This is a genomic window from Hansschlegelia beijingensis (assembly GCF_014196425.1).
Lineage (GTDB): Bacteria > Pseudomonadota > Alphaproteobacteria > Rhizobiales > Methylopilaceae > Methylopila > Methylopila beijingensis.
On sequence record NZ_JACIDR010000003.1, the window covers coordinates 114519 to 169495 of the forward strand.

The window sequence follows — 54977 nt, forward strand, 5'->3', positions numbered from 1 at the left end:
TCGAGAGCTGGGCGTAGTTCACGCCGTTCTCCTCGGTGCCGCATTCGCCGAGCGTGCGGCCGTCGAAGCCGACGATCGCCGAATGGCCGAAATAGGAATAGACGCCGTCGAAGCCGGTGGCGTTCGCCACCGCCACATAGGTGTTGTTGGCCCAGGCCATCGCCTTGGCCATGGTGATCTGCTGCTCCTTAGCCGGGTACATGTAGCCCTGGCAGCGCACGATCAGCTCGGCGCCGCGCATCGCGCAGTCGCGCCAGATCTCCGGGTAGTTGCCGTCGTCGCAGATGATCAGGCTGATCTTGAGGCCCTTCGGCCCCTCGGAGACATAGGTGCAGTCGCCCGGGTACCAGCCCTCGATCGGCACCCAGGGCATGATCTTGCGATACTTCTGAACGATCTCGCCCTGGTCGTTCATCAGGATCAGCGTGTTGTAGGGCGCCTTGTTGGGATGCTCCTCGTGGCGCTCGCCGGTCAGCGAGAACACGCCCCAGCACTTCGCGGTCCGGCACGCGTCGGCGAAGATCTCGGTCTCCTCGCCCGGGATCGCGGAGGCCGTGTCGTACATCTCCTTGGAGTCGTACATGATCCCGTGGGTCGAGTATTCGGGGAAGATCACCAGGTCCATTCCGGGCAGGCCGGCCTTCATGCCGACCACCATGTCGGCGATCTTCTTGGCGTTCTGCAGCACCTCGGCCTTGGTGTGCAGCCGCGGCATCTTGTAGTTCACGACCGCGACGCCGACGGTGTCGTTGCTCGAGCCGATATCGCCGTGGATCATCCTGGTCTCTCCCGTCGCTGACCGTCCGGAGGCCGACGGCAGGGCGCGGATCGTCGATCCCGCGCCTGTCCGGCTCCGGCGTCGGCATTTGAAAAGGTCAGCCGAAGTCGTGGCGCATCACGCGCGGCTCCGGCCAGGTTGTCTTCGACTGCGAGACGCCTTCGACCGCCTTGTCGGAGGCGCAGAAACAAAAAAGCCCGCCAATTCCCGGGAAGGGAACTGTCGGGCTACATCGCCGCGCCGGATCAACAACCTTGGTGATCTGGCAGAAACGCCAATCGCGCGCTGGCGACGACGTCTAGGGGTCAGCTAAGCATCATCCGGACGGAAGTTCAAGAGCTCGCTCGCGCGGATGATGGCGGTCGCCATCTCCTCCATCGACACACGTTTGGCCATCGCCTGACGGCGGATCGAGCCATAGGCCTCCTCCTCGGAGAGGCCGTGGCTCGACATCAGGATGGCCTTGGCTTTCTGGATCTCCTGGATGCCGGTGAGCTTGCGCTCGAGCTTGCGCAGCCGCCGGGCCTGGGCGCGGCGCTCGCTCCAGAGGCTGCGCGCGAGCGCGATCTGGGTCAGCAGCCCGAACGGCTTGATCGGGCGCTCCACCACGGCGAGCGCGCCGCTCTCGAGCACCAGCGCGAGCGTCGACGGGTTCTCGTAGCCGACGATCGCGATCACGGTCGGGCTCTTGTCGGAGCGCGAGCGGAACAGCTTCTGCAGCGCGTCACGGTCCTCCTGGTCGACCGACAGCAGCACGAGATCCGCGTTCTCCGCATAGGCTTCGGGGGCCGGCCATGCGGTCTCGACGAAGCAGCCGATGCGCTTCAGATGCTCGACGAGCTGCTGGCCTTCGGCGTCATTGGCGTGGATCACCTGGACGCGCAGGCCGCGGATGTCGCGAAGGATCTGGATGCTCATCGCGCCCGCCGCTCAGGAGGCCGGCGCGTCGACGAAGTCCGCGGACCAGTCGTCGAGGCTCTGCGTGACGCAATAGGGATCGGGCTTCAGCCGCACGCCGGGATTCCAGATGATCTGGAACCTGCCCTGCGCGTCGAGCCGCGCAACGCGCGGCCAGACATAGGCGTGGTGGTTGTCGGGGTCGATGCGCACCCGGCCCTGCGGGGCGTCGTACTCGATCTCGGTCGCCTCGGCGAGAACGCGCCGCGGGTCGTCGCTCCCCGCGCGCGCCAGCGCCGCGGCCGCGAGGTGCATCTGGAAATAGGCGGTCTCCGCCACGGACGGGATCGGCGCGTCCTCGCCGAAGCGGCCCCGGAAGGCGGCCGTGAAGCGCCGGGCGCGGGGCGTCGCCAGCGTGGCGAAGAAGGTCGCGGCCGAGATGTGGCCTTCGGCGACGCCGGGGCGCATCTCGGCGATGTCGGCCTCGGAGGTCGTGAGGCTCGCGATCGGGATCGAGGGCGCGAAGCCGGCTTCCGCATAGGCCTCGTAGAACGGCGCCGTCGCCTGGCCGACGATGGTCGAGAACACGACGTCGGGGCTCGTCTTGCGGATCTTCTTGAGCGCGCGCTCGATGTCCTCCGCGCCGGCGTCGAGCGGGATGTACAGCTCATCCACCACCTTGCCGCGCGACTGAACGACGAAGTCGCTCATGATGCGGTTGATCTCGTAGGGGTAGACGTAGTTCGAGCCGACGAACAGCACCCGCTGGCCGTGCTTGGCGAGGATGTATTTGGCGAGCTGAAAGGCGTTCTGGTTGGGCGCCGCGCCGGTGTAGATCGTCTGCGGCGAATACTCGAAGCCTTCGTAGAAGGTCGGGTAGAACAGCGCGCCGCGAAAGCCGTCGATCACGGGCAGGACCGCCTTGCGGACGCTCGACATGTAGCAGCCGAACAGCAGGCGGACGCCGTCCGTCTCGATCAGACGCTCGGCGACCGCGCGGAACTGCCGGGGGCTCGAGGCGCCGTCATAGACGACGGGCGTGATCTCGCGGCCATGCACCCCGCCGGCCGCGTTGATCTCCTCGATCGCGAGCTGCGTCGCGTTGAGCTGCGTGCGCTCGACATTGGCGGTGACGCCGGTCGTCGAGAACAGCAGTCCGACGCGCCATGGCTTCGTGGTCACGTGTTGCTCCGAGGGGCGAGGCGCGGCGGAGGCGCCGCCGGGCTTTGGCGCGGGCGAGGTCGCCACACGCTAGCGGGCCGCAGCCGCCGTTCAAGCGGCGGATTGTCCCGCGCCGACAGGCCATAAAAAAAGCCCCGGCCGGAGCCGGGGCTTTTTTCGATCTCGCGTCTTCGGACGTCAGCCGTGAGAGCTCGCCTGGGCGTAGCCGCCGGTCGGCAGGAAGGACTGCGTCCTGAGCAGCATCACGGAGGAGCCGGCGAAGCGGTCGGTGTGCGCGCCGTGCGTCGGGTCGGAGCCGAAGCCGCCGACGAGCGCGGCGCTCGGCGCGACCATCAGCGTCGCCACATGGGCCTGGTCCGGATGGGTCATCGCCGGCAGGCGCTCGACCTTCACCGGGATGACCGCCACCCGCAAAGAGGCGGCGTCCATGCGGGCGGTGACCATGGCTTCCGCGCTCAGCGTGGCGCGCCGGCGCTGCGGCGCGGTGGCGGCCGCATAGACCGCCGCGGGCGTCGCGTAAGGCGACAGGACGCGGACGTTCGGGTCGGTCGGCGCGGTCGCGGTGACCTCCGTGTGCGGCGCGACGGCCGCGCGGGTCGTGGCCGCGCCGCCGGCGTCGGGCGAGGCGTAGGCCAGCGTCATCTCGCCGTCAGACGAAGGCTTGTTGCCCGTGAACGCATCCGGAAGCCGCGGGAACGTGCCCGCCTCGGCCTGGTAGGCGCTCGCGACCTGCGGGTTGATCTCGCGCGGCCGGCGTTCGCCGGACGGGCCCGGCGTCGGCAGAGCGGCGAGCACCGCCACGGCGCTCTCCGTGGTCGGCCGCGGCCGCGGCGTCGGGATGGAGGAGGCGAGCGCAAGAGCCGGGGAGGCGGCCTGAACCGAGCCGCGCTCCGCGCCCTTCGGGCCTTCGCGCCAGGCCATGTTGGGGCCGTCGTCGGCGGACGGCGTCTCAGCCGACGCAAGCTGGTAGTTCGGCGCCGGAACCGGGACCGGCTTGGCGGCCACCACGGTGGGGGCCACCGGCGGAAGCGGTATCGAGGCGGTCGCGATCTGGACGTCGCGGCGGGCCGGGGCGATCGGCGGCACCGGAACCGTGGCCGGGGCGGCCGAGGCGACCGCGATTTCCGGCTGCGTGCGGACGAGGTCGGCCGGACGGGCCGGCGGAACCGGCACGCGAACCGTCGCGACCTTGACCGAGCGAACGGCGGTCTCGTCGTCGGAGGACGAAGCGGCGGGCCTGGCGGGCGCGGCCGAAGCGACCGCCGTCGGCGTCGCCTCCGTCTCGTCGCCCTCGTCGCCGCCGCCGAACAGCCGCGCGAAGAAGCTCTTGCCGCCGCCGCCCGAGGCGCTGGAGGCGTAGGCGGTGTCGACCGAAACCGAGCCGCGCGACTTCAGCTCGGCCATCGCGAGCTGGTAGCCGGGCAGCGGCTTTCCGTCAGCCGGCACATGAACGGTCTTGCCGTTCGGGAACAGCTTGACGAGCTGGGTGCGGGTCATGCGCGGCCAGGCGCGCACCGAGCCGGCGTCGAGATGCACGAAGGGCCGGCCGGAGGTGGGATAGAAGCCGACGCCGCCGGCCTGGAGCCGCATGCCGGCCTCGCGGACGGAGGACACCGGCACGCCCGTGATGTAGAAATCCATCGCCCGGCCGAGCATGTGCTGGCTGAACTTGGCGACGCCGCGGCTGTTGGCGCGCAGATAGGCGTTGGTCTCGGGGCTGCGATACGCAGAGACGATGTTGATCATCGCGCCGCGGCCGACCTGCCGGTGGACTTCCCAGACAATGTCGAACAGCCGCGGCTCCATCCGCGTCTGCTTGTTATTCCGCCAGTCGCGCAGGAAGTAACTTAGCTTCTTCAGGCCGTCCGCGTCGTAGCGGCCGTTCCTCTTGAACGTCACCGTGACGGAGTCGCCGCGATGCGTGTGATAGAGCGTCAGGGTCCGCGTGTCGCCATTGGCGACAGCGTCCTGGGTCGCCTCCGAGCCCAGCAGCAGCGCGAGGGCTCCGAGGAGGACGGCTCCGGCGCGGCGCGAAGAAAAGCGCCAGCGCGGACGTCGCGACGAATGGTTGTCCAGCAATGATCCGTCCTGACCTGAGAGATCGCCCGGGTCTCGCCAGCGCGACGCGCCGACGAGCCGATTGATCAACAAAGTCTCAGCGGAGGTGGTTAATGTACGGTGACTGACCGCGCAGAAAGCTACCCCCGAACCCCCCGAACAGTGACTTGGTAGCCTCGCCTTTTGGCAAAAGCCAGTCCGAAATCTGCCGGGGGATGCAAAAAGGAGATAGCGTTCTCCTTTTCGCCATATTTGGACGGGGCGTCAGTACCGCGAATCACCGAACAGTCTGGACAGCCAGTTGGGCGCGCTGGGCCGGGTCTGGGGCGGCGGAACGGCCGCCGCCGCCTGGGCTTCGGGCGCGGGCTTCGGCTTGGCGCGCACGATCTTCGGCAGCGCCGGGGGCGCCGCCGGCCGCGGGCGCGACAGCTGCTCGCCGCGGAGCGCAGCCGCCATGCGTCCGTCGAGATCGTAGACGTCCTTGCGCCGCTCCAGCGTCCCGTCGCCGTTCACCCACGCGGTGAAATAGGCGAGATGCACCGGCACCGGCTCGGCGATCGGCAGGCCGCGTTCCTTTCCGCCGATCATCGCCTTCAGCCTGTCGCCCGAAAGACCCTGGTCGCCTGACAGCGCGTCGGCGAACTCCAGCGGCTTGTCGACCCGGACGCAGCCATGGCTCAGCGCGCGGTAGTCGTTGCCGAACAGCTTGCGGCTCGACGTGTCGTGCAGATAGACGGCGAACCGGTTCTGGAACTGGAACTTGATGTGGCCGAGCGCGTTGCGCTCGCCGGGCGGCTGGCGGATGCGCAGCTTGTGCGCCTTGACGTCGGCCCAGTTGACCTCCGACGGCGGCACCACGCGGCCCTTCCTGTCGACCACCTCGAAGCCGCGCAGCGATCCCTGCGAGAGCTCGGCCAGCGCGATCGAGACCGGGACGTTCCAGTACGGGTTGACGACGATGTTGTTGATCGCGCTCGTCAGCACCGGCGTCTGGTTGCTCGGCTTGCCGATGATCACCCGCGTCTCGTAGGTGTCCTGCCCGTCCTTGACGACGCGCAGCCGGTAGGCCGGCAGGTCCACGAAGACGTGCCGGGCGCCGAGGTCGCGCGGCATCCAGCGCCAGCGCTCCATGTTGATCGCGATGAGCTCGGACTCGTCCCGGCGCTCCACCCCGCCATTGAGCGCGCCGATCGTCTGCCGGCCGACCACGCCCGAGGACTCGATCTTCTTGTCGAGCTGGAAGTTGACCACGGCGGCCGCGAGCGCGTCGTCATACAGGTAGTCGTCATCCGCGCCCGCGAGACCGAGGCGCTTGCGCAGCGCCGGCACCCGCGGGTCCTCGTCGCCCGGGCGCAGCAGCTTGCCGAACGGGATCTCGGGCCGGTCGGCCTTCTCGGCCTGGGTCGCGCGCGCCTCCCTGAGCAGCTTGCGCAGCGCCTGGAACTGCGGCAGCGGCGGATTGAAGGCGTCGAGCGTGGCGGCGACGTCGCCGCTCGTCTCGATCGAGGCGAGGGCCGCGCCGGCGTCGAACGGGTCCGGGCGGACCGCGACGTCGCGGCTGATCAGGTTCGGATCGACGCGCCCGCCCCAGGCGGCGCGAGCGTAGCCGAGCGCCGCGGCCGAAAGCTCGAGCTCGGCGCGGGCGATGTCCTGCGGCTCGTCCGAGAGCGGAGCCGTGGGCAGGCGGAAGGAGCGGGCGTCGAGCCCGTCGTCGGTCGCGGCGGCGATGCGCGCCCTGGCGGCGTCAGCCTTCGCGGTGAGGCGGCCGTCCTCGAACCAGATCGGCTCGCCCTGGCGCGCCTCGTAGAACGCCTTGAGCGCCGCGCGGTCGGCGTCGGCGAGCTTCAGGCGCGCCCCGGGCCCCTGCTCGGCGGCGAGCTGGACGATTGCGGCCGGCAGCGGGGCGAGCGCGGGGGCCGTGGCCTCCACCGGCTGGGGCGTTCCTGCAGGCGCCGCCGGGGACGCCGCGGGCGCGGGCGCCGCGGGCTGGGCGGCCGGCTCCTCCGGCGGCAGCGCGACATTGGTCGCCGGCGCCTCGGCGTCGATGGAGCCCGTGGGTCGGGAATCCAGCTCCGGCGCGGTCAGCGCGTCGAGCGTGGCGGCGGCGTCGGTCTCGGCGCGCGAGGTTCCGGCGGCGAGGGCCGCGAGGGCGACCCCGAGCATCAGGGCCGCGCCGGCGCGCCGCACAGGCCCAAGCCCAGCCGTGTGCGCGATGGCAATCTCGATCATAGGCTCAGTCCCTGCGTGAGGCACGACGATGCGGTCGGCGGCTCTGCTGTTCAACTACGTTCGCGGGCGCGAAAGGTTCACGCGACGGCTTCGCCGTTCTTCGTGTCCCGGTCGCCACATTCCTCGTCGAGGCCGAGCTCCTTGATGCGTCGGTAGAGCGTCGAACGCCCGATCCCGAGCCTGCGCGCGACCTCGGTCATCTGTCCGCCGAGATGCCGGATGGCGTATCGGATCGCGTCGGCCTCGAGCGCCTCCAGCGGCCGCAGCCGCCCGTCCGCCGCGAACAGCGGCAGCGCCGGCGTGTCGAGCGTGCGCACGAGCTCGGGCTCGGCGAGGTCGCGCGCCAGCGAAGGCCGGGGCGCTTCCTCGAGCTCCTCGGGCTCCTCGCCCAGCGCCGCCGCGATCTGCGGGAAGTCGATGGGGCGCAGCTCGGTGTCCTCGGCCAGCACGACCGCGCGGAACACCGCGTTCTCGAGCTCGCGGACGTTGCCGGGCCACGCGTAGCGCTCCAGCAGCGCGAGGGCGGATGGCGAGAAGCCGGAGACCGCGCGGTTCTCCTCGGCCGCGAAGCGGGCGAGGAAGCGCCGCGCGAGGTCCCGGAGGTCGGCGCGGCGGGCGCGCAGCGGCGGCACCTTCACCGGAAACACGCTGAGGCGGTAATACAGGTCCTCGCGGAACGACCCCTCGCGCACCCGTTGGAACAGGTCGCGATTGGTCGCCGAGATCACCCTGAGATCGACCTTCACGGGGCGCTTGGAGCCGACCGGGTCGACCTCTCCCTCCTGCAGCGCGCGCAGCAGCTTGACCTGTGCGTCGGCCGGCAGTTCGCCGATCTCGTCCAGGAACAGCGTGCCGCCGTCGGCCTCGACGAATTTTCCGACATGGCGCTCCGTCGCGCCCGTGAAGGCGCCGCGCTCATGCCCGAACAGGATCGACTCCACGAGGTTCTGGGGAATCGCGCCGCAGTTCACGGCCACGAACGGCTTTCCGGCGCGCTCGCCGGCGCCCGCGATGGCGCGGGCGAACAGCTCCTTGCCGACGCCGGACTCGCCTTCGATCAGCACCGGGATCGCCGAGGCGGCGGCGCGCTCCCCGAGGCGGACGGCGTCCGCCATGGCGGGCGCGCGGGTCGGCAGATCCCGCAAGGTGAGGGTGCCGGCGTCCCGCTTGCCGATGCGGCGGATCTCGCCCTGCAGCGCGTCGGTCCTGAGCGCATTGCGAATCGAGACCTGCAGGCGCTCCGGGCCGACCGGCTTGACCACGAAGTCGACCGCGCCGGCCCGCATCGCGCCGACCACCGCCTCGATCGAGCCGTTCGCCGTCTGGACGATGGTGGGCACGCTGAGGCCGAGTTCGCGCATGCGCGCCATGACGCCGAGACCGTCGAGCTCAGGCATGGCGAGGTCGAGGAACATCAGGTCATAGGCCGCGCCTTCGGCGGTCAGCGCCTCGATGGCGGCGAGCCCGTCTTCGGCGGTGCGGGCCTCATGCCCGAATCTCCGGAGTTGAGCTTCCAACAGACGCCGCTGCACCGGATCGTCGTCGACAATGAGGATTACGGCGGTCATCCACGGCCTTCCGGCGGCGTTGCGGGGGGCGCAAGCCGCGCCAGCATGATCCGGCTGCAGTAAATGGGCGCTTAAGTGGATCGCGCGAAGCCGCTTGGTTGATCGCGCCCGGAGGCGTTGCGATATCTGCCCAACCCTTCCCGCCGCCGCGATCCCGCGCCGGCCAATCGTGAGCCGCCCATTGTCCGACGCCGCCGCAGCTCTCGGGTCCCTGCCCGAATGGAACCTCGCCGATCTCTATTCCGGCCTGGACGCGCCCGAACTCGCGGCCGACCTCGCCCGCGCCGACGCTGACGCGCGCGCCTTCGAGACCAAGCACAAGGGCGCGCTCGCGGGCCTCGCGGCCTCCGGCGGGCTGATCGACGCGATCAAGGAGTACGAGGCGCTCGACGACCTGACCGGGCGGATCGCCTCCTATGCGAGCCTCGTCTATTCGGAGAACACCGCGGACCCGAAGGGCGCGAAGTTCTACGGCGACGTGCAGGAGAAGCTGACCGACGTCTGGTCGCACCTGCTGTTCTTCACGCTCGAGCTCAACCGCCTCGACGACGGCCTGCTCGAGGAGGCGATGTCGGAGCCGCGGCTGGCGCATTACCGGCCCTTCATCGAGGACGTCCGCAAGGAGCGGCCGCATCAGCTCGAGGATCGGGTCGAGCAGCTGTTCCACGAGAAGTCCGTCACCGGCCGGGGCGCCTGGAACCGGCTGTTCGACGAGACCATGGCGGCGCTGCGCTTCGAGATCGACGGCGAGATCCTGACGCTCGAGCCGACGCTCAACCTGCTGCAGGACTCCGACGGCGCGGTCCGCGAGAAGGCCGCCAAGGCGCTGTCCAAGACCTTCAGGGCCAATCTCCGCACCTTCACGCTGATCACCAACGTGCTCGCCAAGGACAAGGAGATCTCGGACCGCTGGCGGCATTTCGAGGACGTCGCCGACAGCCGGCATCTCGCCAACCGGGTCGAGCGCGAGGTCGTCGACGCGCTGGTGTCGGCCGTCCAGGACGCCTATCCGCGCCTGTCGCACCGCTATTACAAGCTGAAGGCCAGGTGGTTCGGCATGGACGCGCTGAACTACTGGGACCGCAACGCGCCCCTGCCCACCGTGCCGAGCCGCGTGATCCCGTGGGACGAGGCGCAGAAGACGGTGCTGGACGCCTATGGCGGCTTCGCGCCGCGCATGGCCGACATCGCGCGCCGCTTCTTCGACGAGCGCTGGATCGACGCGCCGAGCCGCCCCGGCAAGGCGCCGGGCGCCTTCGCGCATCCGACCGTGCCGTCAGCGCATCCTTACGTGCTGCTGAACTATCTCGGCCGCCCGCGGGACGTGATGACGCTCGCCCATGAGCTCGGCCACGGCGTGCACCAGGTGCTGGCCGCCCCCAACGGCGCGCTGATGGCCCCGACGCCGCTGACGCTCGCCGAGACCGCCTCGGTGTTCGGCGAGATGCTGACCTTCCGGGCCCTGCTCAAGCAGACCACCGACCCGCTTCAGCGCAAGGCGATGCTCGCCGGCAAGGTCGAGGACATGCTGAACACGGTCGTGCGCCAGATCGCGTTCTACACCTTCGAGCGGAAGGTCCATGAGGAGCGCCGGAAGGGCGAACTCACCGCCGAGCGGCTGAACGAGATCTGGATGGAGGTGCAGGCCGAGAGCCTCGGGCCGTCGATCCGGCTCGGCGAGGGCTATGAGGTGTTCTGGACCTACATCCCGCACTTCATCCATTCGCCGTTCTACGTCTACGCCTATGCGTTCGGGGACTGCCTCGTGAACTCGCTCTACGCGGTCTACGAGAACGCCTCGGACGGTTTCGCCGAGCGCTATTTCGCGCTGCTGTCGGCGGGCGGCACCAAGCATCATTCCGAGCTGCTCGCGCCCTTCGGGCTCGACGCCCGCGACCCGGCGTTCTGGCAGACCGGGCTCGGCCTGATCGAGCGCATGATCGGAGAACTCGAGGCCCTGGAGGGCTGAAGCCCGCCTCCGGCGGCCCGCGACAAACCTCTGGCGCCGCGCATGTCGGCGCTTGACTGCGGCCTTTCCGCAATTCAGCCTGATTCGTTCACGAAGAATGAATGGGGGCATGCGGGGGCAGGCAAGCATCGCGGGTTCGTCACATGATTGATCTCTATCAGACGGGCGGAACGCTCGCGCTCGTCGCAGGTCTCGCGGCTTCCGGCGGCGCCGTCGCGCAGGAGGCCGTGGACGCCGCGGCGTCCCCCGAGGCCGAGAAGCAGCAGGCGGTCGCGCTGGTCTCCGACGGCGTGCAGGTCAAGGCCGACGCCGATCCCTCCTGTCCCAAGATCTCCGTCGCGCCCCAGGCCGGCACGTTCCCGCCGCGCGACGACGCCTACAAGGCCACGCTGCAGGGCCTCGCGCGCGACTGCGCCAATCTGGGCGCGGAGACGATTCTCAAGGTCGCCGTGATCGGCGAGGGCGAGCGCGATTCGAAGAACGGGCCGAGCTGGTTCAACGCGCCGCTCAAGGTCTCGGTCAAGGACGCCGAGGGCCGCCCGGTCGAGACGCGCAAGATCAGGCTCAAGGTGAAGCTGCCGACCGGGATCCAGAGGGTCTCGTTCAACCACGTCGAGAGCGACGTCTCGCTGCCGCCGCCGCCGCCGGGCGGGTATCGCGACTGGATGGTGGTGGTGGGCTTCGATCCCGCCGGCCAGCCCGCCAAGAAGGAAGCCTCGAAGGCGGTGCGCAAGGCCGCGGTGAAGCGCGCGGTCAGGACGGCCCGCGCCGCCCCGCCGCCGCCGCCGCTTCCGCCCAGCGCCGGGGTCGGCACCGCCGGCGCCGCGCCGGTCCCGGCCGTGACCACGCGCGCCGCGCCGAGCGGCGACACCAACTTCACGCGGCTCGCCAGGGCCGCGGCGGAGCGCAAGGCGCAGGCGCGGACCCAGGCCCAGGCTCAGGCTCAGGCGGCGCAGCGGCAGCCGGCGCCGCAGGGGCCGAAGGCGGCCGTCGCCCAGCCGAGGCGTCAGGCCGCCGCGGCGCAGCCGGCGCCGGCTGCCCGCCAGCAGGTCGCCGCCAGGCCGACGCCGGTGCGGACCGCCCAGTCGAACTGAGCGGCCTCGGGCTTGAGCTCCGGGCATGAAAAAGCCGCCCGGAGGCGGCTTGATCAGAAGGTCGTTTCGATCCGCGTCAGTTGAGCTTCGTGCGAAGCTCGCTGACGCCGCGGTCGAACAGCTCGTCCGACAGGGGGCCCTTGGCCTGGCCGGCCAGCACGCGCTCGGCCGCCGACACCGCCGCCTCGGCCGCGGCGGCGCGAACCTCCGCGACGGCCTGGCTCTCCGCCAGAGCGATCTTCTGCTCCGCGGCCCGGGTCCGGCGGGCGACGAAGTCCTCCGCCTTCGCCTTCGCGTCGGCGGCGTAGAACTCGGCGTCCTTGCGGGCGTTGGCGACGATCGCCTCGGCCTCGCGCTCGGCCTCCTCGCGCTTGCGCTTGTAGTCCGACAGCAGGCGCTGGGCCTCCTCGCGGAGCGCCCGCGCCTCGTCGAGCTCGGCCTTGATCTTGGCCGAGCGGGCGTCGAGCGCGCCGAGGATCTTGGCCGGCGCGCCGACATAGACCAGCAGGCCGATGAAGATCAGGAAGGCGACTAGGACCCAGAGTTCTGCGCTGCCCATGATGATCTCCGTCAGGCTGCGAGCGAGGCGTCGACCGCCTGCTCGATCTCGGGCTGCGCAGGCGCCTTGCCGGTGAGCCGCTCGACGATCGCCGCGCCGGCCTCGACCGCGATGCCGCGAACGTTGGACAGCGCCGCCGCCTTGCTCTCGGCGATCTGCCGGTCGGCGTCGGCGAGCTTCGCGTTCAGCTCGGCCTCGAGCTGCTGGCGCTTCTCCTCGGCGTCCCGGGCGATCCGCTCATGCATCTCGCCGGCGATGCGGCCGGCTTCCGCGCGGGCGGAGGCGAGCGCCTTCTCGTAGGACTCGATCGCGGCGTCAGTCTCGTTCTTCAGCCGGTTGGCCTCGGCGAGATCGGACGCGATGCGATCGGCGCGGCCCTCCAGGATGTTGCTGACGCGCGGCAGCGCGATCGACTTCATCAGCCACAGCAGCAGCCCGAAGAAGATCGCGAGCCACAGCAACTGGCCCGGGAAGGTGTTGGCGTCGAAGGGCGGGAACGCCGGGTCGTGCCCTGCGGCATGGGAGCCCGCCGTTTCCGTCCCGGCGAAAGTCGGTGTCGCCCCGTCGTGCGTCTGCTGGGCGAGCACGATCGTGTGGCCGCTTTGGCCCACGGTCTCGGTCATCGCGGTCTCCATAGGCTCGCGCGGGGCGTCGATCGCCCCGCGTCAAGCGTGTTCAGCTGATCAGACGGCGAACAGCAGGAGGAGCGCGACGAGCAGCGAGAAGATGCCGAGCGCTTCCGTCACCGCGAAGCCGAAGATCAGGCGGGCGAACTGGCCGTCGGCGGCCGACGGGTTGCGCAGCGCGCCGGCGAGGTAGCTGGAGAAGATGTTCGCGACGCCGACGGCGGCGCCGCCCATGCCGAGGGTGGCGAGACCGGCGCCGATGTACTTGGCGGCTTCAGCTTCCATGACGAGAACTCCGATGGGGAAGGTGGGTTTCTGGGCGAGGGCGCAGCGGGCCGATCAGTGGCCGGGGTGCAGCGCGTCGTTCAGGTACATGCAGGCGAGCAGCGTGAAGACGTAGGCCTGCAGGAAGGCGACGAGGAACTCGAGCGCGGTGATGCCGACCGCGAGCGCCAGCGGCAGCACGCCGATGGCGAGGCCGAGCGCTCCGAGGCTGCCCGAGAGCATGGTGACGAAGCCGGCGAACACCTTCAGCGTGATGTGGCCCGCCAGCATGTTGGCGAACAGACGGACGCTGAGGCTGATCGGCCGCGACAGGAAGGAGATCACCTCGATCACCACCACCAGCGGCAGGATCACGAGCGGCACGCCGTGCGGCACGAACAGCTTGAGGAAGGCCAGCCCGTGCTTGGCGAAGCCGTAGCCGATCACCGTCAGGATCACCGCCAGCGCCAGCGCGAAGGTGACGATCAGCTGGCTCGCGACCGTGAACGTGTAGGGGATCATCCCGATCAGGTTCGAGATCAGGATGAACATGAACAGCGAGTAGACGAACGGGAAGAACCGCATGCCGTCGCGGCCGGACGTCTGGTGGATCGTCGTCGCGACGAACTCGTAGGAAAGCTCGGCGAGCGACTGCAGACGGCCGGGAACCAGCGTGCGCGCGGAGGTGCCGAGAAGCAGGAAGCCGGTGATCGCGGCGACCGTCAGGCCCATATACAGGGCGGAATTGGTGAAGGCGAAGGTCCCGTCCCCGATGAGGGGGACGATCTGGAACTGGTGGATCGGATCACTCGCGCCGGCCATCGTCCCTTTGCCCTGTCCCGGCGCTGTCGCGCCGCCTCGTCGTAAGCCCGCCGAAAGCGGGACGCCTCGTCAGTCGACGCGCGGTCCGGGCGTCATGCCCGCCGCGCGCATCACGTTCAACACGCCGGCGACGAAGCCGAGCAGCAGGAACACGATCAGTCCCCAGGGCGAGATGCCCAGGAACTGGTCGAAGCCCCAGCCGATCAGGCCGCCGGCCACAACCCCGGCGACGAACTCCGAGCTGAGCCGGAGCGCGTTCGCCACGCCGGCGCCCATGGACGCGCTGCGCCCCGCGGCATCGGCCTCGGCCTTCGTGTCGGTCTCGGAGCGCTGCTTCAGCTGCCTGTCGAGCCGATCGAGTCGGCTTGCCAGGTCGCCTTCGCCGGCGGGATCTGGTTGACCCGGTTTTCCGTCAGAGCTTTGCGTCATCACGCGGCAGCCTCGCCGGACACCCGGAGCGGCCGACCCCCCCGAAAACCGCCGGCACCCTATTTTTTCGTCCTAACCCTGTCAAGGTTCCGCCGCAAAGATGTAAATCACTGATTCACAAAAGAAATCAGCTTCTGAGCCGGCGTTCTTCCCAAGGCTTCGTCTTCACCTCGGCGCGACTACACGGCCTCGGCGAGTTCGGCCGCCGTCTGCAGATCGACGGACACGAGCTGGCTGACGCCGCGCTCCGCCATGGTGACGCCGAGCAGGCGGTCCATCCGCGCCATGGTGAGGGGATTGTGGGTGACGACCAGGAACCGTGTGGTCGTCGCCCGCGACATCTCTTCGAGCAGGCCGCAGAATCGGTCGACATTGGCGTCGTCGAGCGGCGCGTCGACCTCGTCGAGCACGCAGACCGGGGCGGGATTCGTCAGGAAGACCGCGAACACCAGCGCGAGCGCCGTCAGCGCCTGTTCGCCGCCCGACAGCAGCGAGAGCGTCTGAGGCTTCTTGCCCGGCGGCCGCGCGATCACCTCGAGCCCGGCCTCCAGCGGATCGTCCGATTCGACCAGTTCGAGCTGCGCCTCGCCGCCCTCGAACAGCTTGGTGAACAGCTCGCGGAAATGCGCGTCGACCCGCTCGAAGGCGGCGAGCAGGCGGGTGCGCCCCTCCTGGTTCAGCGAACGGACCGCGGCCCGCAGGCGCGCGATCGCCTCGGTCAGATCCGCCTGTTCGGCCGACAGGGTCTGGTGGCTCGCCTCGGCCTCCGCGAGGTCCTCCTCGGCGCGCAGATTGACCGGCCCGAGGCGCTCGCGCGCCGCGGTGGCGCGGGAGAGGCGCTCGTCGGCGGACTGCACGGTTTCGCGTGGCGCGGCCGCGAGGCTCTCGGCGAGCTCGCCCGGCGTCAGACCGCGCGCCTCCATGATTCGCGCAGCGGCGGCGGCCTGCTTCTCCCGCGCGGCCTCGAGCTTCGCGCCGGCGCGTGCGGTCGCCTCGCGCGCTTCCGAGAGCCGGTCGAGCGCCGCGCGGGCCGCACGGTCCGCCTCTCGATGCGCCGTCTCGGCCGCCGCGAGCGCGTCGCCCGCAGCCTTCGCGCGCGCCTCCGCCTCCTGCAGCGCGGCGCGCAGCCTGACGCGGGCTTCGGCGATCTCGTCCGGCCGGCTCTCCAGCCCGGCCCGCTCGGTTGCGGTCTCGCTCCTGCGGGCCGCCAGCGCCGCGAGCCGGTCGGCCGCGCCTGCGCTGCGGCTCGTCCAGGAGGCGAGCTCCGCCTCGAGCTCCTTGCGGCGCGACTCGCGACGGCGCTGCTCGGCGGCCTGCGCCTCGACGGCGGCGCGCGCCCGCGCCGCCTCCCGGCGCGCCTCGTCGACCGCGGCCCTGAGCCCGGCGAGGTCGTCCGCGCCTCCTCCGGCGGGCAGCGCGGCGAGCGCCTCGCCGGCCGCGCGGGCCGCCTCGCGCGCCTCCGCGAGCTGCGCCGCCACGCGGGCGCCGGCCTCCTCGACCGCCGATCGGCGCGCCGCGACCTTGCCGGCGGCGCGCTCGGCCGCCGCGTGCGCCTCGCGGGCGGCGTCGGCGGCCGAACGCGCGGCCTTGGCGGCCTCCCGGGCGGAGCGCTCGAAATTCGCCGCCATGCCGGCCCGGCGCCGCGCCTCGTCGGCCTCGGCGCGCAGCCGCTCGGCCTCGGCCCGGGCGGCCTCCGCGATGCGCTCGACCTCGCCGAGGCGGTTCTTCTCCTGGAGCCGGCGCGCGGCCGGCGTCGGGGCTTCGGCCGCCAGCGTCAGCCCGTCCCAGCGCCACAGATCGCCTTCACGGCTGACGAGCCGCTGGCCCGCCGCGAGCCGCGGCTGGAGCCGGGCGCCGTCCGCGCGCGCGACGACGCCGACCTGCGCGAGCGCGCGGGCGAGCTCCGCCGGCGCCGCGACATGCCCGGCGAGCGGCTCGACGCCTTCCGGCAGGGCGGGGTCGCCTTCCGCCGGCAGCGCCCGCCACCGCGCCGGGGCGGCGGCGTCGATGGAGGCTTCGAGATCGTCGCCGAGCGCCGCCCCGAGGGCGGCCTCGTAGCCGGGCGAGACCGTAAGCAGGTCGACGACCGGCGCGAAGGCGCGCGCCGAATCGGCGGCGAGCAGTTTGCGCAGCGTGCGCGCCTCGGTCTGGGCGCGGTCGGCGCGGCCGGCCGCCTGCGCCGCGGGTCCACGAGCGGCGCTTTCCTGCGCGCGCGCCGACGCGTGCGCGGCCTCCGCGGCCTCGACCGATTTCTCGGCCTCGACCATCCGGGCCTTCGCGGCTTCGGCGCGGGCGGCGAGCTCGCCGACGTCGCCCTCCCGTCCGGCCTCGGCGGCGAGGCGCTGCTTCTCCTGCTCGAGCTCGGCGGCTTCGCGCGACAGGTTGGCGGCGCGCCGCTCGGCCTCGTCGCGCCGGCGCTCGGCGTCGCGACGTTCGGCGGCGCGTCTCGCCGCCGCCTCGGTCGCGGCCGACAGCGCGGCCTCCGCCTCCGCGACCCTGCGTTCGGCCTGCGCCAGCGCCGCGCGGCCTTCGGCCTCGTCCTCGACCGAGGTCTGGCGCCCGAGCTCGCGCAGCCCCTGCTCGGCGCGCGCCAGGGATGCGGCGGCGTCGGCGGCGAGCGCCTCCTCGCGGGCGAGATCGCCCTCGATCTGGGTGAGCCGCGCGGCGAGCTCCGCGAGGCGGGCGCGGGCGCGGGCCTCCTCGCCTTCGAGCTGGCCGGCCTCCTGCGTCAGACGGCGGAGCGCCGCCTCGGCCTCGGCTGCGGCGGTCCGGGCGGGCGCCAGCGCATGCGCCGCGACGCCTTCGGCGCGCGCCGCCTCGCCCTGCGCGCGCATCGCCTCGGCGACGAGCGCGGTCGCGGCGCCCTCCGCGGCCTCCGCCTCGGCGGCCCCGGCCGCGGCCTGCTCGTGGCGGAGCAGCAGCGACATGGCCTCGGCGGCCAGAATCTCCTCGGTCAGCTGCCGGTAGCGCTGGGCCCCGCGGGCCTGACGCCGCAGCGTCTCGGCGCGCGACGACAGCTGGCCCAGCACGTCCTCGACGCGCGACAGGTTCTGCTCGGCGGCCTCGAGCCTGCCCTCGGCCTCGCGGCGGCGGGCGTGGAGGCCCGAGACGCCGGCGGCCTCCTCGAGGATGCGCCGGCGCTGCTCGGGCCGCGCATTGATGATCTCGCCGACGCGGCCCTGTCCGACGAGCGCGGGCGAGCGGGCGCCCGACGAGGCGTCGGCGAACAGCAGCTGCACGTCGCGGGCGCGCGCCTCGCGGCCGTTGATCCGGTAGGTCGAGCCGAGGCCGCGCGAGATCTTGCGGCTGACCTCGATCTCCGCCGCCTGGTTGAACGGCTCCGGCGCGAGCCGGGCGGAATTGTCGAGGGTGAGGATGACTTCGGCGTGGTTGCGCGCCGGCCGGCCGCCGCTGCCGGCGAAGATCACGTCCTCCATGCCGGAGCCGCGCAGGGATTTGAACGAGCTTTCGCCCATCACCCAGCGCAGCGCTTCGAGCAGGTTGGACTTGCCGCAGCCGTTCGGGCCGACGACGCCGGTCAGCCCCGGCTCGATCGGCGCCTCGGTCGCGTCCACGAAGGTCTTGAAGCCCGCGAGGCGCAGCCGCGTGAAGTTCATGACCCGCGCGCTCCGCTGCGCGCGTCAGTCAGACCGGCCCGATCAGGCCTTGTCGAGAAGCGGCTGAAGGATCTTGTCCAGGTCGGCAATCTCGATCGCCCCGCGATAGACCTTGCCGTTGATGAAGAAGGTGGGGGTCGAGTTCACCCCGAACTTCTCGACGCCGCGCTGACGCACCGCATTCACACCGTCGAGCAGCTCCTGATTCGTCAAGCAGGCCTGGAAGCTCTCCTGTGTGAAACCGAGCTGCTTCGAGAGGTTCTGCAGGGCTTCGACCGGCTTCTCCGCATAGGCCCACTGGCGCTGCTCGCGGAACATCAGCTCGACGACGGGGAAGAATTTGTCGTCCCCGGCGCAGCGGGCGAGCATGAAGCCGGCGGCGGCGAGCGGGTCGAGCGGGAACTCGCGGAGGATGAAGCGCACCTTGCCGGTGTCGATGTATTTCTCCTTCAGCGCCGGATAGGTGTTGGCCGCGAAATGCGCGCAGTGGCCGCAGGTCAGCGAGGCGTATTCGATGATCGTGACCGGCGCGTCGGCCTTGCCTTCCGACTTGTCGCCGAGCGGGCCGGCGACGAGAAGCTCCTGCTGGTCGGCCTCCTGCGCGGCCGCCTGAGAGAGGAAGCCGAAGCGCGGCGCAAGCGACAGCGCTGCGAAGCCTGCGGCCGCAAGGGCGGCGGTCTCGAGAAGGCGGCGTCGGGTCAGCGTCACGGGCGGATCCTTTATGGGCCACTTTGCGTGGTCTGGACGATCTGCGCGCAAAGTCGCGGCAAGCTCAACTATTCGCAAGGAGAATGTGGCGGCAGCAAGAAACTGCGCCGCGCGGGCCGCTAGCGCCCGCGGCTGCGCGCCCTGGCGAGCGCGGCCATTCCGAGCCGGTCGAGCGCGGCCGCGAGGCCCTCCTCCTCGACCCGGGCGGTGGCGGAGCGCACGCGCGCGGCCTCGGCCTCGGTCGGCGGGGGCGGCGGCGCGGGCGGCCGGTGCGGCTTGCGGAACGGCGCGGCGGACCCCTGCCGGAGCTTCACCGAACCGACGCAGGCCCAGCCGAGATGCGCGTTGACGCGCTCCAGGATCTCCGGGACGCGGTGCTGGATCTCGAGCGCGAACGCGCCCTCGACCCTGAGATGCAGCGTGGACTGCGCAGGCGCGGCGTCCGGCCCCTGCGGGCGCGGGGCCGCGAGCTTGAGCGGCGTCGCGCGCGCCGCGATGTCCGGCCCGGCGATCGTCGCCCAGCGCGCCATGATCTCCGCGCCCGCAAAGCCCTGCTTGGCGGCGGCGGGCCCGAGCGCCTGCGGCAGCAGATCGGCGAGCAGCTTGGCGCGGGACGGCTTGAGCATGGCGCGAGGGCGCTCGATAAGGCTTGTCGCGGATCGACCTCCGACCGCGTGCTCCCCAGAGACTACAGTTTGGCCGTCGCCGCAGAAACCCGTCCCGATCCCGCCGCGCTGCTCGCCTGGTACGATCGCCATCGCCGGCGGCTGCCCTGGCGGGCCGAGCCCGGCGAGCGCGCCGACCCGTACCGGGTCTGGCTGTCGGAGATCATGCTCCAGCAGACCACCGTGAAGGCCGCCGGGCCCTATTTCCTGCGCTTCCTGGAGCGGTTTCCGGATGTCGGGTCGCTCGCCGCCGCGCCGCTCGCCGACGCGCTGCGGCTCTGGGCGGGCCTCGGCTACTATTCGCGCGCGCGCAACCTGCACGCCTGCGCGCAGGCGGTGGCGGCGCGCCACGGCGGGCGTTTCCCGGCTTGCGAAGCCGAACTGCTCGCTCTGCCGGGGGTCGGCCCCTACACGGCGGCCGCGATCGCCGCGATCGCTTTCGACCTGCCTGCGATCGTGGTCGACGGCAATGTCGAGCGGGTGGTGACGCGGCTGTTCGCGCTCGAGACGCCGCTGCCGGCGGCCAAGCCGGAGATCAGGCGGCTCGCCGGCCTCATCGCCCCGGAGGCGAGGCCGGGCGATTTCGCGCAGGCCATGATGGACCTCGGCGCCACCATCTGCACGCCGCGCCGTCCGGCGTGCGCGCTGTGTCCCTGGAGCGAGCCCTGCGCGGCGCGTCGCGCCGGCACGCAGGAGACCTTTCCGCGAAAGGCGCCGAAGGCCGAGCGGCCGACCCGGCGCGGCGTCGCCTTCTGGGTCGAGCGGCCGGACGGCGCGGCGCTGCTGCGCAGCCGCGCCCCGAAGGGCCTGCTCGGCGGCATGACCGAAACGCCGACCGGCCGCTGGGCCGCCGACGTCGACCTGACGCTGCCCGTCTCGGCGCTCGCCGCCGAGGCGCCGCTGGCGGCCGAGTGGCGGCGCACGCCCGGGCTCGTCACCCATGTCTTCAGCCATTTCGCGCTGGAGCTCGCGGTGCTGGCCGCCCGGGTGCCGGCCGGCACGCCGGCGCCGGCGGGCGCGCGCTGGGTGGCGGCCGCGGAACTGGCGAACGAGGCGCTGCCTTCGGTGTTCCGCAAGGTGGCGGCGCATGCGGGCGCGGGCCGCAGGAGCTGAACATGAGCGAGCAGGTTCTTCGCGGCGGGCGCGCCGGGGTCGCGCGCGCCCGGTCCGCCGTCACGGCCGTGTTCTTCGTGACGGGCGCCGGGCTCGGGGTCTGGGCCGCCTATATTCCGCTGCTCAAGGCGGGGCTTGCGCTGAACGACGCGGAGCTCGGCCTGGTGCTGCTCGGCATGGGGGTCGGGGCGATCGCCTCCATGCCGCTCGCCGGCTTCCTGGCGCACCGCTTCGGGCCCACGCGGATCACCGCCGTCGCGGCGCCGATCTACGCCGTCGCGCTCGCGCTGCCGCCCTTCGCGCCGTCGCAGCCGCTGCTCGCCGGCTGCGCCTTCCTGATCGGGCTCTCGATCGGCGTCTGCGACATCGCCATGAACGCCCATGCGGGCGCGGTCGAGCGGGCCTATGGCCGGCCGATCATGTCCTCGATCCACGCCTTCTTCAGCATCGGCGGGCTGGTCGGCGGCGCGGGCGCGGCGGGGTTGATCGCGCTCGGCGTCGGCGCGGCCGCCGGCATGCCGCTCGCCGCGCTGCTGCTTGCGGGGGTCGCGGGCGTCGCGGCCTTCGGGCTGGCGCTTCCCGAGCCGGAGGCGTTCGGCGAGGGGCCGGCCTTCCGGCTGCCCAACGCCGCGGTGGTCGGGCTCGGCGCGCTCGCGCTCTGCTCCTTCATCTGCGAAGGCGCGATGATGGAATGGAGCGCGGTGTTCCTGCGCGACGCCGCCGGCGCGCCGCTCGCGGCGGCGGCGAGCGGCTATGCGGCGTTCTCGGCCACCATGACCCTCGGCCGGCTGTTCGGCGACCGGATCCTGGAACGCCTCGGGGCCGCCCTCACGGTGGGAATCTCGGGCGCGATCGCGGCGTTCGCGCTGCTCGTCGTGGTCGTGGCCCCCAACGCCTGGATCGCCTATGGCGGGCTCGCGCTCGCCGGGCTCGGCTTCGCCAATGTGGTGCCGGCGCTGTTTTCCGCCGCCGGCCGCGTGCCGGGCGTCGCCCCGGCCGCGGCGCTGTCGATGATCGCGACCGTGGGCTACGCCGGCGGCCTCGCGGGCCCGCCGGCGATCGGCTTCGTGGCGCACGCCTTCGGGCTGCGCGTCGCCTTCCTCATCCTGGTCGCCGCCGCCGCCATCGTGGCGCTCGGCGCCCGGTCGGCGCTCAGCCCGCCAGCCGGTCCTCGGCGCGGATGATCTCCCGATAGGCGTCGATCGGCGTCAGCCGGCCGGCCTCCGCGACGTGCCAGAAGGTCCAGCCATTGCAGGCCTCGCGGCCTTGCGCCACCGCGCCGATCCGGTGGATCGAACCGATCACCGTGCCGAGCGCGATCGTGCCGTCGGCGCGCACCACCGCCTCGTAGCGGCGGCGCTCGTCGACGAGCCGGGCGCCGGGCGCCACCAGGCCGCGCTCCACCACGGTCGCGAAGGCGACCCGCGCGGCGTCGCGCTTCGCCGGGGCGGCCGTCAGCGCCTCCTCGGCTTCCGGCGTCACGGCCGCGATGCGCGCGTTCGCCGCCGCCGCGTAGTCGCGGTCGCGCTCGACGCCGATGAAGTGGCGCCCGAGCCGCCGCGCCACCGCCCCGGTGGTGCCGGAGCCGAAGAACGGGTCGAGCACCACGTCGCCGGGCTTCGTGGCCGACAGCAGCACCCGGGCGAGCAGCGCCTCCGGCTTCTGCGTCGGATGGACCTTGCGGCCGTCTTCGCCCTTCAGCCGCTCGGCGCCCGAGCAGATCGGGATCAGCCAGTCGGAGCGCGGCTGCAGATCCTCGTTGCCGGCCTTCAGCGCCTCGTAATTGAAGGTGTAGCCCTTGGCGTCGGCGCCGCGCGCCGCCCAGATCAGCGTCTCATGCGCATTGGTGAAGCGCCGGCCGCGGAAGTTCGGCATCGGGTTGGCCTTGCGCCACACCACGTCGTTCAGGATCCAGTAGCCGAGGTCCTGCAGCGCCGAGCCGACGCGGAAGATGTTGTGGTAGCTGCCGATCACCCACAGCGTGCCGGAGGGCTTCAGCACGCGCCGCACCGCGAGCAGCCAGGCCCGGGTGAAGGCGTCATAGGCCGAGAAGCTCTCGAACCGGTCCCAGGAATCCGTGACGGCGTCGACCAGGCTGTCGTCCGGCCGGTGCAGGGCGCCCTGCAGCTGAAGATTATAGGGCGGGTCGGCGAACACCATGTCGACCGAGCCGGCGGGCAGCTTCTCGAGTTCGGCGACGCAGTCGCCGATCAGGATCGTGTCGAGGGGGAGGGCGGAGCCCTCGGGCCGCTCGGCGCGGGCTGCGCCGGTACGCTGGAACGCCATGAAACACCCGCCTGGGTTACGCTGCTGACAGGCGGATTCTCGGTTCGGTAACGTAAAGCCGGGGTTCAGAAACGCGGTGAACGAACCCTTAAGCCGCCAGCAGCGCGGCGATCGGCGCGAAGCCGCGGCGGTGGTGCTGGCAGGGGCCGTGCGTCGTCAGGGCGGCGATGTGCTCGGGCGTGCCGTAGCCCATGTGGCGCTCGAAGCCGTAGACGGGGAAGCATTCGCCGAGGCGGCGCATCATCCGGTCGCGCACCACCTTGGCGACGATCGAGGCGGCGGCGATCGACTGGACCAGCGCGTCGCCGCCGATCACCGGCTCGGCCGCGCAGGCGAGGCCGGGCGGGGCGTCGCGGCCGTCGATCAGCGCGAGGTCCGGCCGCACGGGCAGGCTCGCGACCGCCCGCGACATAGCCCAAAGGGTCGCGCCGCGAATGTTGAGCCGCTCGATCCGGTCGGTCGAGGCGGCCGTGAAGGCGACGTCGGCGGTCGCCATGATCTCGACGAACAGCTCCTCGCGCCGCTCGGCGTTGAGCATCTTGGAATCGGCGAGCCCGGCCGGGATCTTCTTCGGGTTCAGCACCACCGCGGCGGCCACGACCGGTCCGGCGAGCGGCCCGCGGCCGGCTTCGTCGACGCCTGCCACGAGCCGCGCGCCCGCCTTCATGGCGGCGCGCTCGCGCCGGAAGGACGCGATGATTTTCGGCACGGGCGCGGCTTTGGGCGTGGCGGATCTGGCGGTCATGCGGCCGGGGCGACGGGAGCTCTCAGCCCGCGATCATCGCCGATTCGAGCCGTCCTGTCCGCCGCCTGCTCACTTCGGCAGGCGCGCGCGTCCGTCGGCGTCCAGCGGAAAGCCGGGATTGCAGGCGATCTCCCAGAGGTGACCGTCCGGGTCCGCCACATAGCCCACATAGCCGCCCCAGCCGGTCTTCTCCGCCGGCTTCACCAGCCGGCCGCCGGCGGCCACCATCCGGACGATCGCCTTGTCGACCGCCGCGGAGGAGGGGAGGTTCCAGGCGAGCGCCTGCGGGCGGAAGCCCTCGCCCGCCTCGTCCAGGCCGGCGTCGGAGGCGAGCGCCGCGCGGCCATAGAGCGACAGGATCGCGCCGCCGACGTCGAAGAACGACACGTCGTCGGTGCTGGCGGCGGAGCGCTTCAGCCCCAGGGCCTCGTAAAAGGCGGTGGAACGTCCGAGATCCTCGACGCCCAAGGTGACGAGAGACAGACGCAACGGCCCCGGCATGGCTGACCTTTCGAACGGAAGGGGCGCCGAATAGGGCCGCTCATCATGGCGAAATTGCCGAGGCGCCGGCGGCATATCAGAACAGCGACAGCTGCGCGCCGCCGCCTGCGCGCCGTTCCCGCTCGGGCGGCACGAACAGGTCCGTCCTCAGCTTCAGATGCCGGCGATCGAGACCGAGCCGGCGCGCCGCGATCTCGAAGCGGCGCCCGATGGTCCAGGCGACCACGCCTTCGCCCGTCTGGCGCTTGCCGAACGCGGCGTCATAGAGCTTGCCGCCGCGCGTCTCGCGGACGAGCGAGAGGATCCGGCGCATCTTGGCCGGGTGGCGCTCCAGCAGCCATTCGGCGAACAGGTCCTTGATCTCGTGCGGCAGCCTGAGCAGCACGTAGCCGGCCTCCTCCGCGCCCGCCGCCGCGGCGGATTCGAGCAGCCGGTCGATCTCATGATCGTTGAGCGCGGGAATGATGGGCGCGGTCAGAACCGCGACCGGCACGCCGGCCTCCTTCAGCGCCGCCATGGCGGCGAGCCGCCGCGACGGGCTCGACGCGCGCGGCTCCATCTGGCGGGCGAGCGTGGCGTCGAGCGTGGTCAGCGAGATCGCCACCTTGGCGAGGCCCTGCGCGGCCATGCGCGACAGGATGTCGAGGTCGCGCAGCACCAAAGCCGATTTGGTGACGATGCCGACCGGGTGGCGGGTCTCCTCCAGCACCTCGAGGATCTTGCGGGTCAGCCGGTAGGTCTTCTCGATCGGCTGGTAGGGGTCGGTGTTGGTGCCGAGCGCCATGGTGCGCGGCTTGTAGGAGGGCGCGGCCAGCTCGCGCCGCAGCAGCTCCGCGACGTTCGGCTTGGCGGTCAGCCTGGTTTCGAAATCGAGCCCGGGCGACAGGCCGAGATAGGCGTGGCTCGGCCGCGCGAAGCAGTAGATGCAGCCATGCTCGCAGCCGCGATAGGCGTTGATCGAGCGATCGAACCCGATGTCCGGCGAGTCGTTGCGGGTGATCGCGGTGCGCGCCGTCTCGAGCGCGACCTCGGTGCGGAACGGCGGCAGCTCGGCCGCGCTGTCCCAGCCGTCATCCTCCTCGACGCGCTCGAGCGGCTCGAACCGGCCGCTGGCGTTGCTGGCCGCGCCGCGGCCGCGCCGCCGCCGTTCGTCGGGAAGCGAGGGCTCAACGGAGGAAGGGAGGCGGAGCGCGGGATGTGCCATAGCGCGACAGTAAACATCTGTTCGGAACAAATCAAGAACATCGTCCCGTTCCCGACCGGCGGGCCCGCTTTCCGCTCGAATCTCACCGGACACAACGTTTTCGGCGTGCTAGAGATCCCCTTCATGCTCAGCGTGTTGATCCCGACCTGTAACCACGAGCGCGCGCTCGTCCCGACCCTCTCGACGCTCGTCCCGGGGGCGGCGGACGGCCTGGTGCGGGACGTGACGATCGTCGACGGCGGCTCCACGGACGCGACGCCCGAGGTCGCCGACCTCGCCGGCTGCCACTTCGTCCGCGGGGGCGGCCTGAGGGGCGACCGGCTCGACGAGGCCGCTCGCGCCGCCAAGGGTCCCTGGCTGCTGTTTCTCGAGCCCGGCGTCGCGCTCGACGAAGGCTGGCAGCGCGAGGTGCGCTCGCTGCTCGACGCGCTCGAGCGGCAGGGTTCGGCCGATCGGCGGGCGGCGGTCTTCCGCTATGGCCTCGACGGCTTCGGCGGCAAGGTCCGGCTGGCGGAGATGCTCGCCGATGTAGCCGGGCTGCTGACGGGGCTGCCGCGGACCGAGCAGGGCCTGCTGATCCACAAGCGCTTCTATGAAAAGCTCGGCGGCTACCGGCCTCTGCCGGCGATGGAGGACGCCGATCTCATCCGCCGCATCGGCCGGCGGCGGATCGTGGCGCTCCGCGCCCGGGCGCTTGCGCCGACGGGCCAGCCCACAGGGGCGGGCGGGGGCGCCCGGGCGGCGTTGCGCGCGGGATTGCTGATGCTGCGCGTTCCGCCCCATCTGGTGGCGAGACTTTACGGCTGATCGCGGATCAGGACGCCGCCGGGGCCGGTTTTCGCGGGCGTCCAAAAGGTCGTGAGCCTGGCCCAGGTTGCTTTTCCGGCTCAAACGCCTAAATAAGCGGCCGCTCAAGTGAAATAGTCAGCGCCTCCGCGTCCGCCCGCGTGGTCGGGCGCCTGGCGTCGTTCCGATTTCAAATCCTAACGATTGGAGACGTTTTGCTAGTCGTCGTTCGAGAAAACAACGTTGATCAGGCGCTCCGGGCCCTGAAGAGGAAGCTCCAGCGCGAAGGCGTCTTCCGCGAGATGCGCCGCCGTCGCGCCTATGAGAAGCCGTCGGAGCGGAAGAACCGCGAGAAGGGCGAAGCCGTCCGCCGCGCCCGCAAGGCCGCCCGCAAGGCCGCCCAGCGCGAAGGCCTGCTGCCGATGCCGAAGAAGAAGCCGATGCCGGCGCGTCCGGGCCGGCCTGCGGCCGCCGGGACCGGCTCCGCGGGCTGAGCTTCAGCCGGGAAGGAGCCGCGCGATTCGCTCGCGCGCCGCTTCCGGAAACACGACCTCGAGATGACGCGGACCTCCGGCGCTCCACGAGCGCACCGCGTCTCTCAGGATCGACAGGTAGCGCTGCAGATCCTCCTCGGGCAGCCGCGGAAGCGCCTCGTGGACGAGCACGATCGTGCGGTCGCTCATCCAGCTGAAATCGCGCAGCGCCTCGAACAGCGCGTCCCAGTCGGTCGGCGCGTCCTCGGGGAACCAGAGCTCGCCCCGAAAGGCGGCGAACAGCTCCTCCTTGCGCGTCAGGTCCGCAGGCACCCGCCAGTAGAACGATTTGCCGTTGATCCGGCCCGAGAGGTCGGCGGCGTATCTGAAGCCCTGTGCGGAATACCCCACCGGCCTCTCTCCGTCAGGGCGCGGCGCGCAGCTTGCCGCGCTTCAGGTGCTCGTCGAGCCGCGGCAGGATCTCGACGAAGTTGCAGGGCTTGTGCCGGTAGTCGAGCTGCGCCTTGAGCACGCCGTCCCAGGCGTCCCGGCAGGCCCCGGTGGAGCCCGGAAGCACGAACACGAAGGTCTTGCCCGCAACGCCGGCGGTCGCGCGCGACTGCAGGGTCGAGGTGCCGATCGTGCCGTTCGAATAGGCGTGAAACAGGTTCGAGAAGCCGTCCATGCGCTTCTCGAACATCGGCTCGAGCGCGTCGGGGCTCACGTCGCGGCCCGTGAAGCCGGTTCCGCCGGTCGTGAGCACGACGTCGGTGGCCGGGTCCGCCACATAGCCGCCGACCGCGGCGCGCAGCGCCTCACGGTCGTCGCGCACGATGGCGCGGCCCGAGACCCTGTGGCCCGCATCCTCGATGCGCGCCGCGAGCGCGTCGCCGGACTTGTCCTCGGCGGCGCTGCGGGTGTCCGAGACGGTGACGATCGCGATCCCGAGCGGGACGAACGGTCGGCTTTCGTCAATGCGCGACACGGCGTTTTCCTCCCAGCCGGGGTGGCGCTATCATACCTCACGGCTCCACGCGAAGGCGCCTGCGCCCTGCTCGCGGCTTCGTGACCCCGGCGGCTTGCAGCGCCCAGCCGGGGCGACCATTTTTTCCACGACGGACCGCCCCGAGCCAGAGCCGCATGTCGTTCTTCACCGATCAATCTCCGGCTGGCGCCGCGCCCGGGCGGGCCGGCTGATGGGCGCGCGGGCCGCAAAGGCGGTCGACTGGGCCTCGCGCGCCAGCCGCATCGCGCTCGCGGCGTCGCTCGCGGTCGTCGCGGTCGGCGCCGCTTCCGATTTCGGCTTCACGGTTCCGCTCGAGGTGGCGATCCAGCGCGGGCTCGGCGAGGTCGCGACCCCGGAGGCGCTCGACGGCAAGGCGCGCGCGGCGCTCGACGCCGACGATATTCCGCTCGCCCGCGGCCTGGCCGATCTCGGCGCGGAGCTCGGCCGCCCCTTGCCGGCGGAGACGCTGGCGCGGCTCGCGGCCGCCGAGGCGCCGGGCGCGACCGCGTGGCGGAACGCGCGCGGCTTCGCGCACGGCTTTGCGACGGGCGACGCGACGGGCTCGGCGGCGCTCGCCGGCGCGCTGGCGTCCGACCTCACCGTGGTCGGCGACGTGCGGGATCTCGCCCGCGAGGGCGGCAGGCTCGCCCGCGGCGAGGAGCACAGCGACCTGATCCTGGGGCTTGCGGCGGCGGGCGTCGCAGTGACGGCCGCTAGCTACGCCACGCTGGGCGCGGCCGCGCCGGCGCGCTTCGGCGTCTCGGTCCTGAAGGCCGCAAGGCGCGCCGGCACGATGACCGCGGAGTTCGCGGCCGACCTGGGTCGTCGCCTGGCGAAGGCCGGCGAGGCAAGCGCGGACGCCGCGGCCCGCCGCACGGGCGCGATCGAGGCGCGCGCGGGAGCGGCCGCCACCGAGGCCGGCGGCGCCGCGGCGCTGAGAACGCTGTCGGGCGCGGCCTCGGAGCTCAAGGCGGTCGGCGGCGCGGTCGGGGCGGGGGAGACCGTGCGGCTGATGAAATATGTCCGCAATGTCGACGAACTGCCCGAGCTCCGGCGCTTCACCACCCGGTTCGGGGCCCGCAGCCGCGCGGTGGCGGAGCTCACCGGAAAAGCCAGCCTGCGCGTGTTCCGCACCTCGATCCGGGTCGGCGAGATGCTGCTGCGCCACCTGTGGGCCGTGCTGATGTGGTTCGGCGGCCTGGTTCTCGGCTCGCTGTCCAGGCTTGTCTGGCGCGGCGTGCGGTTCGCCGCGCTGCGGATCTAGCTCGGCGGCAGATAGGCGCTGCGGTCCTCGGCCCGCGCCGGCGCGCCGACATAGCGGCCATGGGGCGGCACGGCGACCGCGCGGAACCGGTCGGCGAGCTCATGCAGCGCGGCGCGCATATGCGCGCCCGCCATCGCCTGGCCGTGGCCGGTCACCACCGTCTCCGGCTCCAGCGCCGCGAGCCGCCGCACCGAAGCCTCCGCTTCGTCCCAGTCCACCGTGAAATACATCGGCGGCCCGTGCATCTCGGGGTCCTGGGTCAGCGCCGCGCTGACGCTCTCCTGGCGGGTGGTCACGAAGGCGTCGCCGACGATCAGCGCGCGATCGCTCTCGCGCCACAGCGAGATGTGCCCGACGCTGTGGCCGGGCGTGGCGATCCACCGCCAGCCCTTCATGCCCGGAACGGCGCCGTCGGGCGGCAGCGCCCGCAGCCTCGCGCCGACATTCACCGGATCGCGCGGATAGAAGCGCGACAGCGCCGCCATCGCGCCGCCGCCGACCGACGGGTCGCCGGGCGGGTAGGCGGCCGAGCCGTCCAGATAGGGATGTTCGAGCGGATGGGCGTAGACCGGCGCGTCCCACTCCTCCGCCAGCGTCTCGAGCGCGCCGACATGGTCGAAATGGCCGTGGGTCAGCACGATCGCGGCGGGCCGCGAGCCGCGCCCGAAGCGCTCCTCGGCCGCCGCCCTGATGAAGCCCGCGGAGCCCGTCAGCCCGGCGTCGACCAGCGCCCACTCGCGGTCGGCGGCGCCGCGGTAGCCCACGAACGCCACGTTCACGATGGCGAGGCGCCGATAGGCGATGTCGGGCGCGACCTCATGGGTCTTGTCGCCGCGCTCCGCGTCCCACTCGGGCGCGAACGCCCGATCCTCTTCGCTCAGGGGAATCTGCTCTGCCATGCCGGGCTCCGGAACCGCGCGGACCATCGGCATGTCCGCTCGTCCCGAACGGCCGGGCGCCGGCGATGTTCCCTGGCGGCGCTAGAGGCTGCGGGCCGCGAAGGTGTTGCACTGCTTCGGGTCGCCGCTCTGCAGCCCGGTGCGGAACCACTTCACGCGCTGGGCGGAGGAGCCGTGGGTGAAGCTGTCCGGCACGACCTCGCCGCCGGAGCGGCGCTGCAACGTGTCGTCGCCGATCTGGCTCGCGGCCTTGAGCGCGCCCTCGACGTCGCCCTGCTCGAGCACGTTGTGCTTCCTGTCCGCCCAATAGGCCCAGACGCCCGCGAAGCAGTCGGCCTGCAGTTCGATCCGGACCGAGATCGCGTTCGCGGCCTCCTGCGAGCCCGCCCGCTCGCGCGCGCTGTTGGCCTTGGCGAGAATCCCGAGCTCGTCCTGCACGTGATGGCCGATCTCGTGCGCGATCACATAGGCGCGGGCGAAATCGCCGGGGGCGCGGAACTGCCGTGACAATTCGTCGAAAAATTCGGTGTCGAGATAAACCCGCTGGTCGCCAGGGCAGTAGAATGGGCCCATCGCGGATTGCGCGCGGCCGCAGGCCGACCGGGTCATTCCGCTGAACAGGGTGAGGCGCGGCTTGTTGTAGGTCGCGCCGGACTGCTTGAAGAGGTCGGTCCAGACGTCCTCGGTCTGCGCCAGCACGGCGCGCACGAAATCGCCCTGCTTCTGCTCTTCGGCCGAAAGCTCGCGCCGCTGGCCGGGCTGGCTCTGCTGCTCGTAGCCCGGGCCGCCGCCCTGAATGCCCTCGAGTCCGCTGAGGATCAGCCGGGGATCGACGCCGAGCGCCCAGGAGACGAGCCCGACGACGATCAGGCCGCCGATGCCGATGCCGCCCCCGCCGCCCGGAAAGCGGAAGCCGCCCCCGCCGCCCGAACCCCGAATGTCGTCCACATTCTCGCTGCGGCGAAAATCTTCCCAGCGCATCGACGTTCCTTCCCGGTCGCCCCGGCTTCAACATAGCGCGGCGGACCCGCGCGAGCAGTCGGACTTGCGCGAGCAGCCGGACTGGGCGATCCGTCCACTATCGCCGGGGCGCGAGGCGGGCTTATAACGATTCAAGCGACGCGAAACGCGAACCGGGGGCAGCCCGGCGCCGGAGGGACCGATGGACTTCGACCCGAACCTGCTCGCCCGCCTGCAGTTCGCCTTCACGGTGTCGTTCCACATCGTCTTCCCGGCGTTCACGATCGGCATCTCGGCCTATGTGGCGACGCTGCTGCTGATCTGGGCCCGGACCGGGGCCGACCGCTTCCACCGCCTCGCCCGGTTCTGGACCAAGATCTTCGCGGTCTCCTTCGCCATGGGCGTCGTCTCGGGGATCGTGCTGAGCTACCAGTTCGGCACGAACTGGAGCCGCTACTCCGAGGTCGTCGGCAACGTCGTCGCGCCGCTCATCGGCTATGAGGTGCTGACCGCCTTCTTCCTGGAGGCGACCTTCCTCGGGATCATGCTGTTCGGCTGGGACCGGGTGCCGGCCTGGCTGCACGTGCTGTCGGCCTGCATCGTCGCGCTCGGGACCGCGATCTCCGGCTTCTGGATCCTGTCGGCCAACAGCTGGATGCAGACGCCCGCGGGCTTCGAGATGCGCGACGGCGTGGCGCATCCGCTGGACTGGGTCCAGATCATCTTCAATCCGTCCTTCCCGTACCGCTTCGCGCACATGATGACGGCGGCCTATCTGACGACCGCGGTGGTCGTGCTGTCGGTCGGCTGCCGCTACCTGCTCGCGAACCGGTTCGGCGAGGACGCGCGCACGATGGTGCGCATGGCGATCGGCATGATCGCGATCGTCGCGCCGCTGCAGCTCTTCATCGGCGACCAGCACGGGCTCAACACGCTGGAGCACCAGCCCGCCAAGGTGGCGGCCATGGAGGGCCACTGGAACAGCGACGAGCCGGTCGCGCTGTCGCTGTTCGCGATCCCGAACGTGGCGGAAGAGCGCAACGACTTCGACATCGCCCTGCCGAACCTCTCCAGCGTGATCCTGACCCATTCGTGGGACGGCCGCATCAAGGGGCTGTCGGACTTCCCGAAGGACGAGCGGCCGCCGGTGCTGCCGGTGTTCTTCGCCTTCCGCATCATGGTGGCGATCGGGTTCGCGCTGATCGCGACCGGGCTCGTGGGGGCCTGGCTGTGGTGGCGCGGCACGCTGTGGGAGACGCGCTGGTATCTCAAGACGTCCTCCTATCTCTGGCCGCTGGGCTTCATCGCCATCCTGGCGGGCTGGATCGTCACCGAGGTCGGCCGTCAGCCCTGGGTCGCCTGGGGAATCCTGCGGACCGCCGACGCGTCCTCGCCCGTGACCACGGGAAGCCTGGTGATCTCGCTCGCGATGTTCGTGGTGGTCTACTGCTGCGTGTTCTCGATGGGGGTCTACTACATCAACCGGCTGATCAATCGCGGGCCTGACCCGTCGATCATCGCTCCCCCGCGCCAGGGCGCCCCCAACAGGCCGCTTTCGGCGGCGCAGGACGCGACCCGCGGGGCGATCGCGGGCGGCCCAGAACCGGCGGCGGGGTGACGGTCATGGAATGGTATCTGCCACTCGCCTGGGGCTGGATCATCGCGGCGGCGGTCGCGATGTACGTGATCCTCGACGGCTTCGACCTCGGCATCGGGATCCTGTTCCCGTTCGCCAAGGACGAGCATGAGCGCGACCAGATGATGAACACGGTCGCGCCGTTCTGGGACGGCAACGAGACCTGGCTGGTGCTCGGCGGCGGCGGGCTCTGGGTCGCGTTTCCCAAGGCCTACGCGATCGTCATGCCGGCGCTTTACCTGCCCGTCATCGTGATGCTGCTCGCGCTCATCTTCCGCGGCGTGTCGTTCGAGTTCCGCTGGGTGGCGAAGCCGAACAAGAGCGTGTGGAACATCACCTTCGCGGGCGGCTCGATCCTCGCCGCCTTCTGCCAGGGCCTGATCCTCGGCGGGCTGATCCAGGGCGTCGACGTTCAGCAGCAGCCCGATGTCGGGCCGCAATTCGCCGGCGGGGCGTTCGACTGGGCGACGCCGTTCAGCGTGCTGTGCGGCGTCGGCGTGGTGCTCGGCTACGCGCTGCTCGGCGCCACCTGGCTCAACATGAAGACCGACGCGGAGGTCGCCCGCCGCTCGCGCCAGCAGGCGCCCATGCTGCTCGCCGCCGTGCTGGTCGCGATGGGGCTGGTCAGCATCTGGACCCCGCTCGCGGTCGACCGGATCTGGGACCGCTGGTTCTCGCTGCCGAACCTGCTGATCCTGTGGCCGATCCCGCTGGTGACGGTCGGGGTGGCCTATCTGGTGTGGCGGGGCCTCGAGAACGGGCGCGAGATCGGGCCGTTCTTCGGCTCGATCGTCCTGTTCCTGCTCGGCTTCCTGGGGCTTGCGATCTCCACCTTCCCCTATCTGGTGCCGCCCCACATCACCTTTTGGGACGCCGCCGCCGCGCCGGCCTCGCAGATCTTCGCCGGCATCGGCGTGGTGATCATGTTCCCGATCATCATCGGCTACACGGTGCTGGTGTACTGGCTGTTCCGGGGCAAGGTGCGCGCCGGCGAGGGCTATCACTAGCCTCTCGCCGGCCGCGGCCTCAGAAGGTCACGAGCGACGTCACGCCGAACACGTGGGCGTCGCGGATCTTCTGCGAGCCTGAACGCTCCGGATTGTCGACGCCGCCGCCCGGGCGCATGACGTACTGGTAGGTCGGCCGGACCGTGAGGCCCGGCACGATCTGCGCCTTGTAGGTCGCCTCGAACACCGCCTCGTATTTGCGGGCGGGGCCGCCGGGATCCGCGGCGCGGTCGGAATCGGCCAGCTTGGGCGAGAAGTTCGCGTAGGCGAGCGCGAAGCCGAACAGATCGTCGGGGCGGCCGGGGATCATGCCGGACGCCACGATCCCGCCGTCGACATAGAAGTCGATCTCGTTGCGGTCCTTCGGGCCGGCGATGACGCGCGCGAACACGCCGACGCCCCTGTCGGGGTCGTCGCCGGGGGCGCGGTAGATCTGCTGGTCGAGCACCGCGTACAAATTGACGTCGCCCCGGTGACGGCGCGGATCGTCATTGCTGCCGGGGGCGCCGAGCACGAGGCCGTCGGTTCCGCGCTTGAGGTCGTCGAAGCGGGCGAAATGGCGGTAGCCGCCGAGCTTCAGCGCGCCGGGCAGCCAGGCGGCGTCCTCGCCCTGATTGTAGCGGTAGCGGGCTTCCGCGATGACGAGCGGCGGGTCCTTGAGGCGGAAGTCGAGGCCGTGCCGGTTGGCCTTCTCGGGGTGCTCGGCATGCGGATTCGCGGCCGCGCCATTGTAGATCGCGGCGACCAGCGTGAGGTTCTCCGTCGCCTCGACGGTCGCCTGCGCGCCGAGCGCCGCGAGCGGGTAGGCGGGGCCGCCGAACGGCAGGTTCTCGGAAGGCGGACCGGCCCAGCCGAAGGTCGCGTCCAGGAACGCCTCGCCATAGTCGCTCTTGATGAACTCCTCGTCGGCCGCGAGCTGGCCGACCTTGAGCGCGAAGCGGTCGCCGAGCTTCTGCTCGTACCAGAGCTCGAACAGCCGGGTGGTCGGCCGCGCCCCGACGTCGTTCACCGACAGCACGTTGCCGATGTAGTCGTCCGAAAGGTCGCGGCCGTGGATCTGCAGCATGTCGACATGCAGGCGGCCGCCCTCGATCCCTGCGACCTTCTCGGCGTCGACGTCGAGGGCGAGCTTCAAAAGGCCGCTATAGGTGACGCCGCGCCTCATGCCGCCGGCAAGGTTGCCGCGCACGTCCGAGAAGTAGAAGCCGGAGAACCGGAAGCCCCGGCCGGCGAGCGCGTCGCGCGCCGCGGCGATGTCCCTGAACGCGGCGACGCTGTCGAGGATCGAGGGGTCCTGATCGTCCTCGTCCGGCTCGGCGCGCGCCGCCCCGCCTGCGGCGCAGGCCGCGAACATGCCGAGCGCGAGGGCCGCAGCCCCGACGCCTCTTCCCCCAGATCGACGCACGAATCCCCCGAATTCTTATGAGAGCGTTCTTAAGGGGAGGGTGCCACGGCCGGCGTCGCGTTCCAACGCTCGCGCGCGCGTGTTCGTGACAAACGGGCGCGCGCGCAAAAAAAAGGCCGCCCCGAGGGGCGGCCAGCTCTGGGTCCGAGGGAGGGGGAGGACCGGACCAGAGAAACTCAGAGCCCGAAATAGGGCTGGTAGCCGACGCGCTGGTCGGCGCGCTGCAGCGCAGCAAAAGCAGCCGCAATGCGGGCGAAGATGCGGCCGAAGAAGCCCGAATGGGCGGGGCCGTCATGCGTGACAGATACGTAAGCCATTGATCCACACCGTCTCTGGGGCGCGCCTCGCGCCGTGATCCTGTTGGCGCTAATCTGGCATGCCAGACCCCATCTCAAAAGTGGGGAACTGGCATGCCAGTCATGCGTGCGGTGCAGCGCGACTTTCATGCGGCGTTTACGAAACCGGGGCGGTCAGCGAGGCCGGGGGATGGTCATGGCGACAGGGCTGTCGACGCGGTAGCGAAGGGCCGCATGCGGATCGCCCGCGCGCCGGAAGGCGTGGGCGGCGGCCAGCCCTAGCCGCGCCGCCATCAACGCGCGAAGCCGTCACGTCTCCGCCTGCGCTCCGGCGCTCACTCGGACGAGCGGCGGATCTCGACCGTTCCGGTGGTCGCGGGCTGCTCGACCACGCGGCCGCTCGGCACGGGCGTCACGGTCGTCGTGCGGCGCTGCTCGAGCATGGTGGTGTCCGGCGCCGGGTTCTGGCGGGCCTGCGGCGTCGCGCCCGCCACCGGCGCGGAATAGACGCCGGTCTGCGTCTCCTGGCGGACGATCGCGTCGGCCTGCGCGGCGGTGGACAGCGCGAGCGCGCCGGCTGCGAGCATCAGGAACTTGTTCATCGTTGGGCCTCCTCGAGCGCCGCGGCGTCCCGCGGCCTCCGGAGGAAAAGCGAAGCCGCCCGGGTTCGTTCCGCCGGCTTGTGATCGCGCCTGTCAGGCGGCTATCATCCGATCAATCGCCCGATAGAGCCTTTCGATGGCCGTGGGCGCAAAAACGACAAAACGTCCGGGAGAATGAAATGCTCGAAGAGACCGCCGCCGAGACCAGGACTCATCTCGGCGCCTGCCCGCATGACTGCCCGGACACCTGCGCGATGGTCTACACGACCGAGGCCGGGCGGCTGGTGTCGGTCAAGGGCAACGCGGAGCATCCGATGACGCGCGGCTCGCTCTGCGTGAAGGTCAAGGACTTCGAAAAGCACCACTACAACCCCGACCGGCTGATGCACCCGATGAAGCGGGTCGGCCCAAAGGGGGAGGGGAAGTTCGAGCGGATCTCGTGGGACGAGGCGCTCGACACGATCTTCGAGCGGTTCGCGGAGGCGGCGCGCGCCCACGGGCCGGAGGCGATCCTGCCTTACAGCTATCTCGGCAATGAAGGCCTGGTGCAGGGCCTGACCGTCGGCGACGCCTTCTTCAACAAGCTCGGCGCGACGGTCGCGGAGAAGACCTTCTGCGGCTCGGGCTCATGCACCGCCTGGCTGCTGACCAACGGCCCGACCAACGGCACGGACCCGCTGAGCTTCACCCAGTCCAAGTACATCGTGATCTGGGGCTGCAACTCGGTCAGCACGAACCTGCACCACTGGCACATCGTCAAGGACGCCCAGCGCAACGGCGCCAAGGTGGTGGTGATCGACCCGTACAGGTCCCGCACCGCCAAGGAAGCCGACTGGCACATCATGCCGCGCCCGGGCACCGACGGCGCGCTCGCGATGGCGATGATCCATGTGATCATCAACGGCAATCTCTGCGACATGGACTATGTCGAGAAGTACACGGTCGGCTTCGAGCAGCTGAAGGAGCGCGCCGCGCCGTTCACGCCCGAGTACGCCGAGACGCTGTGCGGCGTGAAGGCGGAGGACATCCGCATGCTGGCGCACGAATACGCCACGACCCGCAACGCGGCGCTCAGGCCCGGCATCGCGGTCGAGCGCTCGGCCGGCGGCAGCCAGGCGCTGCGGGCGATCTTCTCGCTGCCGGCCCTGACCGGCTCCTGGAAGGACCCGGGCGGCGGCGTCTATCAGATGCCGCTCTGGGAGTTCCCGGTGCACTGGGACCGCGTCTGCCGCCCCGACCTGATCCCGGAAGGCACCCGCACCATCAACGTGCTGAAGCTCGGCGAGGCGCTGACCGGCGAGGCCGGGCTGAACCCCGGCGTCCATGCGCTGATGGTCTACAACTGCAACCCGGTCTCGCAGTCGACCGACACCGACAAGATCGTCCGCGGCCTCGAGCGCGAGGATCTGTTCACGGTCGTCTCCGAGCACTTCCTGACCGACACCGCGCGCTACGCCGACATCCTGCTGCCGGCCACCATGGCGGCCGAGCACGACGACATGATGTTCTCGTGGGGCCACTTCTTCTTCACGCTGAACGAGAAGGCGATCGAGACGCCGGGCGAATGCGTCTCCAACGCCGAGCTGTTCCGGCGCCTTGCGAAGCGTTTCGGCTTCAAGGAGCCGCAGTTCTCGATGAGCGAGAAGGAACTGATGGAGTGGTACATCGACTGGTCGAGCCCGAAGATGGCCGGCTGCGACATGGACTATTTCCGCCAGCACGGCTTCTGGCGCATTGCGGTCGGCGATCCGTCGACCCGCACGCCGCACGCCGAGGGCGGCTTCCCGACGCCGTCCGGCAAGGTCGAGTTCTATTCGGAGACCGCCGCGACCACCGGCAACTTCGTCGCCCCGCCGTTCCGGCAGATGTATGAGGCGATGCAGGGCGGCGAGAAGCTCGACCCGCTGCCGGGCTATGTGGCGCCCTATGAGCGCCCCGAGACCGCGCCCGACAAGGCGCAGAAATATCCGCTCAACATCGTCTCGCCGAAGAGCCACGCCTTCCTCAACTCGCAATACGCCAATGAGGAGCGCAAGATCGCCGTGCAGGGCGAGCAGGCGATCCTGATCAACCCGGCCGACGCGCTGTCGCGCGGGGTGAGCGAGGGCGCGCTGGTGCGGGTGTTCAACGACCGCGGCCAGTTCCACGGCGCCGCGCGCGTCACCGAGGACGTGCCGGCCGGGCTGGTGGTGGCCTCGCTCGGTTACTGGCGCACCCTCAACCGCGGCGGCGCCGTGAACATCATCTCGTCCTCCGCCTATGGCGGCATGGGTCACTCGCCGACCTATTCGGACAACCTCGTTGAGGTTCACGCGGTCGGGTGAGGGCTTCCCGCGCGCCGTCCTCGCATCGCGAGGCGGCGCGCACTATCTATCCCGCATGAACCAGGCGTCGGAATCAGAGCTCTCGGACCGTCAGTTCGAGCGGATCGGGCGCGCGCTCGCGGAGCCGCGGCGCGTGCAGATCCTCAAGGAGCTCGGCGCCTGCGGCGAGGCCACGCCGTGCAGCGCCCTGAGCGAAGCGCAGCAGATCAGCGCCGCGACGCTGTCGCACCACGTGAAGGAGCTTGAGGCCGCGGGGCTGATCGAGATCGTCCGCGAGGGCAAGTTCGCCCACCTCGTGCTCCAGCGCGACGTGCTCGCCGCCTATACGAGGCGGCTCTCCGAAATCTGAACCGCCGACGCTCCGCTCCGCGTCGTCGCCCGAAAAGCAGCGCCCGCTCCCCCGGCGCCGCTTTTTCGGAACGGCCCCTTGCGCGCTGACATTTCGACATTCATCTAAGCGTCGAATTGAAATCGCTCTCCAAGGGGAACACCAATGAGCGAACTTACAGGCAAGACCGCGGTCGTGACCGGCGCCTCCAAGGGCATCGGGGCGGGCGTCGCGAAGGTCCTCGGCGCGGCGGGCGCGGCCGTCGTGGTCAACTACGCGTCGGACAAGGCGGGCGCCGAGAAGGTGGTGGCCGAGATCGCCGCCAAGGGCGGCAGCGCGATCGCCGTCCAGGCCGACATGTCGAAGGCGGCCGACGTGACGCGGCTGTTCGACGAGGCCGCCAGGGCGTTCGGCGAGCTCGACGTGCTGGTCAACAACGCCGGCGTCTACCAGTTCGCGACGCTCGACGAGGTCACCGAGGAGCAGTACCGGCGCCAGTTCGACATCAACGTGCTCGGGCCGCTTCTCGCCACCCGCGAGGCGCTCAAGCATTTCGGCCCGGACGGCGGCAGCGTCATCAACATCTCTTCGAACGCCAGCACGGCCGCCCATCCGGCGCTTTCGGTCTATTCCGGCACGAAGGCGGCGCTCGACGCGATCACAAGGTCGCTCGCCGCGGAGCTCGGGCCGCGCAAGATCAGGGTCAACTCGGTGAACCCGGGCGTGACGGACACCGAGGGTCTGACCACGGTGGGCGTCAGGGGCAGCGAGTTCGAACAGCAGCTGGTCGCCTCGACGCCGCTCGGCCGGCTCGGCGAGCCTGAGGACATCGCCAAGGTGGCGCTGTTCCTCGCCTCCGACCTTTCGAGCTGGGTGACGGGCGCGGTCATCCTGGCCTCCGGCGGCCAGCGCTGACGATTCCGGGCGTCGCGCCGTCAGGCGCGGCTCACCCGGGCGGCGCCGCTCCCTCGAGGGCGCGCCGGATCGCCTTGAGGTCGCGCCACGCGAGCTTCTTCTGCGCCGGGCTGCGCAGCAGATAGGCCGGGTGAAGGGTCGCCATCGCCTTGGCGGGCCGGCCCGCGACGTCATAGTCGAGCCACTTGCCGCGCAGCTTCAGGATGCCGTCCCGGGCGCGGAACAGGCTCTGCGCCGCCGCGCCTCCGAGCGCCACCAGGATCTCCGGATCGCACAGCTCGATCTGCCGCCGGATGAAGGGCAGGCAGGTCTCGGTCTCCTGCGGCGTCGGCGTGCGGTTGCCGGGCGGCCGCCAGGGGATGACGTTGGCGATGTAGACCGAGCCGCGGTCGAGCCCGATCGCCGCCAGCATGCGGTCGAGCAGCTGCCCCGACCGGCCCACGAAGGGCAGGCCCGAAAGATCCTCCTCGCGGCCCGGCGCCTCGCCGACGAGCATCAGCCGCGCCCCCGGCGCGCCGTCCGCGAACACCGTCCGGCTGGCGGTCGCCTTCAGCGCGCAGCCCTCGAAGCCCTCGAGGATCTGCCGCAGTTCGTCCAGCGTGGCGGCGGAGGCCGCGGCCTCGCGCGCGGCGGAGACGGATTCGTCCGGCGTCGCCAGCAGGGCGGCCGGGGATACGACCGCGGGCGCCCGCTGGGGCGCCTGTGGCGCGGCCTGCGGGGCAGGCTGGGCGGCGCGCTGCGCGCGGGCCGCGTCGGCGGCGAAGCGGTCCTGCGGGGCCTCCTCCAGCGCCACGTCGACGCCCATCGCGAGCTGCCATTCGAGCAGCGCGCGCAGGTCGTCGCGGGAGGGCAGCGGGAGAGCCATGCGCGCATTATAGGCGGCGCGGCCGGCGCTGTCCCCGCGCGGAGGCGGCGCGCCCGAGGAGCCGGTTGCGGCCCGGATGAAGAGCCGCCTAACCATTAGGCAGGGCGCACAGAAAAGAATCAGTTTCCAGCTGAATAAACGACCGGAACGGTATGTATCTGCCAAACTGTTCTCGGCTCTGCGCCGGCGCCTGCGACAAAACGGCTCGCTGTTCGCTGAATCCAAAGATGTCCTGAAGTCGTAACGGTCCGATAATCATTCCGGCACAGTTTCCGCAGCGCAACACAAGGGGGTGTGCAATGCGGAATGCTGCGCGTGCGGAGCTCGGCGGGAACCAGTCTCTGTCATCGGTGGTGGGGGACTCGGCGGCGGAGCTGAAGAACACCGCTTCGGCCAACATCGCCGCGATCCACGGCATCACCCATCGCATGCACCTGCTCGCGCTCAACGCGCTGATCGAGGCGGCGCATGCGGGCGAGAAGGGCGCGGGCTTCTCGGTCGTCGCCCAGGAGGTCAAGATCGTCGCGGGCGAGATCCAGCGCCTCGCGCAGGGCCTCGGCGTCGACCTCACCGAGCGGGTCGATTCGCTGCGCGAGGCCGTGACCGCGCTGACCGGGGCGGCGCGCAGCGAGCGGCTCGTCGACCTCGCGCTCAACGCCGTCGAGATCATCGACCGCAACCTCTATGAGCGCACCTGCGACGTGCGCTGGTGGGCGACCGACAGCGCCGTGGTGGACTGCGCGCGCGAGCCCTCGCCCGAGGCCTGCGCCTTCGCCAGCCATCGGCTCGGCGTGATCCTGTCGTCCTACACCGTCTATCTCGACCTCTGGCTCTGCGACCTGAAGGGCCGCGTGATCGCGAACGGCCGGCCGGACCGCTTCGACGTGGTGGGAACCGACGTCTCGCAAAAGCGCTGGTTCGCGCTCGGCCGCGGGCTCGCCTCCGGCGACGAGTTCGCGGTGGCGGACATCGACACCTGCGAGGCGCTCGGCGGCGCCGAGGTCGCGACCTATGTGGCGACGGTGCGCGAGGGCGGGGCGGTCGACGGCCGCGTCACGGGCGTGCTGGCGATCCATTTCGACTGGGAGCCGCAGGCCCGCTCGGTGGTGGGCGGCGTGCGGCTCGACCCGGCCGAGGCGCGCCGCTCGCGCGTGCTGCTGGTCGACGCGGCCGACCGGGTGATCGCCGCCTCCGACGGCCGCGGCGCGCTGACCGAGCGCTTCCCGCTCAAGACCGAGGGGCGCGAGAGCGGCTGCTATCTCGACGCCGGCGGCCATCTGATCGCGTTCCACCGCACGCCCGGCTACGAGACCTATCGCGGCCTCGGCTGGTATGGCGTGATCGAGCAGGCGCCCGAATAGCTCTCGCCTGAGGCGAGGCCGACGCGCTAGGTTCCGCTCCCATGCGGCCCGCGCCGCGCCAGTTGAGGAGATGAGCCATGGCGAACCCGCCGACCAGCCACGAACACCCCGCCGCGGACGCCTTCAACGCGACGCTGCCGGACGATCCGGGACCGCTCACGCCCGAGCAGCGCGCCGGCGTCAACAAGGAGGAGCTCAAGAAGGAGCTCGAGCGTCAGCGCGAGCGGCTGACCCGCGAAAACCCGAAATAACTTGCTCGCCTTCTCCGCCTAAGGACGCGCTTTCTCGGACGAATGTCGCCCTAGTTTCGCAGCGCAGCAGATGCGAACGGTTCCAGGGCGACGAGCTTCAGGGAGACGCGGACGATGGCGGACGAGAGCATGGCGGAACTGCCCGAGCGCGAGGCCATGGACTACGACGTGGTCGTGGTCGGCGCCGGGCCCGCAGGCCTCGCCGTCGCGATCCGCCTCAAGCAGCTCGACGAGAACATCTCCGTCGTCGTGCTCGAAAAGGGTTCTGAGGTCGGCGCCCACATCCTGTCCGGCGCGGTGGTGGACCCGGTCGGCCTCGACGCGCTGCTGCCCGGCTGGCGCGACGAGCCCGACACGTTCGAGCGCACCGAGGTCACGGACGACCGCTTCCTCTTTCTGACCGAGGCCAGGGCTCTCGGCCTGCCGGCCTTCGGCATGCCCAAAATCCTGTCGAACCACGGCAATTTCATCGTCTCGCTGGGCGACGTCTGCCGCTGGCTCGGGACCCGGGCCGAGGCGCTCGGCGTCGAGATCTATCCGGGCTTCGCGGCCAACGAAGTGCTGTTCGGCGAGGACGGCGCGGTGGTCGGCGTCGCGACCGGCGACATGGGGGTGAACCGCGACGGCACGCCCGGCCCGAACTTCACCCGCGGCATGGAGCTGCGCGGCAAGTACACGATCTTCGCCGAAGGCGCCCGCGGCCAGCTCTCCAGGGCGCTGATCGAAAAATTCGCGCTGCATGAGGGCCGCGAGCCCCAAAAGTACGGCCTCGGCCTCAAGGAGCTGTGGCGCGTCGCGCCCGAGAAGCACAAGCCCGGCCTCGTGCAGCATTCCTTCGGCTGGCCGCTCGACGACCGGACCGGCGGCGGCTCGTTCCTCTACCATTACGGCGACGACCTGGTGGCGGTCGGCTTCGTGGTTCATCTGAACTACGAAAACCCCTATCTCTCGCCCTTCGAGGAGTTCCAGCGCTTCAAGCAGCACCCCTCGGTGCGTCCGACGCTGGAGGGCGGCCAGCGGCTCTCCTATGGCGCGCGCGCCATCACGGAGGGCGGCTTCCAGTCGGTCCCGAAACTCGCCTTCCCCGGCGGCGCGCTGGTCGGCTGCGCGGCGGGTTTCGTGAACGTCCCGCGGATCAAGGGCAGCCACAATGCGGTGCTGACCGGCAAGCTCGCCGCCGAGCACATCTTTGAAGCGCTCAAGGCCGGCCGCGCCCATGACGAGCTGTCGTCCTACGAGGACGCCTGGCGCAACGGTCCGGTCGGCGCGGACCTGCGCCCGGTGCGCAACGTCAAGCCGCTCTGGTCGCGCTACGGCACCCGCCTCGGCGTCATGCTGGGCGGCGCCGCGATGTGGGCGGAGCAGTTCGGCCTGAAACTCTTCGGCACGCTGCCGCACGGCAAGCCGGACTACGCCGCCACGAAACCCGCCCGCGAATGCCAGCGCATCGCCTATCCGAAGCCCGACGGCGTGGTGTCGTTCGACCGGCTGTCCTCGGTGTTCCTGTCCAACACCAATCACGAGGAGCACCAGCCGGTGCATCTCCGGGTGAAAGACATGGGCCTGCAGAAATCGTCCGAGCACGACGTCTACGCCGGCCTGTCGCAGCGCTACTGCCCGGCGGGCGTCTATGAGTGGCTGGAGGAGGGTTCTGAGCCCAGGTACCAGATCAACGCCCAGAACTGCGTCCACTGCAAGACCTGCGACATCAAGGACCCGAATCAGAATATCGTCTGGGTCGCGCCGGAGGGCGGCGGCGGGCCGAACTATTCCGGGATGTGAGGGTAATCTTCTTGTGGACGAGGCCCTGACCACCTAGAGTTCCCGCCCTGCAGAAGGCACAACCGTACAAAAGGACGAGCGACCATAGAGGTGCGGTGTGAAGTACGTCGCCGGCGCGCTTACCGTTGCTACCTACCAGCGTAATGCGATTCAAACCGATCTTCGCCTACCTCGGGACCGCTCCCTAGCGTTCCCTCTCCTTGGCGTTTTTGGTGAAGTCGGCACGCTGCTCAGCGAGACAAAGAAGAAGCATCGCGACGAGGCGACATACAAAGGCTACGAAACGTCCGTCTTAACTGAGATTGGTGACGTCCTATGGTATGTTAGTGCCATCGCAACGAGAGGTAATATCTCTCTCCCTTACTTGATGCACAATCTGGACAATGCCTTAGCCTCCTGGGGGGCTACGGTTCCGCGAAATCTCAAGTTCGTTGATATCCGCTCGAGAACGACCCGTCGGCTCTCGGCTCCAACCCCAGAGTTCGATCGAACACTGCTTCAGCTCGCTGCCGAGGTCGGCCTCTTGGTTGTCGATGAGCGCGCCGGCCGCTTGGAAAACAATCAGGCTGCTCTCGCAGGACGCCTCTCGGCCGTGTTGAGAGCTCTCCGGGCGGCCGCCGACGAGGCCGGTGTAACTTTAGCCGAGGCCGCCTGCGGCAATCTCAAGAAGATTTTCGATAGATGGCCCGCGAAGAAGATCTATCCGCGGCTCTTAGACGATGGATTTCCTAAGAACGAGCGGCTGCCGCGGAAAATAAGGTTCGACCTTATCGAAGACACAAATTCTGACGGGAAGCATGTTGTGCCTCTCTACGAAGGCGTCCAACTAGGTGACAAACTCACTGACAATAGAATGGAAGATGATGACTATCGGTTCCATGATGCGTTTCATCTTGCGTTCGCCGCTAAATTAGGTTGGTCCCCGAACATCAGGCGACTTTTGAAGAAGAAACGAAAGAGCGTGCCGAAGGTAGATCAGGTCCAAGACGGTGCCAGGGCTGTCCTGATAGAAGAGGGAATATCGACTTGGATATTTAATCACGCTCAAAGGCTGGATTTCTTCGACGGCGCGGACTCCGTCGATGGAGAAATTCTGAAGGTGGTCCGGCAGTTTGTCGAAGGTTATGAGGTTCAAGATATGCCTCTCTGGCTCTGGGAGGAGGCTATTCTTGATGGGTACACCGTCTTCCGGGAACTCAGGAAGCGCCGTCGAGGTGCGGTGACGGCGGATCTCGACGCGCGAACCGTCACCTTTAAGGAGCTGCCATGAAGGCCGTAGAGCGCTTCATCAATAAACTCTCATCAATTCAGTGCCCGAACGCCTTCAATCCATATTCCGCTAATTGCGTGATACACGACTCCTCCGAATCAGCGCAGATACGCCGAGAAAATCTGCGCCGTGCTTTAAACGGCGCTCTAGAGAGCAAAGCGAGAACGATTTGGATCGCTCGCGACCTCGGCTACCTCGGAGGAAGGAGAACTGGCTTAGCCCTCACAGATGAAGCGCACTTGAGAGACTATGGGGCCATCTTTCCGGGCGTGCAATTGCGAAAGGCAACGGTAGGTCCGGTAGTTTCCGAGAGAACTGCGACTGTGATCTGGCGCGTTCTTCTCCGAATTAACCAGCCAGTCTTCCTGTGGAATGTGTTCCCGCTACATCCTCATGAGGAAAATAATCATTTCTCGAACAGATCGCATTCTAAGGAGGAGAGGAATATCGGGGAATACTTCATTCATGCTGCTCTTGACTTGATTCAGCCTGAGCGCGTCGTGTGCATAGGCGGCGACGCTGAGCGATGCCTTTCCCGATTTGGGGTGTCTTCTGAGAAGGTCAGGCATCCGAGCTATGGGGGGCAAGCCGATTTCATGCGCCAGACGGCGGAACTCTTTGGAATAGTGGATCAGCTAGGAGACTTGTTCACGCACCAGCCTCCTAGCTGATGTGCCGTCGGCCCGACGCCGTACGCCACCCTCTCGGGAGCTTCGGATAGTTCACCAACTTCAGGCTGGAGAATCGGATGAGCAAGATTGTCGTCCTGCGATCGCTGATGGCCGATGTTCAGACGGAGAGTCTTATCGCCGCCTTAGAAGCGGCGGGCTTCGAGGTTATATGCATAGAATCCCTTGAGGAGCTAATGGCGCTTCTGGCATCAGAAGATCCAGACGAGATCGTTCTTGTTATCCTGCTCTCCATCAACTGCGAAGAAAATTCTGACTTGGAGAGTGCTGTCAATGCCTGCGCTCAAGCAGGAGCACGCGTCGTTGGTATATGGCCACGCACTGTAAATAAAGAGGCTCAGCTTCCAGATTGCCTAATTGAGAAGGGATCGAGCGTAACGACAACCAATCCAGCCAGCATCAAGGCGGCGATCACGGGAGACACTCCGATCTGGGAGGCCCCGAACGGAGACTTACGTCCCGTACCCCCGTTGCGCAGGAACAAGTGCAGGTGACGGCAATAAGAACATATATCGTTGAACACGACCTTGGTTTCGCGCCCAACCCTTTTTGGGGCGCGTGTACATTAGCGGCATGCAAGCCCTTAATTAGAAAGGCGGCCGCTCAAGGCGACGTGATCATAGGGACGACCGCCGCCCGCCATGGTCGCGGTCGCCTGACGTACTGGATGCGCGTTGAGGAAATTCTCAGTTTCGACGAGTATTGGCACGACGACCGATTTCGGCGAAAGAAGCCGCACTTAGCTGGAAGTAAGATCCAGCGATACGGGGACAACATATATTATAAGGGAAACGAAGGATCATACGTGCAGGTTGACTCCTTTCATAGCAAAGAAGGGGGTATATGCGCCGAGGACAACTACCAGAACGACCTCGGAACAACCGATAAAGTTCTGATATCAAAGGAATTTACCTACTGGGGACGGCTTGCGCCAATAATACCTGATGAACTCGGAGAGTTCGTTCTTCCGGGGGTCGGCCAGAAGTGGAACTTTAGCCCTCAGCAAGTTGCTGACTTCCTAGGGTGGCTATCGGTCCTCGGCCCACAGGGAGTGCAGGGCTTCCCGGCAGACTGGTGAACGAGCGAGTCGCGCCGCATAGGTATCTTTCAACTCATAATCCGGGTGCCGAGTGAGGCTTTTATTCCTTGACATCCCGCCTCCCTCATGCTCTCCTCCAGAGGTCCTTCCCCGACAGGAAGGCGTGTCCGGACCGGCCGGCCATGCGGGGGAGGAGCGGCGCCTGCGCCTGCGAGCACCGGAGCTCGCGGTCCCGGGACGTCGGCTGCGGGCCCGCGAGGCGCTTGCGTCTCGCCGGGATTACAGGCCGCCCGCCCCGCACTAGGACGGGGCCGCGCCGTCGAGCGCCTTAAGGCGCGGGATGGGTTTTGGGCCACGGCGCCTCTTCGGAGGCGGCGAGCCAGGATCCGCAAAGGGACCGACCCCGAAAGGGGCTGCGGGCCGCCCGCGGCCGGAGCGCGGCTTCCGCGACCGATGAACAAGCCGCCGCGCGTGGAGCGCCGGGCGACCGGCCAAAATACGCGTAAAACCAACGGTGGCCCGGCGCTCCGCGCCTTCCGCTGTCGCTGTTTGAACCGGATGAGGATCTTGCGCCGTGCGACCCGGCGGATGGCGCGCGCCTGCGGCGTTGCGCTCTACGCCCAAGGGCCCCACCCGGCCGCGCTATCGCGCGTCCACCCTCCCCCCGGCTTCGCCGTGAGGAGGGAGAAGAAGAGGCGGGGCTCGGCGAAGGGCGCTCTGTCCCTCCCTCGCAGAGGGGAGGGTGGACGGCGCAGCCGGCCGGGTGGGGTGGTTTCAGGACGGAGCTCCACGCCCGAAGGCCCCACCCGGCCGCGCTTCGCGCGTCCACCCTCCCCACGGCTTCGCCGCGAGGAGGGAGAAGAGGCGGCGGGGCTCGGCCGACAGCGCGGCCCGGGGGGCGGTGCAGCAGGAGGCTCAGCCTCTTCCCGCGCGGGCCATCATGCGGCCGACATAGACCACGGCGGCGCAGCCGGCGGGGAAGACGACCTCGTTGACCGCGAGCGCGGCGATCTCGGCGACCGGGGCGGCGCCGGCGTGGAGGCGGATCCAGAGCGCCGCGCCGGCGAAGACCACGCCGACGGCGAGTCCGGTCCCGGCGAAGCGGGCGAAGCGGGTCTCGCCGGAGCGCGCCAGGCGCGCGAGCAGGAAGCCCAGCAGGCCGTACTCCACGGCCTTCAGCCCGGCGAGCGTCACCAGCGAGACGGCGGCCGGCTTGCCGATCACGCCGATCGCCGCGGACATCACCTGGTTCGCGGCCCGGGCGGCCGCGACCGCGACCGGCGCGAACAGGGCGGCGATCAGGCCGGAGACCGCGGGCCCCGCGCGCAGCACCGAGACGCCGATCCCGGTCGCCAGGCACACCACCACCGACCAGGCGACCCCGGAGGCGACGTCGAGCGGCAGCAGCGGCCGGGCCACATAGCCGCCGGCGAGGAGCTTCGCGACCACCACCAGGACCTGCACTCCGAAGCCGAGCGCGACCGCGAGCGCGGCGAGCGCCGCGATGCGGCGCAGGGCGTCGGCGGGGTCCTCGGCGGGGTCCTCGGCGGGGGCGGGGGCGGCGGTCATGCGGCGGATCATAGCTCCGCGCGCGGCGCGCGCCACGGCGCGGGATTGCGGCGCGCGCGAGGCCGCCGTAAATGCGGGCCGCGGCGCCGGCAGGGCTTCCGCCTCAGGGGTTTTTTCGATGAAGCCGACCGCCGCCTTCGCCCTTCTGGCCGTCCTGGCCTCGACCGCCGCAGCCGTCGCGGCCGCGCCGCCGAAGCGCGCGCCGGGGCTGTGGGAGACCACGACGATCACCAATGCGGGCAGGAGCGGCGCGCGCGAATGCGTCGACGCCGCGACCGACCGGCTGGTGCGGCAGGCGATGGCCGGCCAGAGCTGCCGCAACGACGATTTTCGGGAGACGCCCGAGGGCTATGTGGCGGGGGCGATCTGCAAGGCCGGCGGCATGACGGTCGACAACAAGATCGTGGTGACCGGCGATTTCGCCACCTGGGCGCGGGCCGAGGCGACCAGCACGCTGAGCGGGCTCGATGGCGGCGGCCGCCGGTTCTCGACCACGATCGAGGCCCGCCGGCTCGGCGACTGCGCGCCGGGCCAGCGGCCGGGCGACGTGATCCTGCCGAACGGCACGGTGATCAACGTCGGCCCGGCGCGATGACCTGGCGGCTCGGTCAGGCGTTGCGGTTGGCGGGGTCGCGGGCTTCCTGGTCGTAGACCCGGTCGGTGGCGCGCTCGGACACGCCCTTCTCCTGCGGCGTCATCCGGCGGTTGCGGATCATCGCATAGGCGATCACGATTCCCAGGATGACCACGCCGACCACGGTCATCAGGCCCCAAAGGTCTCCGGCTCCGTTGGCCATGCGATCTCCTCCAAGCTGCTGCCGCCCGCGGCGGCCTTCGTCTTACAAGGCGCGGCGGAGACGAGTGGTTCCGTAACGGCGCCGCGACATGCCGGCCGGGCGCGCTATAAGCGCCCCGAACGAACCGATGAGGAGACACGGATGAACTTCGCGCTCGCAAGCCTCGCCGCCGCGGCGGGCCTCCTGGCCATGGCGGTCGCCCCCGCCGCCGCCCAGCAGGCCACCACCACGCCCTCCGGCCTCAAGATCGTCGAGACGCAGGTCGGCTCCGGCGCGCCCGCCAAGGTCGGCAACGCGGTCAGGGTGCACTACACGGGCTGGCTGGAAGAGGGCGGCCAGAAGGGCAAGAAGTTCGATTCCTCGGTCGACCGCGGCCAGCCCTTCACGTTCCGGCTCGGCGTCGGCAACGTCATCCCCGGCTGGGACGAGGGCGTGGCGGGCATGAAGGTCGGCGGCAAGCGCACGCTGATCATCCCGCCGGAGCTCGGCTATGGCGCGCAGGGCGCCGGCGGCGTCATCCCGCCGAACGCCACGCTGATCTTCGACGTCGAGCTGCTCGACGCCAAATAGGCTCAGTCGTCGTCGGACAGGGCGACGGCGCACAGCACGTCGATCACGGTGACGGCGGCCACCACGGCGACCGCCGCCATCGCGGCGTCGCGCTTCGGGTTGCGGCGGGAGAGCGCCGGACCGAGCGCCCAGAAGTCCATGACGTCGCCCGCGACGCGGGCCCACACGGCGAGCGAGCGGCCAAGCCGGCTGCGCGTTCCGAAGATGCCGATCCCGGCCGCGACCTCGCGCATCCCGAGGCCGCGCAGCAGCGTGCGGCTGCGCGGCAGGCCGATCGAGCGCGCGAGCGCGCCGGGGCTCGCGAGCTCGACCGCGCCGAGGCCGAGCGAGAGCCAGCCGAGCGCGGTGGAGAGGCGCTCGGCCTGCGGGCGGGTCGGGACGAGAACGGCTGGCAACTGCATGGGGCGTGATCCTGCTTGGGGGCTCCGCCTTGGTTTGGCGCGCCGGATGGCGCCGTCCAGCCCTCGCGGCGCGCGCCGGCCGCCCTATACCTCCGGCTCCGGCGTGTCCCCGGAGCCTTCATGTCTGCGCATGGATCGCCGACCGTCATCTACGCCGCGCTGGCCGGCAACCTCGCGATCGCCGTCACCAAGTTCGCGGCCGCGCTCTGGACCGGCTCGAGCGCCATGCTGTCGGAAGGCGTGCACTCGCTCGTCGACACCGCCAATCAGGGGCTGCTGCTGCTCGGGCTGAAGCGGGCCGCCCGTCCGGCCAGCGTCCGGCATCCCTTCGGCCACGGCATCGAGATCTATTTCTGGGCCTTCGTGGTGGCGATGCTGATCTTCGCCCTCGGCGGCGCGGTGTCGATCTACGAGGGGATCCACAAGCTCGCCGATCCGCGCCCGATGGAGGACGCCTGGGTGGCGTTCGCGACGCTCATCATCAGCATGGTGATCGAGGCGCTGTCGTTCCGGGTCGCCTATCGCGAGCTGCGCTCCGCCTACCCGGACATCTCGGCCTGGCAGGCGATCCGCCGGAGCAAGGACCCGAGCGTGTTCGCGGTGCTGTGCGAGGACGCGGCCGCGCTCGTGGGCCTCGCGATCGCGCTGGTCTCCGTTGGCGCGGCCTACGCGTTCGACGCCCCGGCCTTCGACGCGGCCGGCTCGATCGCCATCGGCCTCGTGCTGGTGCTGGTCGCGATCTTCCTGTCGCGCGAGACGCTGAGCCTCATCACCGGCGAGGCGGCCTCTCCGGAGACCCGCGAGGAGGTGCGGCGCATCCTGCTCGCCGATCCAAGGGTGGCCGCGGCGCCGGAGCTGCTGACGATGCATCTCGGCCCAAGCGAAATCCTGCTCGCGGCCTCGATCGACATCCGCGACGATCTCGACGGCGCGGCGGTGGAGCAGACGGCGCGCGACCTCGCCGCCCGGATCGAGGCGGCGCATCCGGAGATCACGCGGGTATTCCTGAGGCCTATCCCGCTCCGCGACGCGGCGACCGCCCCGAAAGCCGGGGCGGCGTGATCACTGGACGCTCTGCGGCGCGACGCTCTGCAGGTTCTCGGCGGTCTGGTTGTTGAGCGACTGCAGCAGGGCCCGGATGAAGGGCCGCGCTTCGAGAGCCACGTCCAGGATGCCCCCGGTGTTCACCGTGGTGCGCGACTTCGGGACCGACAGGGCGCTCTCCCAGCCCCGGGTGTCGACGAGCGGGTAGATCGTGTAGCCGAGCATGGGGACGCCTTCCTGCATGGTCTGCGCAAGCTCCAGCAGCAGTTGCGCGTGCCAGCGGGCGCCGTAGGCGTAGAACGGCGTCCCGGTCTCGCCGATCATCATCGGCAGGCCGTAGCGATTGTAGTAGTCGATGATCAGCGGATAGAGCCCCCGGCGCGCGCCGTCCTGCATCTGCGCCGCGTAGAGTTGCGGCTCCGGGTTGAGCCAGGCGCCCTTCGGGTCGACGTCCTCGTTGTGGGCGTAATAGTCGGCCGCGAACACCGTGTCGGTCTTCATCGTGACGCCGAAGTCCCGGGCGAGCGCGAGATGCAGGTCGCGCAGCTCGGTCAGAAGCTCCAGCAGACGGGTCCGGCGGGCCTCGCGCTCCGGCAGGCTGTGGGTCGACAGCACATAGGCCCCGACCAGCCAGTCGAGCGAGGTCTTCTGCGCCGCCTGCGTTCGGCGGACGCGGCGGTCGAGCGCCGCAAGGGGGGTGTTGGCGAGGGTCTCGAGGTCGGCGTTCAGCAGCCAGCTCTGGCCGAGAATGAGATCGCTCGGAATGAACCGCACGAAGCGGTTGAAGTCCGGCCGCCCCGGTTTGTAGACGGCGGCCTCGGTGTGCATGAACAGCATGCGCTGGCCGGAGCTCTGAAGCTGGCTCTGGATCGCGCTGCGCGCCTTGACCGCCGCCCGCGCCAGCGCGAACGCCCGTTCGATGTAATACTGCCCGTGCCGCGGGTCTCCCCAGCCCGGGAAGCCGCCGTTCCACATCTCGCTGTTGAAGCCGACGGTGGTCTCCGGCTCGTTGATCAGCGTGACCGCCTTGATGCTCGCGCCGTAGCGCTCGAACGCGGCCGCCGCGAAACGGGCGAAATAGTCCGGCCATTCCGGATTGAGATAGTAGCTCCTGGACGGGATGGTGCGCCCTGCGGCGTCCGTCACCCGGAAGCGGTCCTCGATGCCGAAATGGTGGATGTCGAGGCTCAGATTGAGGCCGGCCTTCGCCAGATCGGAGACGAACGCGTCGTGCTCCGCCCAGCTCGCCGGCTCATCGAGATCGATCTCATGGTTCGAGAGCCCGATCCTGATGTTCACGAGCCCGAGGCTTTGCACTTCCGAGATCAGCTTCGCCCGCTGGTCCGGATCGAACAGGCCCTGATCCCTGAGCGAGTTCCAGCGGTAGCCCTCGTCCCGGGTGAGCGGGTTCGCGGTCTCGATCCCGCTCCACAGCAGGCTGTTCGGAGCGTTCCCGCCGATCATCGCGGAATAGAGCGAGATGGTGGCGTCGGCGCGCGCCTGCTCGCTCGGCGTCAGCTCGCGGCGGATCCGGGCGGGCAGCTCGAGCGGGACGGGCGCGCTGAAGTTCTCCGCGTCGTCGCCGACCGAGACCGTGTGGATCTGGAGCTGCTTCTGCGAGGCCCAGTCGACCAGCCAGGATTGCTGCGCCATCGAGGGCGCCACGCAGAGGCCGGCCAGAAGCCAGCCTGCGGCGACGCGCGAAAAGATCGTCCGTGCCCGCGCCAATAGGTCCCCTTCGCGCTTGCGATATGATTCGTCGCAGACGCGAAGACTTACCGTGTCAGCCCGTCGCGGGAAGGCCGAAAATGACCGGAGTCACGCGCTTGTGCGGTAGCGGGCGACCCTGCGCGCCGCCCCGAACGCGCCATTTCGCAGGCCACGCCGGGTCTCCGCGTCTCGCGTTCCGCAATTCCGCCCGGCTTGTGGGGTCCGCTCGCGAGGTTCATGTTGCGCGCCACGCTGCTTCGCGCAGCGCTGCCCCGGAGGACCGGATCTACGTGACCTTGCTTAAGCGGCGCGTCGCGCCTTTCGCCGTGGTGGCCGCGCTGGTGGCCGCTGGTCCCGCCGTCTCCTCGCCGGCCTCCGAGGTGGAGCTCGCGGCGTCGCGCAGCTCTCTCGCCGGCAACTATCTCGCTGGGCGCATCGCCGGCTCCGAACGCGACGCCGCTTCGGCCGCGGCCTATTTCAGGGCCGCGCTGCGCGCTGACCCGAAAAACCCGGAGCTCCTCGAGCGCACCTTTCTGCTGACGCTCGTCGAGGGCGACGCGGAGGGCGCGATGCGGCTCGCCGAACGGCTCGTGGCCAAGGATCCGAGCAACCGCATGGCGCGGCTCGCGCTGGCGGTGAGGGGGATCAAGACCCACAACTACGCGGCCGCGCGTCGCCAGCTGACGCAGAGCGCCAAGGGGCCGCTCGCCGAGCTGACCGATCATCTGCTGACGGCCTGGGCGTGGCTCGGCTCCGACCAGACCGGCAAGGCGCTCGCCAGCATCGACAAGCTGCAGGGCGCGGACTTCTTCGGCACCTTCCGCGACTATCACGCCGCGCTCGTCGCGGATCTCGGCGGACGGCGCGAGGAAGCGAAGAAGCGTTTCGACGCGGCCCTGTCCGGAGACGGCAGCGCGCTGCGCATCGTGCAGGCCGCCGCCCTGTTCCGGGCCCGGAACGGCGACAAGGACGGCGCGCTCAAGCTGCTCGCGGATTTCGAGAAGGTCGCCCCGCGCCATCCGCTGATCCGGGAAGCCCGCACCGCGGTCCAGAACGGCGGCGATCTGCGGCGTCCGATCGCCGACGTCAGCGACGGCGTGGCCGAGGTGCTCTACGGGATCGGAGGCGCGCTCGCGCGCCAGGGGGGCGAGGATCTGTCGCTCGTCTACCTCCAGCTCGCCCTCTACGCCGAGCCCAACCACGCGATGGCGCTCGTCACGCTGGCGGACCTCTACGACCAGCTGAACCAGTACCAGCAGGCGATCGACGCCTATGCGCGGGTTCCGGCCTCGTCGCCGCTCAAGCGCAACGCCGAAATCCAGAGCGCGATGGATCTCGACCGCCTCGACAAGACGGAAGAGGCCAAGAGCAAGCTCGCCAAGCTGATCGCAGCCGATCCGACCGACCAGGAGGCGATCATCGCGCTCGGCAACATCGAGCGCGGGCGCGAGCAATTCGCGGAGGCGGCGGAGACCTATTCGCGCGCCGTCGCGCTGATCGAGGCGCCGCTCGCCAGCGCAGGTGAGGCGCCGGGCAGGGCCGCGGAGCCGACCAGCTATGTGGTGAAGGGCGGCGAGACGCTCCCTGACATCGCCAAGGAGGTCTACGGCGATCGCAACCGCTGGCGCGAGCTCGCGGATTTCAACCGGACGCCCGAAGCCGAACGCGCGAATGGCGGTCCGCTCGCGAAGTCGAACGAGCTGAAGCCGGGCCAGAAGCTGCTGCTGCCGCCGCGGCAGGCGAGCAATCCCTCGGACGAGCAGAAGGCCGCAGCCGCCGACGCGGCGGCGAAGCCGAGCGCGGCCAACTGGTCGCTCTACTATGTCCGGGGCATCGCCTATGAGCGTTCGAAGCAGTGGCCGAAGGCCGAGGCCGACCTGAAGAAGGCGCTGGAGCTCTCCCCCGACCAGCCGCTGGTGATGAACTACCTCGGCTATTCCTGGATCGACCAGGGCATCAACCTCGAGGAGGGCATGAAGCTCATCAAGCGGGCGGTCGAGCTGAAGCCGGATGACGGTTACATCGTCGACAGCCTGGGGTGGGCCTATTACCGCCTCGGCAAGCTCGATGACGCGGTGCGCGAGCTCGAGCGGGCGGTGGAGCTTCGCCCGCAGGATCCGGTGATGAACGACCATCTTGGCGACGCCTACTGGCGGGTCGGCCGCAAGCTCGAGGCGCGCTTCCAGTGGAGCCACGCCAAGGACCTCAAGCCGGAGCCGGCCGAGCTGCCGAAGATCGAGGCCAAGCTGAAGGACGGGCTGCCGGACGAGAAGAAGACCGACGCCTCCGCCGACGCGTCGGACAAGAAGAACGGCGGCTGACCTCGCGCCGCCGCGCTTACGCGGCGGCTGCGGCGGTGATACAGGCAGGCGCGATGCTGCTTCGCGCCCGCGCCCCCGCCAAGGTCAATCTGA

The 54977-nt window shown here is 70.1% G+C and carries 54 protein-coding genes (2 of these 54 cut by a window edge); 24 read left to right on the forward strand and 30 right to left on the reverse strand.

Annotation, left to right across the window (positions count from 1 at the left end; genetic code table 11):
- The 6 genes from GGR24_RS10535 to GGR24_RS10560 form a co-directional block, all read right to left on the reverse strand.
- Window positions 1-778, reverse strand: partial view of an aliphatic amidase gene (locus GGR24_RS10535; RefSeq protein ID WP_183395319.1) — the 5' portion only. 260 nt of this gene lie to the left of the window's left edge; 778 of the gene's 1038 nt are visible here — the first part of the coding sequence; it begins with the start codon at window positions 776-778; its stop codon lies off the left edge, out of view.
- A 309-nt stretch (window positions 779-1087) separates the two neighbouring features.
- Window positions 1088-1696, reverse strand: a complete 609-nt coding sequence (locus GGR24_RS10540; protein ID WP_183395320.1) for an ANTAR domain-containing response regulator — start codon at window positions 1694-1696, stop codon at window positions 1088-1090.
- 12 nt (window positions 1697-1708) lie between these two features.
- Window positions 1709-2857: a transporter substrate-binding domain-containing protein gene (locus GGR24_RS10545; RefSeq protein WP_343066242.1), complete on the reverse strand. Its 1149-nt coding sequence runs from the start codon at window positions 2855-2857 to the stop codon at window positions 1709-1711.
- Between the two features lie 177 nt (window positions 2858-3034).
- The gene (locus GGR24_RS10550; RefSeq protein ID WP_246398315.1) at window positions 3035-4936 is read right to left on the reverse strand and encodes a peptidoglycan L,D-endopeptidase MepK; all 1902 of its coding nucleotides are present in this window, start codon (window positions 4934-4936) and stop codon (window positions 3035-3037) included.
- Window positions 4937-5179: 243 nt separating this feature from the next.
- Window positions 5180-7144: a L,D-transpeptidase family protein gene (locus tag GGR24_RS10555; RefSeq protein ID WP_183395321.1), complete on the reverse strand. Its 1965-nt coding sequence runs from the start codon at window positions 7142-7144 to the stop codon at window positions 5180-5182.
- Window positions 7145-7221: 77 nt separating this feature from the next.
- Window positions 7222-8712 (reverse strand): sigma-54-dependent transcriptional regulator, encoded by a 1491-nt coding sequence (locus tag GGR24_RS10560; RefSeq protein WP_183395322.1) that lies wholly within the window; start codon window positions 8710-8712, stop codon window positions 7222-7224.
- A 181-nt stretch (window positions 8713-8893) separates the two neighbouring features.
- Between GGR24_RS10560 and GGR24_RS10565 the strand changes: the two genes are divergently transcribed.
- Both GGR24_RS10565 and GGR24_RS10570 read left to right on the forward strand, forming a co-directional pair.
- Window positions 8894-10681, forward strand: a complete 1788-nt coding sequence (locus GGR24_RS10565; protein ID WP_183395323.1) for a M3 family oligoendopeptidase — start codon at window positions 8894-8896, stop codon at window positions 10679-10681.
- Window positions 10682-10824: 143 nt separating this feature from the next.
- Window positions 10825-11775 (forward strand): hypothetical protein, encoded by a 951-nt coding sequence (locus GGR24_RS10570; protein WP_183395324.1) that lies wholly within the window; start codon window positions 10825-10827, stop codon window positions 11773-11775.
- 76 nt (window positions 11776-11851) lie between these two features.
- Here the strand turns inward: GGR24_RS10570 and GGR24_RS10575 are convergent, their stop codons facing one another.
- The 8 genes from GGR24_RS10575 to GGR24_RS10610 all read right to left on the reverse strand — a co-directional run bounded on the left by GGR24_RS10575 (window position 11852) and on the right by GGR24_RS10610 (window position 19426).
- Window positions 11852-12334 carry a F0F1 ATP synthase subunit B family protein gene (locus GGR24_RS10575; protein WP_183395325.1) on the reverse strand — a complete coding sequence of 161 codons (483 nt, stop codon included), beginning with the start codon at window positions 12332-12334 and terminating at the stop codon, window positions 11852-11854.
- An 11-nt stretch (window positions 12335-12345) separates the two neighbouring features.
- Window positions 12346-12957 carry a F0F1 ATP synthase subunit B family protein gene (locus GGR24_RS10580; RefSeq protein ID WP_183395326.1) on the reverse strand — a complete coding sequence of 204 codons (612 nt, stop codon included), beginning with the start codon at window positions 12955-12957 and terminating at the stop codon, window positions 12346-12348.
- 60 nt (window positions 12958-13017) lie between these two features.
- Complete coding sequence (locus GGR24_RS10585; protein WP_183395327.1) at window positions 13018-13245, reverse strand: F0F1 ATP synthase subunit C; 228 nt, start codon at window positions 13243-13245, stop codon at window positions 13018-13020.
- Window positions 13246-13299: 54 nt separating this feature from the next.
- A complete protein-coding gene (locus GGR24_RS10590) occupies window positions 13300-14046 on the reverse strand; it encodes a F0F1 ATP synthase subunit A (protein WP_183395328.1) in 747 nt (248 codons plus the stop codon).
- 69 nt (window positions 14047-14115) lie between these two features.
- Window positions 14116-14475: an AtpZ/AtpI family protein gene (locus tag GGR24_RS10595; protein WP_183395329.1), complete on the reverse strand. Its 360-nt coding sequence runs from the start codon at window positions 14473-14475 to the stop codon at window positions 14116-14118.
- Between the two features lie 179 nt (window positions 14476-14654).
- Window positions 14655-18092 (reverse strand): chromosome segregation SMC family protein, encoded by a 3438-nt coding sequence (locus tag GGR24_RS10600; RefSeq protein ID WP_183395330.1) that lies wholly within the window; start codon window positions 18090-18092, stop codon window positions 14655-14657.
- Window positions 18093-18134: 42 nt separating this feature from the next.
- Window positions 18135-18800: a thioredoxin domain-containing protein gene (locus GGR24_RS10605; protein WP_183395331.1), complete on the reverse strand. Its 666-nt coding sequence runs from the start codon at window positions 18798-18800 to the stop codon at window positions 18135-18137.
- A 119-nt stretch (window positions 18801-18919) separates the two neighbouring features.
- Window positions 18920-19426 carry a DUF721 domain-containing protein gene (locus tag GGR24_RS10610; RefSeq protein WP_183395332.1) on the reverse strand — a complete coding sequence of 169 codons (507 nt, stop codon included), beginning with the start codon at window positions 19424-19426 and terminating at the stop codon, window positions 18920-18922.
- A 69-nt stretch (window positions 19427-19495) separates the two neighbouring features.
- Here GGR24_RS10610 and mutY point away from each other — a divergent pair, with 69 nt between their 5' ends.
- Together mutY and GGR24_RS10620 are read left to right on the forward strand one after the other, a co-directional pair.
- On the forward strand, window positions 19496-20578 hold the full coding sequence (gene mutY, locus GGR24_RS10615; protein WP_183395333.1) for an A/G-specific adenine glycosylase: 1083 nt from the start codon (window positions 19496-19498) through the stop codon (window positions 20576-20578).
- 2 nt (window positions 20579-20580) lie between these two features.
- Complete coding sequence (locus tag GGR24_RS10620; RefSeq protein WP_183395334.1) at window positions 20581-21762, forward strand: MFS transporter; 1182 nt, start codon at window positions 20581-20583, stop codon at window positions 21760-21762.
- Here GGR24_RS10620 and GGR24_RS10625 read toward each other — a convergent pair.
- The 4 genes from GGR24_RS10625 to GGR24_RS10640 all read right to left on the reverse strand — a co-directional run bounded on the left by GGR24_RS10625 (window position 21731) and on the right by GGR24_RS10640 (window position 25314).
- Window positions 21731-22864 carry a site-specific DNA-methyltransferase gene (locus GGR24_RS10625; protein ID WP_183395335.1) on the reverse strand — a complete coding sequence of 378 codons (1134 nt, stop codon included), beginning with the start codon at window positions 22862-22864 and terminating at the stop codon, window positions 21731-21733. The genes GGR24_RS10620 and GGR24_RS10625 overlap by 32 nt on opposite strands.
- Window positions 22865-22952: 88 nt before the next feature.
- Window positions 22953-23609, reverse strand: a complete 657-nt coding sequence (gene rnhB, locus GGR24_RS10630; RefSeq protein WP_183395336.1) for a ribonuclease HII — start codon at window positions 23607-23609, stop codon at window positions 22953-22955.
- Between the two features lie 69 nt (window positions 23610-23678).
- A complete protein-coding gene (locus GGR24_RS10635) occupies window positions 23679-24110 on the reverse strand; it encodes a VOC family protein (protein ID WP_183395337.1) in 432 nt (143 codons plus the stop codon).
- A 76-nt stretch (window positions 24111-24186) separates the two neighbouring features.
- On the reverse strand, window positions 24187-25314 hold the full coding sequence (locus GGR24_RS10640) for a PA0069 family radical SAM protein (protein WP_183395338.1): 1128 nt from the start codon (window positions 25312-25314) through the stop codon (window positions 24187-24189).
- Window positions 25315-25437: 123 nt separating this feature from the next.
- Between GGR24_RS10640 and GGR24_RS10645 the strand changes: the two genes are divergently transcribed.
- Entirely contained in the window at window positions 25438-26121 is a 684-nt protein-coding gene (locus GGR24_RS10645; protein ID WP_183395339.1) for a glycosyltransferase, read from the forward strand.
- A 194-nt stretch (window positions 26122-26315) separates the two neighbouring features.
- Window positions 26316-26594, forward strand: coding sequence for a 30S ribosomal protein S21 (gene rpsU / locus GGR24_RS10650; RefSeq protein ID WP_183395340.1), 279 nt, complete (start codon window positions 26316-26318; stop codon window positions 26592-26594).
- Between the two features lie 3 nt (window positions 26595-26597).
- Here the strand turns inward: rpsU and GGR24_RS10655 are convergent, their stop codons facing one another.
- Both GGR24_RS10655 and moaB read right to left on the reverse strand, forming a co-directional pair.
- On the reverse strand, window positions 26598-26984 hold the full coding sequence (locus GGR24_RS10655) for a barstar family protein (RefSeq protein WP_210286151.1): 387 nt from the start codon (window positions 26982-26984) through the stop codon (window positions 26598-26600).
- A 13-nt stretch (window positions 26985-26997) separates the two neighbouring features.
- Window positions 26998-27558 (reverse strand): molybdenum cofactor biosynthesis protein B, encoded by a 561-nt coding sequence (moaB, locus tag GGR24_RS10660; protein ID WP_183395341.1) that lies wholly within the window; start codon window positions 27556-27558, stop codon window positions 26998-27000.
- Between the two features lie 211 nt (window positions 27559-27769).
- On the opposite strand from moaB, the gene GGR24_RS10665 reads away from it, so the two are divergent.
- Window positions 27770-28843, forward strand: coding sequence for a hypothetical protein (locus GGR24_RS10665; protein WP_183395342.1), 1074 nt, complete (start codon window positions 27770-27772; stop codon window positions 28841-28843).
- Here GGR24_RS10665 and GGR24_RS10670 read toward each other — a convergent pair.
- Both GGR24_RS10670 and ypfJ read right to left on the reverse strand, forming a co-directional pair.
- Window positions 28840-29742 carry an MBL fold metallo-hydrolase gene (locus GGR24_RS10670; protein ID WP_183395343.1) on the reverse strand — a complete coding sequence of 301 codons (903 nt, stop codon included), beginning with the start codon at window positions 29740-29742 and terminating at the stop codon, window positions 28840-28842. The two genes, GGR24_RS10665 and GGR24_RS10670, sit on opposite strands and share 4 nt — an antisense overlap.
- Before the next feature lie 81 nt (window positions 29743-29823).
- On the reverse strand, window positions 29824-30723 hold the full coding sequence (gene ypfJ, locus GGR24_RS10675; protein ID WP_183395344.1) for a KPN_02809 family neutral zinc metallopeptidase: 900 nt from the start codon (window positions 30721-30723) through the stop codon (window positions 29824-29826).
- 181 nt (window positions 30724-30904) lie between these two features.
- On the opposite strand from ypfJ, the gene GGR24_RS10680 reads away from it, so the two are divergent.
- Window positions 30905-32320 carry a cytochrome ubiquinol oxidase subunit I gene (locus GGR24_RS10680; RefSeq protein WP_183395345.1) on the forward strand — a complete coding sequence of 472 codons (1416 nt, stop codon included), beginning with the start codon at window positions 30905-30907 and terminating at the stop codon, window positions 32318-32320.
- A gap of 5 nt (window positions 32321-32325) precedes the next feature.
- The gene (cydB, locus tag GGR24_RS10685) at window positions 32326-33345 is read left to right on the forward strand and encodes a cytochrome d ubiquinol oxidase subunit II (protein WP_183395346.1); all 1020 of its coding nucleotides are present in this window, start codon (window positions 32326-32328) and stop codon (window positions 33343-33345) included.
- A gap of 19 nt (window positions 33346-33364) precedes the next feature.
- On the opposite strand, the gene GGR24_RS10690 is transcribed toward cydB, so the two are convergent.
- The 3 genes from GGR24_RS10690 to GGR24_RS10700 form a co-directional block, all read right to left on the reverse strand.
- The gene (locus GGR24_RS10690; RefSeq protein ID WP_183395347.1) at window positions 33365-34750 is read right to left on the reverse strand and encodes a carbohydrate porin; all 1386 of its coding nucleotides are present in this window, start codon (window positions 34748-34750) and stop codon (window positions 33365-33367) included.
- Between the two features lie 176 nt (window positions 34751-34926).
- The gene (locus tag GGR24_RS10695) at window positions 34927-35067 is read right to left on the reverse strand and encodes a hypothetical protein (protein WP_183395348.1); all 141 of its coding nucleotides are present in this window, start codon (window positions 35065-35067) and stop codon (window positions 34927-34929) included.
- Window positions 35068-35381: 314 nt separating this feature from the next.
- Window positions 35382-35648 carry a hypothetical protein gene (locus GGR24_RS10700; RefSeq protein ID WP_183395349.1) on the reverse strand — a complete coding sequence of 89 codons (267 nt, stop codon included), beginning with the start codon at window positions 35646-35648 and terminating at the stop codon, window positions 35382-35384.
- A gap of 179 nt (window positions 35649-35827) precedes the next feature.
- Between GGR24_RS10700 and GGR24_RS10705 the strand changes: the two genes are divergently transcribed.
- From GGR24_RS10705 to GGR24_RS10715, 3 genes are all read left to right on the forward strand, one after another.
- Window positions 35828-37972, forward strand: coding sequence for a molybdopterin-containing oxidoreductase family protein (locus GGR24_RS10705; protein ID WP_183395350.1), 2145 nt, complete (start codon window positions 35828-35830; stop codon window positions 37970-37972).
- A gap of 55 nt (window positions 37973-38027) precedes the next feature.
- The gene (locus GGR24_RS10710) at window positions 38028-38321 is read left to right on the forward strand and encodes an ArsR/SmtB family transcription factor (protein WP_183395351.1); all 294 of its coding nucleotides are present in this window, start codon (window positions 38028-38030) and stop codon (window positions 38319-38321) included.
- Window positions 38322-38465: 144 nt separating this feature from the next.
- Window positions 38466-39215: an SDR family NAD(P)-dependent oxidoreductase gene (locus GGR24_RS10715; protein ID WP_183395352.1), complete on the forward strand. Its 750-nt coding sequence runs from the start codon at window positions 38466-38468 to the stop codon at window positions 39213-39215.
- Between the two features lie 31 nt (window positions 39216-39246).
- Here GGR24_RS10715 and GGR24_RS10720 read toward each other — a convergent pair whose 3' ends face one another.
- Window positions 39247-40080, reverse strand: coding sequence for a uracil-DNA glycosylase (locus GGR24_RS10720; protein ID WP_183395353.1), 834 nt, complete (start codon window positions 40078-40080; stop codon window positions 39247-39249).
- Window positions 40081-40379: 299 nt separating this feature from the next.
- Between GGR24_RS10720 and GGR24_RS10725 the strand changes: the two genes are divergently transcribed.
- From GGR24_RS10725 to GGR24_RS10755, 7 genes are all read left to right on the forward strand, one after another.
- A complete protein-coding gene (locus tag GGR24_RS10725; protein ID WP_183395354.1) occupies window positions 40380-41441 on the forward strand; it encodes a methyl-accepting chemotaxis protein in 1062 nt (353 codons plus the stop codon).
- A gap of 77 nt (window positions 41442-41518) precedes the next feature.
- Entirely contained in the window at window positions 41519-41692 is a 174-nt protein-coding gene (locus GGR24_RS10730; protein ID WP_183395355.1) for a hypothetical protein, read from the forward strand.
- Window positions 41693-41806: 114 nt separating this feature from the next.
- Window positions 41807-43474, forward strand: coding sequence for an electron transfer flavoprotein-ubiquinone oxidoreductase (locus GGR24_RS10735; protein WP_183395356.1), 1668 nt, complete (start codon window positions 41807-41809; stop codon window positions 43472-43474).
- A 97-nt stretch (window positions 43475-43571) separates the two neighbouring features.
- Window positions 43572-44744: a pyrophosphatase gene (locus GGR24_RS10740; RefSeq protein WP_183395357.1), complete on the forward strand. Its 1173-nt coding sequence runs from the start codon at window positions 43572-43574 to the stop codon at window positions 44742-44744.
- Entirely contained in the window at window positions 44741-45415 is a 675-nt protein-coding gene (locus GGR24_RS10745; RefSeq protein WP_183395358.1) for a uracil-DNA glycosylase, read from the forward strand. Before GGR24_RS10740 ends, GGR24_RS10745 begins: the two co-directional genes overlap by 4 nt.
- A 77-nt stretch (window positions 45416-45492) precedes the next feature.
- Window positions 45493-45927, forward strand: a complete 435-nt coding sequence (locus GGR24_RS10750; RefSeq protein WP_183395359.1) for a hypothetical protein — start codon at window positions 45493-45495, stop codon at window positions 45925-45927.
- On the forward strand, window positions 45924-46511 hold the full coding sequence (locus tag GGR24_RS10755) for an Nmad2 family putative nucleotide modification protein (protein ID WP_183395360.1): 588 nt from the start codon (window positions 45924-45926) through the stop codon (window positions 46509-46511). Before GGR24_RS10750 ends, GGR24_RS10755 begins: the two co-directional genes overlap by 4 nt.
- Before the next feature lie 876 nt (window positions 46512-47387).
- Here GGR24_RS10755 and GGR24_RS10760 read toward each other — a convergent pair.
- Complete coding sequence (locus tag GGR24_RS10760; protein ID WP_183395361.1) at window positions 47388-48041, reverse strand: hypothetical protein; 654 nt, start codon at window positions 48039-48041, stop codon at window positions 47388-47390.
- Window positions 48042-48159: 118 nt separating this feature from the next.
- Here GGR24_RS10760 and GGR24_RS10765 point away from each other — a divergent pair, with 118 nt between their 5' ends.
- A complete protein-coding gene (locus GGR24_RS10765; RefSeq protein ID WP_183395362.1) occupies window positions 48160-48636 on the forward strand; it encodes a DUF3617 domain-containing protein in 477 nt (158 codons plus the stop codon).
- A gap of 13 nt (window positions 48637-48649) precedes the next feature.
- Here the strand turns inward: GGR24_RS10765 and GGR24_RS10770 are convergent, their stop codons facing one another.
- On the reverse strand, window positions 48650-48838 hold the full coding sequence (locus GGR24_RS10770; protein WP_183395363.1) for a hypothetical protein: 189 nt from the start codon (window positions 48836-48838) through the stop codon (window positions 48650-48652).
- 141 nt (window positions 48839-48979) lie between these two features.
- On the opposite strand from GGR24_RS10770, the gene GGR24_RS10775 reads away from it, so the two are divergent.
- Window positions 48980-49408, forward strand: coding sequence for an FKBP-type peptidyl-prolyl cis-trans isomerase (locus tag GGR24_RS10775; RefSeq protein WP_183395364.1), 429 nt, complete (start codon window positions 48980-48982; stop codon window positions 49406-49408).
- Window positions 49409-49410: 2 nt separating this feature from the next.
- Here GGR24_RS10775 and GGR24_RS10780 read toward each other — a convergent pair whose 3' ends face one another.
- On the reverse strand, window positions 49411-49809 hold the full coding sequence (locus GGR24_RS10780; RefSeq protein WP_183395365.1) for a hypothetical protein: 399 nt from the start codon (window positions 49807-49809) through the stop codon (window positions 49411-49413).
- A gap of 120 nt (window positions 49810-49929) precedes the next feature.
- On the opposite strand from GGR24_RS10780, the gene GGR24_RS10785 reads away from it, so the two are divergent.
- Window positions 49930-50871 carry a cation diffusion facilitator family transporter gene (locus GGR24_RS10785; RefSeq protein ID WP_183395366.1) on the forward strand — a complete coding sequence of 314 codons (942 nt, stop codon included), beginning with the start codon at window positions 49930-49932 and terminating at the stop codon, window positions 50869-50871.
- Here GGR24_RS10785 and GGR24_RS10790 read toward each other — a convergent pair whose 3' ends face one another.
- Window positions 50872-52506 (reverse strand): hypothetical protein, encoded by a 1635-nt coding sequence (locus GGR24_RS10790; RefSeq protein ID WP_183395367.1) that lies wholly within the window; start codon window positions 52504-52506, stop codon window positions 50872-50874.
- 347 nt (window positions 52507-52853) lie between these two features.
- On the opposite strand from GGR24_RS10790, the gene GGR24_RS10795 reads away from it, so the two are divergent.
- Together GGR24_RS10795 and GGR24_RS10800 are read left to right on the forward strand one after the other, a co-directional pair.
- Window positions 52854-54884 (forward strand): tetratricopeptide repeat protein, encoded by a 2031-nt coding sequence (locus tag GGR24_RS10795; RefSeq protein WP_343066243.1) that lies wholly within the window; start codon window positions 52854-52856, stop codon window positions 54882-54884.
- Between the two features lie 53 nt (window positions 54885-54937).
- On the forward strand, window positions 54938-54977 hold the 5' portion of the coding sequence (locus tag GGR24_RS10800; RefSeq protein ID WP_183395369.1) for a 4-(cytidine 5'-diphospho)-2-C-methyl-D-erythritol kinase. 821 nt of this gene lie beyond the right edge of the window; the window shows 40 of its 861 coding nt (coding positions 1-40); it begins with the start codon at window positions 54938-54940; its stop codon lies beyond the right edge, outside the window.

Bases quoted from the DNA above. Each gene is read 5' to 3' on its own strand.
- GGR24_RS10730 (WP_183395355.1), top strand. From the start codon at position 41,519: ATGGCGAACCCGCCGACCAGCCACGAACACCCCGCCGCGGACGCCTTC.
- GGR24_RS10760 (WP_183395361.1), bottom strand. From the start codon at position 48,041: ATGACCGCCGCCCCCGCCCCCGCCGAGGACCCCGCCGAGGACCCCGCC.
- rnhB (WP_183395336.1), bottom strand. From the start codon at position 23,609: ATGACCGCCAGATCCGCCACGCCCAAAGCCGCGCCCGTGCCGAAAATC.
- GGR24_RS10695 (WP_183395348.1), bottom strand. From the start codon at position 35,067: ATGGCTTACGTATCTGTCACGCATGACGGCCCCGCCCATTCGGGCTTC.
- GGR24_RS10790 (WP_183395367.1), bottom strand. From the start codon at position 52,506: ATGGCGCAGCAATCCTGGCTGGTCGACTGGGCCTCGCAGAAGCAGCTC.
- GGR24_RS10600 (WP_183395330.1), bottom strand. From the start codon at position 18,092: ATGAACTTCACGCGGCTGCGCCTCGCGGGCTTCAAGACCTTCGTGGAC.
- GGR24_RS10670 (WP_183395343.1), bottom strand. From the start codon at position 29,742: ATGGCAGAGCAGATTCCCCTGAGCGAAGAGGATCGGGCGTTCGCGCCC.
- GGR24_RS10570 (WP_183395324.1), top strand. From the start codon at position 10,825: ATGATTGATCTCTATCAGACGGGCGGAACGCTCGCGCTCGTCGCAGGT.
- GGR24_RS10715 (WP_183395352.1), top strand. From the start codon at position 38,466: ATGAGCGAACTTACAGGCAAGACCGCGGTCGTGACCGGCGCCTCCAAG.
- GGR24_RS10580 (WP_183395326.1), bottom strand. From the start codon at position 12,957: ATGACCGAGACCGTGGGCCAAAGCGGCCACACGATCGTGCTCGCCCAG.
- GGR24_RS10590 (WP_183395328.1), bottom strand. From the start codon at position 14,046: ATGGCCGGCGCGAGTGATCCGATCCACCAGTTCCAGATCGTCCCCCTC.
- GGR24_RS10540 (WP_183395320.1), bottom strand. From the start codon at position 1,696: ATGAGCATCCAGATCCTTCGCGACATCCGCGGCCTGCGCGTCCAGGTG.
- GGR24_RS10705 (WP_183395350.1), top strand. From the start codon at position 35,828: ATGCTCGAAGAGACCGCCGCCGAGACCAGGACTCATCTCGGCGCCTGC.
- GGR24_RS10610 (WP_183395332.1), bottom strand. From the start codon at position 19,426: ATGCTCAAGCCGTCCCGCGCCAAGCTGCTCGCCGATCTGCTGCCGCAG.
- GGR24_RS10645 (WP_183395339.1), top strand. From the start codon at position 25,438: ATGCTCAGCGTGTTGATCCCGACCTGTAACCACGAGCGCGCGCTCGTC.
- GGR24_RS10710 (WP_183395351.1), top strand. From the start codon at position 38,028: ATGAACCAGGCGTCGGAATCAGAGCTCTCGGACCGTCAGTTCGAGCGG.
- GGR24_RS10720 (WP_183395353.1), bottom strand. From the start codon at position 40,080: ATGGCTCTCCCGCTGCCCTCCCGCGACGACCTGCGCGCGCTGCTCGAA.
- ypfJ (WP_183395344.1), bottom strand. From the start codon at position 30,723: ATGCGCTGGGAAGATTTTCGCCGCAGCGAGAATGTGGACGACATTCGG.
- GGR24_RS10625 (WP_183395335.1), bottom strand. From the start codon at position 22,864: ATGGCGTTCCAGCGTACCGGCGCAGCCCGCGCCGAGCGGCCCGAGGGC.
- GGR24_RS10785 (WP_183395366.1), top strand. From the start codon at position 49,930: ATGTCTGCGCATGGATCGCCGACCGTCATCTACGCCGCGCTGGCCGGC.
- GGR24_RS10780 (WP_183395365.1), bottom strand. From the start codon at position 49,809: ATGCAGTTGCCAGCCGTTCTCGTCCCGACCCGCCCGCAGGCCGAGCGC.
- GGR24_RS10560 (WP_183395322.1), bottom strand. From the start codon at position 8,712: ATGACCGCCGTAATCCTCATTGTCGACGACGATCCGGTGCAGCGGCGT.
- GGR24_RS10735 (WP_183395356.1), top strand. From the start codon at position 41,807: ATGGCGGACGAGAGCATGGCGGAACTGCCCGAGCGCGAGGCCATGGAC.
- GGR24_RS10770 (WP_183395363.1), bottom strand. From the start codon at position 48,838: ATGGCCAACGGAGCCGGAGACCTTTGGGGCCTGATGACCGTGGTCGGC.
- GGR24_RS10745 (WP_183395358.1), top strand. From the start codon at position 44,741: ATGAAGGCCGTAGAGCGCTTCATCAATAAACTCTCATCAATTCAGTGC.
- GGR24_RS10555 (WP_183395321.1), bottom strand. From the start codon at position 7,144: ATGATCGAGATTGCCATCGCGCACACGGCTGGGCTTGGGCCTGTGCGG.
- GGR24_RS10775 (WP_183395364.1), top strand. From the start codon at position 48,980: ATGAACTTCGCGCTCGCAAGCCTCGCCGCCGCGGCGGGCCTCCTGGCC.
- GGR24_RS10765 (WP_183395362.1), top strand. From the start codon at position 48,160: ATGAAGCCGACCGCCGCCTTCGCCCTTCTGGCCGTCCTGGCCTCGACC.
- GGR24_RS10680 (WP_183395345.1), top strand. From the start codon at position 30,905: ATGGACTTCGACCCGAACCTGCTCGCCCGCCTGCAGTTCGCCTTCACG.
- GGR24_RS10700 (WP_183395349.1), bottom strand. From the start codon at position 35,648: ATGAACAAGTTCCTGATGCTCGCAGCCGGCGCGCTCGCGCTGTCCACC.
- GGR24_RS10585 (WP_183395327.1), bottom strand. From the start codon at position 13,245: ATGGAAGCTGAAGCCGCCAAGTACATCGGCGCCGGTCTCGCCACCCTC.
- GGR24_RS10665 (WP_183395342.1), top strand. From the start codon at position 27,770: ATGGGCGCGCGGGCCGCAAAGGCGGTCGACTGGGCCTCGCGCGCCAGC.
- GGR24_RS10595 (WP_183395329.1), bottom strand. From the start codon at position 14,475: ATGACGCAAAGCTCTGACGGAAAACCGGGTCAACCAGATCCCGCCGGC.
- cydB (WP_183395346.1), top strand. From the start codon at position 32,326: ATGGAATGGTATCTGCCACTCGCCTGGGGCTGGATCATCGCGGCGGCG.
- GGR24_RS10575 (WP_183395325.1), bottom strand. From the start codon at position 12,334: ATGGGCAGCGCAGAACTCTGGGTCCTAGTCGCCTTCCTGATCTTCATC.
- GGR24_RS10725 (WP_183395354.1), top strand. From the start codon at position 40,380: ATGCGGAATGCTGCGCGTGCGGAGCTCGGCGGGAACCAGTCTCTGTCA.
- GGR24_RS10750 (WP_183395359.1), top strand. From the start codon at position 45,493: ATGAGCAAGATTGTCGTCCTGCGATCGCTGATGGCCGATGTTCAGACG.
- GGR24_RS10640 (WP_183395338.1), bottom strand. From the start codon at position 25,314: ATGGCACATCCCGCGCTCCGCCTCCCTTCCTCCGTTGAGCCCTCGCTT.
- GGR24_RS10635 (WP_183395337.1), bottom strand. From the start codon at position 24,110: ATGCCGGGGCCGTTGCGTCTGTCTCTCGTCACCTTGGGCGTCGAGGAT.
- GGR24_RS10620 (WP_183395334.1), top strand. From the start codon at position 20,581: ATGAGCGAGCAGGTTCTTCGCGGCGGGCGCGCCGGGGTCGCGCGCGCC.